Annotated in this window: 54 protein-coding genes and 2 pseudogenes; 37 read left to right on the top strand and 19 right to left on the bottom strand. The window is 53.6% G+C overall.

What is annotated here, in order from left to right; translation table 11 throughout:
- Window positions 1-107: 107 nt before the first annotated feature.
- The 6 genes from adiA (at window position 108) to pmrB (ending at window position 8,430) form a co-directional block, all read left to right on the top strand.
- Window positions 108-2,375, top strand: coding sequence for an arginine decarboxylase (gene adiA / locus WB371_RS19685; protein ID WP_336221769.1), 2,268 nt, complete (start codon window positions 108-110; stop codon window positions 2,373-2,375).
- Window positions 2,376-2,708: 333 nt separating this feature from the next.
- The gene (locus WB371_RS19680; protein ID WP_336221731.1) at window positions 2,709-3,470 is read left to right on the top strand and encodes an AraC family transcriptional regulator; all 762 of its coding nucleotides are present in this window, start codon (window positions 2,709-2,711) and stop codon (window positions 3,468-3,470) included.
- Window positions 3,471-3,600: 130 nt separating this feature from the next.
- Complete coding sequence (gene adiC, locus WB371_RS19675; RefSeq protein ID WP_336221730.1) at window positions 3,601-4,938, top strand: arginine/agmatine antiporter; 1,338 nt, start codon at window positions 3,601-3,603, stop codon at window positions 4,936-4,938.
- Between the two features lie 97 nt (window positions 4,939-5,035).
- On the top strand, window positions 5,036-6,679 hold the full coding sequence (gene eptA, locus WB371_RS19670; RefSeq protein WP_336221729.1) for a phosphoethanolamine transferase EptA: 1,644 nt from the start codon (window positions 5,036-5,038) through the stop codon (window positions 6,677-6,679).
- Window positions 6,676-7,350 carry a two-component system response regulator PmrA gene (gene pmrA / locus WB371_RS19665; RefSeq protein ID WP_336221728.1) on the top strand — a complete coding sequence of 225 codons (675 nt, stop codon included), beginning with the start codon at window positions 6,676-6,678 and terminating at the stop codon, window positions 7,348-7,350. Before eptA ends, pmrA begins: the two co-directional genes overlap by 4 nt.
- Complete coding sequence (gene pmrB, locus WB371_RS19660) at window positions 7,351-8,430, top strand: two-component system sensor histidine kinase PmrB (protein WP_336221727.1); 1,080 nt, start codon at window positions 7,351-7,353, stop codon at window positions 8,428-8,430. It abuts the gene before it with no gap.
- Here pmrB and pmrR read toward each other — a convergent pair.
- The gene (gene pmrR, locus WB371_RS19655; protein WP_336221726.1) at window positions 8,427-8,516 is read right to left on the bottom strand and encodes an LpxT activity modulator PmrR; all 90 of its coding nucleotides are present in this window, start codon (window positions 8,514-8,516) and stop codon (window positions 8,427-8,429) included. The genes pmrB and pmrR overlap by 4 nt on opposite strands.
- Before the next feature lie 62 nt (window positions 8,517-8,578).
- Window positions 8,579-10,081, bottom strand: a complete 1,503-nt coding sequence (proP, locus tag WB371_RS19650; RefSeq protein ID WP_336221725.1) for a glycine betaine/L-proline transporter ProP — start codon at window positions 10,079-10,081, stop codon at window positions 8,579-8,581.
- Between the two features lie 696 nt (window positions 10,082-10,777).
- Here proP and kdgT point away from each other — a divergent pair.
- Entirely contained in the window at window positions 10,778-11,776 is a 999-nt protein-coding gene (gene kdgT / locus WB371_RS19645; RefSeq protein WP_336221724.1) for a 2-keto-3-deoxygluconate transporter, read from the top strand.
- Here kdgT and WB371_RS19640 read toward each other — a convergent pair.
- Window positions 11,770-12,675 carry a diguanylate cyclase regulator RdcB family protein gene (locus WB371_RS19640; protein ID WP_336221723.1) on the bottom strand — a complete coding sequence of 302 codons (906 nt, stop codon included), beginning with the start codon at window positions 12,673-12,675 and terminating at the stop codon, window positions 11,770-11,772. The genes kdgT and WB371_RS19640 overlap by 7 nt on opposite strands.
- Window positions 12,672-15,029 carry a clamp-binding protein CrfC gene (gene crfC, locus WB371_RS19635; protein ID WP_336221722.1) on the bottom strand — a complete coding sequence of 786 codons (2,358 nt, stop codon included), beginning with the start codon at window positions 15,027-15,029 and terminating at the stop codon, window positions 12,672-12,674. The genes WB371_RS19640 and crfC overlap by 4 nt, the downstream gene beginning before the upstream one ends.
- 507 nt (window positions 15,030-15,536) lie before the next feature.
- Here crfC and WB371_RS19630 point away from each other — a divergent pair.
- The 18 genes from WB371_RS19630 (at window position 15,537) to WB371_RS19545 (ending at window position 28,264) form a co-directional block, all read left to right on the top strand.
- On the top strand, window positions 15,537-15,872 hold the full coding sequence (locus tag WB371_RS19630; RefSeq protein WP_336221721.1) for a zinc ribbon domain-containing protein YjdM: 336 nt from the start codon (window positions 15,537-15,539) through the stop codon (window positions 15,870-15,872).
- A 163-nt stretch (window positions 15,873-16,035) separates the two neighbouring features.
- Window positions 16,036-16,482: a VOC family metalloprotein YjdN gene (gene yjdN, locus WB371_RS19625; RefSeq protein WP_336221720.1), complete on the top strand. Its 447-nt coding sequence runs from the start codon at window positions 16,036-16,038 to the stop codon at window positions 16,480-16,482.
- 132 nt (window positions 16,483-16,614) lie between these two features.
- Entirely contained in the window at window positions 16,615-17,403 is a 789-nt protein-coding gene (gene phnC, locus WB371_RS19620; protein WP_336221719.1) for a phosphonate ABC transporter ATP-binding protein, read from the top strand.
- Between the two features lie 149 nt (window positions 17,404-17,552).
- Entirely contained in the window at window positions 17,553-18,569 is a 1,017-nt protein-coding gene (gene phnD, locus WB371_RS19615) for a phosphonate ABC transporter substrate-binding protein (RefSeq protein ID WP_336221718.1), read from the top strand.
- Between the two features lie 169 nt (window positions 18,570-18,738).
- Entirely contained in the window at window positions 18,739-19,518 is a 780-nt protein-coding gene (gene phnE, locus WB371_RS19610) for a phosphonate ABC transporter, permease protein PhnE (RefSeq protein ID WP_336221717.1), read from the top strand.
- A gap of 20 nt (window positions 19,519-19,538) precedes the next feature.
- Window positions 19,539-20,264: a phosphonate metabolism transcriptional regulator PhnF gene (phnF, locus tag WB371_RS19605; protein ID WP_336221716.1), complete on the top strand. Its 726-nt coding sequence runs from the start codon at window positions 19,539-19,541 to the stop codon at window positions 20,262-20,264.
- A complete protein-coding gene (gene phnG / locus WB371_RS19600; RefSeq protein WP_336221715.1) occupies window positions 20,265-20,717 on the top strand; it encodes a phosphonate C-P lyase system protein PhnG in 453 nt (150 codons plus the stop codon).
- Window positions 20,714-21,298: a phosphonate C-P lyase system protein PhnH gene (gene phnH / locus WB371_RS19595; protein ID WP_336221714.1), complete on the top strand. Its 585-nt coding sequence runs from the start codon at window positions 20,714-20,716 to the stop codon at window positions 21,296-21,298. Before phnG ends, phnH begins: the two co-directional genes overlap by 4 nt.
- Window positions 21,298-22,365: a carbon-phosphorus lyase complex subunit PhnI gene (locus WB371_RS19590; RefSeq protein WP_336221713.1), complete on the top strand. Its 1,068-nt coding sequence runs from the start codon at window positions 21,298-21,300 to the stop codon at window positions 22,363-22,365. Before phnH ends, WB371_RS19590 begins: the two co-directional genes overlap by 1 nt.
- Before the next feature lie 46 nt (window positions 22,366-22,411).
- Window positions 22,412-23,203, top strand: coding sequence for an alpha-D-ribose 1-methylphosphonate 5-phosphate C-P-lyase PhnJ (gene phnJ / locus WB371_RS19585; protein ID WP_336221768.1), 792 nt, complete (start codon window positions 22,412-22,414; stop codon window positions 23,201-23,203).
- Entirely contained in the window at window positions 23,200-23,958 is a 759-nt protein-coding gene (phnK, locus tag WB371_RS19580) for a phosphonate C-P lyase system protein PhnK (protein ID WP_336221712.1), read from the top strand. Before phnJ ends, phnK begins: the two co-directional genes overlap by 4 nt.
- Before the next feature lie 123 nt (window positions 23,959-24,081).
- Window positions 24,082-24,768: a phosphonate C-P lyase system protein PhnL gene (gene phnL / locus WB371_RS19575; RefSeq protein WP_336221711.1), complete on the top strand. Its 687-nt coding sequence runs from the start codon at window positions 24,082-24,084 to the stop codon at window positions 24,766-24,768.
- The gene (gene phnM / locus WB371_RS19570; protein WP_336221710.1) at window positions 24,765-25,901 is read left to right on the top strand and encodes an alpha-D-ribose 1-methylphosphonate 5-triphosphate diphosphatase; all 1,137 of its coding nucleotides are present in this window, start codon (window positions 24,765-24,767) and stop codon (window positions 25,899-25,901) included. Before phnL ends, phnM begins: the two co-directional genes overlap by 4 nt.
- 2 nt (window positions 25,902-25,903) lie before the next feature.
- Complete coding sequence (phnN, locus tag WB371_RS19565) at window positions 25,904-26,458, top strand: ribose 1,5-bisphosphokinase (RefSeq protein ID WP_336221709.1); 555 nt, start codon at window positions 25,904-25,906, stop codon at window positions 26,456-26,458.
- Complete coding sequence (phnO, locus tag WB371_RS19560) at window positions 26,445-26,879, top strand: aminoalkylphosphonate N-acetyltransferase (protein WP_336221708.1); 435 nt, start codon at window positions 26,445-26,447, stop codon at window positions 26,877-26,879. Before phnN ends, phnO begins: the two co-directional genes overlap by 14 nt.
- 8 nt (window positions 26,880-26,887) lie before the next feature.
- The gene (phnP, locus tag WB371_RS19555; protein ID WP_336221707.1) at window positions 26,888-27,646 is read left to right on the top strand and encodes a phosphonate metabolism protein PhnP; all 759 of its coding nucleotides are present in this window, start codon (window positions 26,888-26,890) and stop codon (window positions 27,644-27,646) included.
- A gap of 82 nt (window positions 27,647-27,728) precedes the next feature.
- Complete coding sequence (locus WB371_RS19550) at window positions 27,729-27,980, top strand: antitoxin (protein WP_336221706.1); 252 nt, start codon at window positions 27,729-27,731, stop codon at window positions 27,978-27,980.
- Entirely contained in the window at window positions 27,977-28,264 is a 288-nt protein-coding gene (locus WB371_RS19545) for a type II toxin-antitoxin system RelE/ParE family toxin (RefSeq protein WP_336221705.1), read from the top strand. The genes WB371_RS19550 and WB371_RS19545 overlap by 4 nt, the downstream gene beginning before the upstream one ends.
- Here WB371_RS19545 and yjdP read toward each other — a convergent pair.
- Window positions 28,261-28,590 carry a DDRRRQL repeat protein YjdP gene (gene yjdP, locus WB371_RS19540; RefSeq protein WP_336221704.1) on the bottom strand — a complete coding sequence of 110 codons (330 nt, stop codon included), beginning with the start codon at window positions 28,588-28,590 and terminating at the stop codon, window positions 28,261-28,263. The two genes, WB371_RS19545 and yjdP, sit on opposite strands and share 4 nt — an antisense overlap.
- 69 nt (window positions 28,591-28,659) lie before the next feature.
- Entirely contained in the window at window positions 28,660-29,109 is a 450-nt protein-coding gene (rpiB, locus tag WB371_RS19535) for a bifunctional allose-6-phosphate isomerase/ribose-5-phosphate isomerase RpiB (protein WP_336221703.1), read from the bottom strand.
- 358 nt (window positions 29,110-29,467) lie between these two features.
- On the opposite strand from rpiB, the gene WB371_RS19530 reads away from it, so the two are divergent.
- From WB371_RS19530 to yjcO, 8 genes are all read left to right on the top strand, one after another.
- Window positions 29,468-30,358, top strand: coding sequence for a MurR/RpiR family transcriptional regulator (locus tag WB371_RS19530; protein ID WP_336221702.1), 891 nt, complete (start codon window positions 29,468-29,470; stop codon window positions 30,356-30,358).
- A gap of 177 nt (window positions 30,359-30,535) precedes the next feature.
- Window positions 30,536-31,471 carry a D-allose transporter substrate-binding protein gene (alsB, locus tag WB371_RS19525; protein ID WP_336221700.1) on the top strand — a complete coding sequence of 312 codons (936 nt, stop codon included), beginning with the start codon at window positions 30,536-30,538 and terminating at the stop codon, window positions 31,469-31,471.
- Between the two features lie 106 nt (window positions 31,472-31,577).
- Window positions 31,578-33,110 carry a D-allose ABC transporter ATP-binding protein AlsA gene (alsA, locus tag WB371_RS19520; protein ID WP_336221699.1) on the top strand — a complete coding sequence of 511 codons (1,533 nt, stop codon included), beginning with the start codon at window positions 31,578-31,580 and terminating at the stop codon, window positions 33,108-33,110.
- Window positions 33,089-34,069, top strand: coding sequence for a D-allose ABC transporter permease (gene alsC, locus WB371_RS19515; RefSeq protein WP_336221698.1), 981 nt, complete (start codon window positions 33,089-33,091; stop codon window positions 34,067-34,069). The genes alsA and alsC overlap by 22 nt, the downstream gene beginning before the upstream one ends.
- A gap of 10 nt (window positions 34,070-34,079) precedes the next feature.
- Complete coding sequence (alsE, locus tag WB371_RS19510; protein ID WP_336221697.1) at window positions 34,080-34,775, top strand: D-allulose 6-phosphate 3-epimerase; 696 nt, start codon at window positions 34,080-34,082, stop codon at window positions 34,773-34,775.
- Window positions 34,759-35,709, top strand: a complete 951-nt coding sequence (alsK, locus tag WB371_RS19505; RefSeq protein WP_336221696.1) for an allose kinase — start codon at window positions 34,759-34,761, stop codon at window positions 35,707-35,709. Before alsE ends, alsK begins: the two co-directional genes overlap by 17 nt.
- Window positions 35,710-35,942: 233 nt before the next feature.
- Window positions 35,943-38,090 carry a formate dehydrogenase subunit alpha gene (fdhF, locus tag WB371_RS19500; protein WP_336221695.1) on the top strand — a complete coding sequence of 716 codons (2,148 nt, stop codon included), beginning with the start codon at window positions 35,943-35,945 and terminating at the stop codon, window positions 38,088-38,090.
- Between the two features lie 99 nt (window positions 38,091-38,189).
- Window positions 38,190-38,879 carry a Sel1 family TPR-like repeat protein YjcO gene (yjcO, locus tag WB371_RS19495; RefSeq protein WP_336221694.1) on the top strand — a complete coding sequence of 230 codons (690 nt, stop codon included), beginning with the start codon at window positions 38,190-38,192 and terminating at the stop codon, window positions 38,877-38,879.
- A gap of 96 nt (window positions 38,880-38,975) precedes the next feature.
- Here the strand turns inward: yjcO and gltP are convergent, their stop codons facing one another.
- The 7 genes and pseudogenes from gltP to nrfA form a co-directional block, all read right to left on the bottom strand.
- Entirely contained in the window at window positions 38,976-40,286 is a 1,311-nt protein-coding gene (gene gltP, locus WB371_RS19490) for a glutamate/aspartate:proton symporter GltP (protein WP_336221693.1), read from the bottom strand.
- A gap of 468 nt (window positions 40,287-40,754) precedes the next feature.
- Window positions 40,755-41,363, bottom strand: a complete 609-nt coding sequence (gene nrfG / locus WB371_RS19485; RefSeq protein WP_336221692.1) for a heme lyase NrfEFG subunit NrfG — start codon at window positions 41,361-41,363, stop codon at window positions 40,755-40,757.
- A pseudogene (gene nrfF, locus WB371_RS19480) lies at window positions 41,350-43,555 on the bottom strand (heme lyase NrfEFG subunit NrfF). Before nrfF ends, nrfG begins: the two are co-directional and overlap by 14 nt.
- 8 nt (window positions 43,556-43,563) lie before the next feature.
- A complete protein-coding gene (gene nrfD / locus WB371_RS19475) occupies window positions 43,564-44,520 on the bottom strand; it encodes a cytochrome c nitrite reductase subunit NrfD (protein ID WP_336221691.1) in 957 nt (318 codons plus the stop codon).
- The gene (gene nrfC / locus WB371_RS19470; RefSeq protein ID WP_336221690.1) at window positions 44,517-45,188 is read right to left on the bottom strand and encodes a cytochrome c nitrite reductase Fe-S protein; all 672 of its coding nucleotides are present in this window, start codon (window positions 45,186-45,188) and stop codon (window positions 44,517-44,519) included. The genes nrfD and nrfC overlap by 4 nt, the downstream gene beginning before the upstream one ends.
- The gene (gene nrfB, locus WB371_RS19465; protein ID WP_336221689.1) at window positions 45,185-45,748 is read right to left on the bottom strand and encodes a cytochrome c nitrite reductase pentaheme subunit; all 564 of its coding nucleotides are present in this window, start codon (window positions 45,746-45,748) and stop codon (window positions 45,185-45,187) included. The genes nrfC and nrfB overlap by 4 nt, the downstream gene beginning before the upstream one ends.
- A 112-nt stretch (window positions 45,749-45,860) precedes the next feature.
- Window positions 45,861-47,297, bottom strand: coding sequence for an ammonia-forming nitrite reductase cytochrome c552 subunit (nrfA, locus tag WB371_RS19460; RefSeq protein WP_336221688.1), 1,437 nt, complete (start codon window positions 47,295-47,297; stop codon window positions 45,861-45,863).
- Between the two features lie 431 nt (window positions 47,298-47,728).
- Here nrfA and acs point away from each other — a divergent pair, with 431 nt between their 5' ends.
- The 3 genes from acs (at window position 47,729) to actP (ending at window position 51,831) form a co-directional block, all read left to right on the top strand.
- A complete protein-coding gene (gene acs / locus WB371_RS19455) occupies window positions 47,729-49,687 on the top strand; it encodes an acetate--CoA ligase (protein ID WP_336221687.1) in 1,959 nt (652 codons plus the stop codon).
- Between the two features lie 183 nt (window positions 49,688-49,870).
- Window positions 49,871-50,185, top strand: coding sequence for a DUF485 domain-containing protein (locus WB371_RS19450; protein WP_336221686.1), 315 nt, complete (start codon window positions 49,871-49,873; stop codon window positions 50,183-50,185).
- Complete coding sequence (gene actP, locus WB371_RS19445) at window positions 50,182-51,831, top strand: cation/acetate symporter ActP (protein ID WP_336221684.1); 1,650 nt, start codon at window positions 50,182-50,184, stop codon at window positions 51,829-51,831. The genes WB371_RS19450 and actP overlap by 4 nt, the downstream gene beginning before the upstream one ends.
- Before the next feature lie 46 nt (window positions 51,832-51,877).
- Here the strand turns inward: actP and WB371_RS19440 are convergent, their stop codons facing one another.
- The 4 genes from WB371_RS19440 to WB371_RS19425 all read right to left on the bottom strand — a co-directional run bounded on the left by WB371_RS19440 (window position 51,878) and on the right by WB371_RS19425 (window position 54,436).
- Complete coding sequence (locus WB371_RS19440) at window positions 51,878-52,258, bottom strand: hypothetical protein (RefSeq protein ID WP_336221683.1); 381 nt, start codon at window positions 52,256-52,258, stop codon at window positions 51,878-51,880.
- A gap of 50 nt (window positions 52,259-52,308) precedes the next feature.
- Window positions 52,309-53,262: a DUF4431 domain-containing protein gene (locus WB371_RS19435; protein ID WP_336221682.1), complete on the bottom strand. Its 954-nt coding sequence runs from the start codon at window positions 53,260-53,262 to the stop codon at window positions 52,309-52,311.
- Window positions 53,263-53,343: 81 nt separating this feature from the next.
- Window positions 53,344-54,033: an LrgB family protein gene (locus tag WB371_RS19430; RefSeq protein WP_336221681.1), complete on the bottom strand. Its 690-nt coding sequence runs from the start codon at window positions 54,031-54,033 to the stop codon at window positions 53,344-53,346.
- Window positions 54,026-54,436 carry a CidA/LrgA family protein gene (locus WB371_RS19425; protein WP_336221680.1) on the bottom strand — a complete coding sequence of 137 codons (411 nt, stop codon included), beginning with the start codon at window positions 54,434-54,436 and terminating at the stop codon, window positions 54,026-54,028. Before WB371_RS19425 ends, WB371_RS19430 begins: the two co-directional genes overlap by 8 nt.
- A 103-nt stretch (window positions 54,437-54,539) precedes the next feature.
- On the opposite strand from WB371_RS19425, the gene WB371_RS19420 reads away from it, so the two are divergent.
- On the top strand, window positions 54,540-55,433 hold the full coding sequence (locus WB371_RS19420) for a LysR family transcriptional regulator (protein WP_336221679.1): 894 nt from the start codon (window positions 54,540-54,542) through the stop codon (window positions 55,431-55,433).
- Between the two features lie 367 nt (window positions 55,434-55,800).
- Here WB371_RS19420 and WB371_RS19415 read toward each other — a convergent pair whose 3' ends face one another.
- A complete protein-coding gene (locus WB371_RS19415) occupies window positions 55,801-57,447 on the bottom strand; it encodes a Na+/H+ antiporter (RefSeq protein WP_336221678.1) in 1,647 nt (548 codons plus the stop codon).
- 156 nt (window positions 57,448-57,603) lie between these two features.
- A pseudogene (locus tag WB371_RS23885) lies at window positions 57,604-57,671 on the bottom strand (IS200/IS605 family transposase); the annotation flags it as partial.

Here is a 57,671-nt window from a genome sequence, read left to right as displayed (position 1 = left end):
AAATAGTTATTTCACGAATTACGCTATTTCCCGCCCTCTTTACACCCCTTTTTCTCAGGATAATACTTGCCCGCATCACAGATTCCTCCACAACCGGGTAAAAGATGATGAAAGTATTAATTGTTGAAAGTGAATTTCTGCATCAGGACACCTGGGTCGGCAGCGCCGTGGAACGTCTGGCAGACGCCTTAAGTCGGCAAAATATTACCGTCATTAAGTCCACGTCTTTCGACGACGGCTACGCCATCCTGTCCGCTAACGAGGCGATTGATTGCCTGATGTTCAGCTACCAGATGGAACATCCAGATGAACATAAGAGCGTCAGAGAACTGATCGGTAAGCTTCATGAGCGCCAGCAAAACGTGCCGGTCTTTCTGTTAGGTGACAGAGAGAAAGCCACCGCGTCGCTGGACCGCGATATGCTGGAGCTTGTCGATGAGTTCGCCTGGATCCTTGAAGACACCGCTGACTTTATCGCCGGGCGCGCCATCGCCGCGATGACCCGTTATCGTCAACAACTGTTACCCCCGCTGTTCAACGCGTTGATGAAATACAGCGATATCCACGAATACTCCTGGGCAGCACCGGGTCACCAGGGGGGCGTCGGCTTTACGAAAACCCCTGCCGGACGCTTCTACCATGATTTTTATGGCGAAAACCTGTTCCGCAGCGACATGGGGATCGAACGGACATCGCTCGGTTCACTGCTCGACCACACCGGCGCGTTTGGCGAAAGTGAAAAATATGCCGCCCGGGTCTTTGGCGCAGACCGCTCCTGGTCGGTCGTGGTCGGGACATCCGGCTCCAACCGCACCATTATGCAGGCCTGCATGACCGATAACGATGTGGTCGTGCTGGATCGTAACTGCCATAAATCCATTGAACAGGGGCTGATCCTGACCGGTGCGAAACCGGTGTACATGGTGCCAAGCCGTAACCGCTACGGCATTATCGGGCCTATCTATCCGCAGGAAATGCAACCGGAAACCTTAGCGAAAAAAATCAGCGAAAGTCCGCTGACTAAGGATAAAGCGGGGCAAAAACCGTCTTACAGCGTCGTGACCAACTGTACTTATGACGGCGTCTGCTATAACGCGAAATCCGCGCAGGATTTGCTGGCGCAAACCACCGACCGCATTCACTTCGATGAAGCCTGGTATGGTTATGCTCGCTTCAACCCGATTTACACCGACCATTACGCAATGCGCGGTGAGCCGGGCGATCATAACGGCCCCACCGTGTTTGCCACCCACTCCACGCACAAACTGCTGAATGCGCTCTCTCAGGCCTCTTACATTCATGTGCGTGAAGGTCGCGGCGCGGTGAATTTCTCCCGCTTTAATCAGGCGTACATGATGCATGCCACCACGTCGCCGCTGTATGCCATTTGCGCGTCCAACGATGTGGCGGTTTCAATGATGGAGGGCAATAGCGGACTGTCGCTGACGCAGGAGGTGATCGACGAAGCCGTCGACTTCCGCCAGGCCATGGCGCGTCTGTATAAAGAGTTCAGGGCTGATGGCGACTGGTTCTTTAAACCGTGGAACAAAGAAACGGTTACCGATCCTGAAAGCGGCAAAACGTATGATTTTGCTGACGCGCCGGCAAAACTGCTGGCAACAGATCAGAACTGTTGGGTGATGCGTCCGGGCGAATCCTGGCACGGCTTTAAAGATTTACCGGATAACTGGAGCATGCTCGACCCGATCAAAGTCAGTATCCTCGCGCCAGGTATGGGCGAAGACGGTGAACTGGAAGAGACGGGGGTTCCTGCCGCGCTGGTGACCGCATGGCTTGGGCGTCATGGTATCGTGCCGACCCGCACCACCGATTTCCAAATTATGTTCCTGTTCTCTATGGGGATTACCCGCGGGAAATGGGGGACACTGATCAACACTCTGTGCTCCTTCAAACATCATTATGATGCCAATACCCCGCTGGCGCAGGTCATGCCTGAACTGGTTGAAGAACATCCTGAAACGTATGCCAACATGGGGATTCACGATCTGGGCGACCAGATGTTCGCCTGGCTGCGGGAAAACAACCCTGGCGCTCAACTGAATGCTGCTTATTCGGGTCTGCCGGTTGCCGACATCACCCCACGTGAGGCCTATAACGCCATCGTCAACGACAATATCGAAATGGTCGCTATCGAGAACTTGCCGGGACGTATCGCGGCGAACTCCGTCATCCCTTACCCGCCGGGAATCCCGATGCTGCTCTCCGGGGAGAATTTTGGTGATGAAAACAGTCCGCAGGTCGCCTATCTCCGCGCGCTGCAATCCTGGGACCATCATTTCCCTGGCTTCGAACATGAAACCGAAGGAACTGAAATCATTGATGGCGTCTACCACGTGATGTGCGTGAAAGCGTAAGTCTATTCCGACGACTGCGTCATGAAATGGCCGATCTGACGCAGCCTGGTTTTGGCCGTAAGGTTATGACGAGAATTTCCTGAGTATTGCTGCATAACACTAAGATTGTCATACCTTTTTGCGCGGGCCACCCCCGCGCTTTTTTATTCTGCATACGAAGTTTCCACCCCGTAAAATATTATGTACATGAGAATTGTCTACCCGCTATTGTAATTCCAGCCGGATCCATTATTTTTATGTGGACTTGATTCATCATACAAATCAAAGTAACCGTCTTATCTCCCCATATTGGCGAGAACGGATATTTTTTGTTCATATTTCAGGAGTTGGGGTATGAGAATTTTCAGCAATAATCCTTGCATCGTTGTGTTAACTGAAAAAGACGTTTGGCTAAGAGTAAATGGTAAAGAAGCGGTTAATTTAAAAGCAAATCATATGGCACTCATCGCCTGTGAGAATAATATCGTTGATATTTCTTCAATTAATAACGCACTGATCGCACATATTAGTCGGGATATCATTAAAGATTATCTTCGGTTTTTAAACAAAGATCTTTCAGCCATCCCCCCGTGGCAACGAAGTTCTTCACCCGTATTAACCGCTGATTGTCTGACCCCGGATATTTTTCGGGTGGCGGCACAACGCAGCATTGCATATACCGACAGCCCTGGCGAAGAGGAACGCACGCGCTGCCTGCTGTTCGCTGTGTTATCGCGTTTTCTCGACAGTAAGAAGTTTATGTCCCTGCTCATGTTTATGCTACGGACGCGCGTCAGCGACAGCGTTTATCATATTATTGAGAGTGACATTCATAAAGCATGGAACCTCAACCAGGTCGCCAGTTGTTTATGTCTTAGTCCAAGTTTGCTAAAGAAAAAGCTAAAAAGCGAAAATACCAGCTACAGCCAAATTATCACAACCTGCCGAATGCGTTATGCCGTCAATCAATTATTGATGGATGGTAAGAATATATCTCAGGTATCAGAATTGTGTGGTTATAACAGTACATCTTACTTTATCTCTGTTTTCAAAGAGTATTATGGCATGACGCCTTTGCATTATGTCAGCCAGTTTAAAGAGCGCTCTGCTGCCTGATTTTTGATCATTTTTGCAATGAGCCACGATAATATCAGCATTGGCGATAACCCTCGACGAGGATAATTCAACCGTCTTCTGAAGGCGTATTATAGGTCGTAATCTATTGTTCCTTTCAGGAGATTTATTTATGTCCTCGGATGCTGATGCCCACAAAGTGGGCTTAATCCCCGTCACCTTAATGGTGTCGGGGAATATTATGGGTTCAGGGGTTTTCCTGCTACCTGCCAACCTGGCCGCCACCGGCGGGATTGCAATCTACGGATGGTTAGTTACGATTATCGGCGCGCTGGCGCTGTCGATGGTCTATGCAAAAATGTCGTCCTTAGATCCCAGTCCCGGCGGTTCTTACGCTTACGCTCGCCGCTGTTTTGGCCCATTCCTCGGTTATCAAACCAACGTGCTGTACTGGCTGGCCTGCTGGATCGGTAACATCGCCATGGTCGTTATCGGCGTCGGTTATCTGAGCTACTTCTTCCCGATTCTGAAAGATTCGCTGGTGCTGACGCTAACCTGCGTCGTGGTCCTGTGGATTTTCGTGTTGCTCAATATTGTCGGCCCCAAAATGATCACCCGCGTTCAGGCTGTCGCCACCGTGCTGGCGCTGGTTCCTATTGTGGGGATCGCCGTGTTTGGCTGGTTCTGGTTCCGTGGTGAAACCTATATGGCCGCCTGGAACGTGAGTGGTATGAATACCTTCGGCGCGATCCAGAGCACCCTGAACGTAACGCTGTGGTCATTCATCGGGGTGGAAAGCGCTTCAGTCGCGGCTGGCGTGGTCAAAAATCCAAAACGCAATGTGCCTATTGCCACCATTGGCGGAGTGCTGATTGCGGCCGTGTGCTATGTGCTTTCCACCACCGCTATTATGGGGATGATCCCCAACGCCGCACTGCGCGTCTCTGCATCTCCATTCGGTGACGCAGCCCGCATGGCGCTGGGGAATACCGCAGGCGCGATTGTCTCCTTCTGCGCCGCAGCCGGTTGCTTAGGTTCACTTGGTGGCTGGACTCTGCTGGCCGGCCAGACCGCGAAGGCGGCGGCTGATGACGGTCTGTTCCCGCCCATTTTTTCCCGCGTCAACAAAGCCGGGACGCCGGTTGCCGGGCTGATTATCGTCGGGATCCTGATGACCATTTTCCAGTTCAGCAGCATGTCGCCGAATGCAGCGAAAGAGTTTGGCCTCGTCTCCTCCGTCTCCGTTATCTTTACGCTGGTACCTTATCTTTACACCTGCGCAGCGCTGTTGTTGCTTGGTCACGGACACTTTGGTAAAGCGCGCCCGCTCTATCTGCTGGTGACGTTTGTCGCCTTTGTGTATTGCATCTGGGCGGTGGTCGGTTCCGGCGCGAAAGAGGTGATGTGGTCGTTTGTGACGTTGATGATCATCACGGCGCTGTACGCCCTGAACTACAACCGCATCCACAAAAACCCTTATCCGCTGGATGCGCCGGTTAACCGGAGCTAATCCGCTATTCCCACCATTAAGCCAACCTTAAGTTCTTAAGGTTGGCTTAATTTTACTTTGCGAGGATCTGCCCCACTGACTCTACGGAAGATCCACCATGTTAACGCGCATTATCAAAAGACCTCATCTCAGCCTGCTGGCCTGGCTATTGCTGCTTTCATTTTATCTGTCTGTTTGTCTGAACATCGCATTCTACAAACAGGTTGTTCAGGCGCTGCCGCTGGATTCTCTGCGCAACGTACTGGTCTTTTTGTCGATGCCGGTGGTGGCGTTTAGCGTCATGAATATTGTGCTGACGCTGGCCTCTTTTCTGTGGCTGAACAAACCGCTGGCCTGCCTGTTCATACTGATGGGAGCGTCGGCGCAATACTTCATCATGACCTATGGCATCATCATCGACCGCTCGATGATTGCCAATATGGTCGATACCACGCCTGCTGAAACCTTCGCCCTGATGACACCGCGAATGGTGCTGACGCTGGGGCTGAGCGGTATTGTCGCCGCCATCATCGCCTGCTGGATCAGCATCAAGCCCACGGCCCCTTTCCTGCGTAGCGTGCTCTGGCGCGGTGCGAACGTGCTGGTGTCCGTGTTATTGATTGTGCTGGTCGCCGCCTTTTTCTATAAAGACTATGCCTCACTGTTTCGTAACAATAAGGAGCTGGTTAAGTCGCTCAGCCCCTCTAACGGCATTGTCGCCAGTTGGTCATGGTATTCCCATCAACGCCTCGCCCACCTGCCGCTGGTGCGCATTGGGGAAGACGCGCGCCGTAACCCGCTGATGACGCAGGAGAACCGCAGAAACCTGACCATCCTGATTGTGGGGGAAACCTCACGCGCTGAGAACTACTCGCTCGGCGGTTATTCCCGTGATACCAACCCGTTGCTGGCAAAACAGAATGTGGTCTACTTTCCGCGCACGACATCGTGCGGCACCGCCACGGCGGTCTCAGTGCCGTGCATGTTCTCCAACATGCCGCGTAAACACTACGACGAAGAGCTGGCGCAGCATCAGGAAGGCATGCTTGATATTATTCAGCGCGCGGGTATAAGCGTGTTGTGGAACGATAACGACGGCGGCTGTAAAGGCGCATGTGACCGCGTGCCGCACCAGAATATGACGGCGTTAAATCTGAAAGATGAATGCATCGACGGTGAATGCTATGACGAGGTGCTGTTCCACGGCCTGGAAGAGTATATCAATAACCTGAAAGGCGACGGGGTGATCGTCCTGCATACCATTGGTAGCCACGGCCCCACTTATTACAACCGTTATCCGCCGCAGTTCAGGAAATTTACGCCGACCTGCGACACCAATGAAATCCAGACCTGTTCACAGGAACAATTAGTGAACACCTACGATAATACCGTGCTGTATGTCGACTATATTGTTGATAAAACAATTAATCTCCTGAAATCCCATCAGGATAAATTTGCCACCAGCCTGGTCTATCTTTCCGACCACGGCGAGTCGCTGGGCGAAAACGGCGTGTATCTGCACGGTCTGCCGTACGCCATTGCGCCAGATACACAAAAGCATGTCCCCATGCTGCTGTGGCTGTCAAAAGAGTATCAGGAGCGCTATCAGGTTGATAATAACTGCCTGCAAAAACAGGCGCGTTCGCAAGATTACTCGCAAGACAATCTTTTCTCGACCATGCTGGGACTGACCGGTGTACAGACCACGCAATATCAGGCCGCAGATGATATTCTGCAGCCCTGCAGGAGAACCACTCAATGAAAATCTTGATTGTTGAAGACGATACGCTGTTATTGCAGGGGCTGATTCTGGCGGCGCAAACCGAAGGCTACGCCTGCGATGGCGTGTCGACCGCACGCGCGGCAGAACAGTGTCTGGAAACCGGGCATTACAGTCTGGTGGTGCTGGATCTTGGCCTGCCTGATGAAGACGGCCTGCATTTTCTGGCGCGCATCCGGCAGAAAAAATATACCCTGCCGGTACTGATCCTCACTGCGCGCGACACGCTCGGCGATAAGATTTCCGGGCTTGACGTCGGTGCCGATGACTACCTGGTGAAGCCGTTTGCGCTGGAAGAGCTACATGCCCGCATCCGCGCTCTGCTGCGTCGTCACAATAATCAGGGCGAAAGTGAGCTGGTGGTGGGTAATCTGACCCTGAACATGGGACGCCGCCAGGTCTGGCAGGAAGGTGCTGAGTTAATCCTGACCCCAAAAGAGTACGCACTCCTGTCTCGCCTGATGTTGAAAGCGGGTAGCCCGGTGCATCGGGAAATTCTCTATAACGACATCTATAACTGGGACAACGAGCCATCCACCAACACTCTGGAAGTGCACATTCACAACCTGCGCGACAAAGTCGGTAAATCGCGTATCCGTACCGTGCGCGGATTCGGCTACATGTTGGTAGCGACCGCAGATGAGGATAGCTAATTGAATCTGAAGCGTTTCCTGCGCCAGCCGATGACTCTGCGTCGGCGGCTGATGCTCACCATCGGCATGATTCTGCTGGTTTTTCAGCTTATCAGCACCTTCTGGCTCTGGCATGAAAGCACCGAGCAAATCCAGCTATTCGAACAGGCGCTGCGGGATAATCGCAATAACGATCGCCACATCATGCATGAAATCCGCGAGGCGGTCGCCAGCCTGATCGTCCCGAGCGTATTTATGGTGGGGCTGACGTTATTCATTTGCTATCAGGCGGTACGCCGGATCACGCGTCCTCTCGCCAATCTGCAGCAAGAGTTAGAGACCCGTACGGCGGATAACCTGACGCCCATCGAAATTCACAGTTCCACGGTTGAGATTGAAGCCGTGGTCTCCGCACTCAACCAGTTAGTCAACCGGCTCACCGCCACCATTGAGAACGAACGGTTATTTACCGCCGACGTGGCCCATGAGTTACGCACGCCGTTATCAGGCGTTCGTCTGCATCTGGAGCTGCTGTCAAAGGCGCATAACGTCGATGTTACGCCGCTGCTGGGTCGTCTTGATCAGATGATGGACAGCGTCTCGCAACTGTTACAGCTTGCCCGCGTAGGCCAGTCTTTTTCCTCAGGGAATTATCAGCATGTCAGATTGCTGGAAGATGTGATCCTCCCCTCTTACGAAGAGCTGAGCACCATGCTGGAACAGCGCCAGCAAACGCTACTGCTGCCGGACAGCCACAACGACGTCACCGTCCAGGGCGACGCCACGCTGTTGCGCATGCTGTTGCGCAACCTGGTGGAAAATGCCCATCGCTACAGCCCGGAAGGAACGACAATTTCCATTACCTTGAATGTGGATAACGATGTAGAGATGGCGGTTGAAGATGAAGGGCCGGGGATTGATGAAAGCAAGTGCGGCGAACTCAGTAAAGCCTTCGTGCGCATGGACAGTCGTTATGGCGGGATTGGATTGGGATTAAGCATTGTCAGCCGCATTACGCAACTGCATCGCGGGCAGTTTTTCCTGCGTAATCGCAGTGAAACGACAGGAACACGCGCCTCAGTACGATTGAAAACAACTTAGTAGGTTGTGACCCAGATATACAAAAAGCTACTGACCACCAGAACGCTAAATATCGCCGTGACGCTTTCATAAATACGCTGTTTCATCACACTCTCCTCCAGGATAGGGAAGAGAGTGTGCCTGACAGAGATTAAGCGAACCTTAAGGTTTACTCGTCAATCCGCGGATGCTGCTGCACCAGGCGCGAACGCTTCGCCTGCAGGTCAGCAATCTCCTGATCGATATCTTCAATTTTCTGCTCAATGTTATCGTAGTGCTCGCCGAGGATCTCTTTCGCTTCCTGAATATCCGAAGCGGCAGGTGTTGCCCCTTTCAGCGGCTGATTGGCGGTCTCTTTCATGGTCATACCGGTAATAAAACCGATCACCGCGATCGCCATCAGGTAATAGGCCGGCATCATCAGGTTCTGCGAGCTCTCCACCAGCCATGCCGCGAGCGTTGGCGTCAGGCCAGCAATCAGTACCGAGATGTTAAACGCCGCCGCCAGCGCACTGTAACGAATATGCGTCGGGAACATCGCCGGCAGTGACGAGGCCATAACACCGGTAAAGCAGTTGAGGATCACCGCCAGCATCAGCAGGCCCGCAAAAATCAACCCGATGATATTACTGTTGATCAGAATAAAGGCCGGAATCGCCAGCGCAAACAGCGCGACACTGCCCATAATCACGAACGGACGACGACCAAAACGGTCACTCAGCAGACCCATCACCGGCTGGACAAACAACATCCCGATCATAATGGCGATAATAATCAGCACACCGTGATCTTCAGAATAATGCAGGTTATGCGACAGATAACTCGGCATATAGGTCAACAGCATGTAGTAGGTCACGTTGGTGGCAATCACCAGACCGATACAGGCCAGCAGGCTGCGCCAGTGTTTGGTCGCAATCTCTTTAAAGGACACTTTCGGGCCATCCTGCAACCCTTCACGATCGCCCTGTTCCAGCTTATCAACGTGCTGCTGGAACGCCGGCGTCTCTTCCAGCGCATGGCGCAGATAGAGACCGATAATCCCTAACGGCAGCGCGATAAAGAACGGAATACGCCAGCCCCATTCAAGGAAGTTCTCTTCACCGACCACCGTCGAGATCAGCACCACCACGCCCGCGCCGAGTACAAACCCGGCAATAGAGCCGAAGTCCAGCCAGCTTCCCATAAATCCACGTTTCCGGTCCGGGGAGTATTCAGCGACAAAGATAGATGCGCCCGTGTATTCCCCGCCAACCGAAAAGCCCTGCGCCATCTTACACAGCAGCAGCAGGATCGGCGCCCAGATGCCAATGGAGGCATAGGACGGTATCAGGCCAATACAGAACGTACTGATCGACATAATGACAATGGTAATGGCCAGTATCTTCTGACGACCATATTTATCGCCAAGCATACCGAAGAACAGACCGCCAAGCGGACGAATCAGAAAGGGGACGGAAAAGGTCGCAAGCGCGGCAATCATCTGCACGCTGGGGTCAGCCCCCGGGAAGAACACTTTACCTAGCGCGTAGGCAACAAAACCATAAACCCCAAAATCGAACCACTCCATCGCGTTACCCAGAGAAGCGGCGGTAATCGCTTTTCGCAGTTTCCCGTCATCGATAATCGTGACGTCGCGAAGGGTAATGGGTTTTACTTTTTTCCTTTTCAGCATAGCTGTCCTCATAGGCTAAGCCCTGTCTCGCTGCATACTGCGTCCATTGGCGCACTGGGCGCGAACGTCACCGATGAGCGTCGGGATTGCGCAGGGGCAACCCTCGTAACAAGCGTAGCAGGTTTACTTACACGGACGGGTTAAGGTCTGTACAACCGAACCTGTTGACGCCTGGAGTGGGCGGTTAATGACCTTTCTACCCTACCAGTGTTTAAATTTGTGATCAACTTCACATATATGTAGCGATTTCGTCAGCAAAGGTAAATGAGGTGTTTCTTAGTCTCTTTTTTTAAACCGTAACGTTGCTTTTTTCTCGTCTTCCCGACCGCTTTACATCCCCCTTGATTTAATAAAACGTCACTATTCATCTGCCAGCTAATCTCCCTGCAATTTTTACAAATTATTTACGCTAATTCTAAATATCACCCAGGCATAGGGATGTTTACATTGATTATGTGACAAAGATAACTAAAACACTGTTTCGTTTTGATTGAATCAATATTCCAATGAATGCAAGATAATAATCGATGTAACACCTCCGGGGAGCGAAAAGGACTGGATACCAGTGCTCTCGCCACAAACGATGCACAGAGAGACCGTGGATTTCCACACATTCTCTTTAGAAATAAAAGACTGAATTTAAATAATTTTTTCTAACTTACCCGTAAGTTCAGCGGGCAAGACGTGAGGACATTTATGAAAATTAAAGCCACCATTGAGCGTATCCCTGGCGGGATGATGCTGATTCCCTTACTGCTTGGCGCAATATTAAATACTCTGGCGCCAGATACCGGTGCTTATTTTGGTTCCTTCACGAAAGGAATGATTAGCGGCACAGTACCGATTCTTGCCGTGTGGTTCTTCTGTATTGGCGCATCCATTGATTTACGCGCAACCGGGACGGTATTACGTAAATCCGGAACGCTGGTGATGACTAAAATCGCCGTCGCATGGGTGGTGGCAATGATTGCCGCATCGTTTATTCCGGATACCGGGATTCAGACCGGTTTCTTTGCCGGATTGTCGGTACTGGCGATTGTTTCCGCGATGGACATGACCAACGGCGGCCTGTATGCCAGCCTGATGAACCAGTACGGCACCAAAGAAGAGTCCGGAGCATTTGTCCTGATGTCGCTGGAATCCGGTCCGCTAATGACCATGGTGATTCTGGGTTCTGCGGGGCTTGCGTCGTTTGAACCTCATCATTTCATCGGTGCGGTATTGCCGTTTCTGATCGGCTTCACGCTGGGTAACCTTGACCACGACCTGCGCGCGTTCTTCAGCAAAGCCACGCCGGTACTGATTCCGTTCTTCGGCTTCGCACTGGGTAACACCATTAATCTGAGCGTCATCGTTGATACCGGTCTGCTGGGTGTCCTGCTGGGTGTCGCGGTGATTATCATCACTGGTATTCCGCTGATTATTGCCGACCGCGTGATCGGAGGGGGTAACGGTACGGCGGGTGTGGCAGCCTCTTCAGCCGCAGGAGCGGCGGTCGCTAACCCGGTCATTATTGCCCAGATTAACCCGGCGTTTGAACCCGTTGCCGCATCGGCAACGGCACTGGTGGCGGCCAGCGTAATTGTGACCGCGATTCTGGTGCCGATTATTACCGCGCTGTATGCCAGACGTTTCGGTCATGTACCGGCACCGGTGGCCATGGAAGAGAAAGCCGCTGAAACCGCAAGTCAATAATCTTCAGACTCCCCTCTCCGCTCATGAGGGGGGAAAATCTCCTCAACCATAGCATCCACCAGTCGCTTCGCGGAACAAAGACGCGGCATACCGAGCGCGACGGTCTGCCAGCGCTGCGTCACCGACCAGCACACCGGATGCTTATCCGCCTCGCACCAGTCTCCCAGCCAACTCAACATATCGCTGTACTCACCTGACCCCGCAGTCGCGGTGGCGCTCAGCCACTGATGATAAGAGTGACGAGTCGTCGGCGCCGCATGGATACTGTGCGCCAGATAGTTGGTCGCCATCGCCCGTAAATTATCTTTCAGCATCAACGCCACATCCGGATTCGCCAGGCGGCAGGCGTCGCCGAACGCTCCCCACCGCAACTCTTCCAGAGCAATAAAGCAGCGCCCCGGCAGCGACCAGCCATCCCATGCCCCCGTCAGCCAGCGGGTAAAAACCTGTTCACTCTGTTCACCGGCTTGTACCGTCAGTCCGCGTTGACTCAGCGCCCTCTCTTTCGCGATGCAGCGTTGACTGACCCCTTCGCTCAGTGAGGCGAGTTGCCGGGCCAGTCCGGGAACCGTTTGTCCACGCGAAACGTCCGTTTGTTGTAGTTGCGTCAGCCGCGCCGCAATACGCGTCAGTGCCAGATGCCCGGGGTCGAGCATTCCCGCCAGTTTTTCCACCAGCGTCAGACGCATCATCAAATGCTCACTGAACACGCCAGCCATCACCCACGCCCGCAATTGCGTCTGGGCCAGAATTTCTTGTGTCAGGCGCTCACGAAACTGCTGCTGTTGCAGCGTTCCATTCACCCGTTTCAGGTCTTCTCCCTGAAGCAGAGAGACCATAAACTTCGGGTAGATACACTCCAGCGTCCGCCCGGGACCTTCCAGTAACGCGTTTGTCATGTGTGTTCAGCCACAAAAAGGGTTTGAATGTCATCACGGAGCAGGCGGGCGTCTTCATAAATCCAGGCCGCGGTAGCAAGACTGTGCTGCAACTGTTGACGCATACTGTGAACCGCCGACGCATTTTGTTGGCGCACCAGCAGGCTTTCACGCAAATTCTCCTGCAACCCCGACAGGCACAAGGAGAAATCGGCAAAAAACGTTGCCATGCCTGCCGTAACGGAAACATCGACCTGCGCGGCCAGCGCTTTACGAATCTGTTGGCAAAAATGGCTGACGTATTCCACCAGGCTTTGATGTAACGCATTAATATTAATAAGATAACGCGCCTTCGCTTCGGCCTCATTATCATCCCAGCGCCAGTTTGGTTGGTTCAGCCAGCGGGAGAAGGTTTCACGGACTCCGCCCAGGCGAGGTTCATCGCTGTCAACCATCTCCTGTCGGGTAATCGCTTCGCTAAACAACTGACGCGTCGTAAAGCTAAATACCGAGGCATGAAAGGCGGGAAAGCTGATCCGGGGGCGAAACCCCGCATGGCTCAATTTCTCTTTCACCCGCATTTCGATGGGGCGCATCGCGTCATTTAATGCCCGGCTGAGGGTGGCTTCCAGTTGCTCAAAACGCATCGCCAGGTCGCGGCTGATATTTTCCTGCGCCTTCAACAACACGCCTTCGCATGAAGAACGCAGTTTGCTGATGAGCACCTGAGCCTGCGCTTCGTCATGCAGAACCAGCAGATCCCCGTCGAAGACCATCAGCGGAGGCGGCGATCCGCCCTCACGTTGCGACAGTTTCTCGATCTGCTCACGGCTGAAAAACGTCTCAATGCGCCGTATTATCGTGACTTGTTGCTGGGTCAGAAAATCACTGAACGACGCCAGGGCCAGCTCTACCTCATGATGAATCTCATCGTTAACCCTCTCCTGGCGCGCCTTCAGTTGCTGCATATCCGCTTCAAGACTGATGATATTTTGCTGCAACGTATCAAACGCCACCGTCAGTCCGTGATAGCGAAAGTCCAGATATTCCCGGGCATTGTGGGCGTAATTCAGCAACTTATGCGAAGCCGATCGCAACGCATACAGCGATGCATTCGCATAGGCGGCATGGATTAAGGTTTGAATTGGCTGCTCAAACAAGGAATCTTCCCACAGTAAATCCGCGGCATGTCGAAGGTGGTCGATATCATCCAGATCGGCGCTCCGCCAGCGTCGTCCGAGCGCCGCTTCGGCAAAATCCTGCACCCAGCGCTGCTCCTCGTGATCCGGCAGACGTCCATTGCTCGCCAGCTCATGGCGCGCCCGGTTCGCCAGATATCCCCACATTGAAGAAACCGGGAAAATCTGCGCCGGGTTGATACAGCCTTTCATCAGCGTGCCGGAAATGAGCGCCCTGACCTGTTCTTCGTCATCGCTGTTACGATCTTTTTGGTCGAATTTATTAACCAGCGCATACAGAGGCACTGATTTTCCCACTGCGGCAATGGCTCGCCGTACCTCTTCATCAGAGATCGATTTCAGTTGCGTATAGTCCATCACCGCCAGCACCGCGGAGGCGCGGGCCAGTTGCTCATTGAGCATCTGTTGCAGATGCGGCTGCCCGGCTTCGTTTGGCCCGGGTGTGTCGAGTAGCGTCAGTTGCCCCGGATAATTCTCCAGCCCTGCCAGATGCACAAACTCCACCTCAATCACCGGAATATGTTCAATGGCGGCATAGGCCGAAAAAGGAAAATCGACCTCCAGGGCTTTCGACAACCGCACCAGATCGTTGAGGCTTTTCAGGCAGTGAAAGATCGGCTGTGCGCCAAGGTAGTGACGCTCAAACGCTTCCCCTCTTTCGATACGCTCCAGCAGGACAGTCATGTCCTTGTCAATTTCCAGCATTTGAGCCAGATGCTGGCGATCGCATACGCGCATGCTCTCTTGCAGGGTTTGCATCAGCGCATCGATAGGCGCAACGTGGGAAAAATGCAGCACGGGCTCTTTTTGGCCGGGCGTATGGCGGATCAGGGTCGGTAACGCGGTCATTGGGCGATTACGATTAGGCAACACTTCCGTCCCGACAATGGCGTTGATCGTCGTTGATTTTCCTGCCTTCATGGTGCCGACAATGGCCAGCACCATCTCCAGCCGCGAAATTTTTCGCAACTCATTATTGAGCGTTGCCTGCTGGGCTTCTCCGCCACGGGTGCTAAAATGCAGTGGATGAACGTTCTCCGCCTCTTCACCCGATAAGGGTGCATCGCCATTGAGAACCGCTGTGGGCATTTTTTTTACCGTTTTAAGATGCTCTAAAGAGAGCAGCAGTAAACGTTCTGCTTCCTGGCTCAATTCATATATTGTCTGTGTGTACATAAAAAATGTTTCCTTAACGCAAATTTATAGCTTTTATTTAGCCGCTTCGTTTTATTAGTGAATATTCGGCTTTAATAATTACGTATGGAAATAACTTTATTAATTAATCCACTGATAGCATTGAAATAATTAATTTTTACACGCTCAGCGCCATCTCTCGTTGAGAGAAGTTAAAAAGCGTAGTTCAGTTTTAAACACCGCTACATCAATGTTTCTTCATTTCACCTACCAAAAATAAGAGGGTGATTAATCGGTATTAACAAAAAATGAAAATGCATCACGCGTATATTGAATATTTCTCGTCACCTTATCTCAAATAACATACGGTAGCAATTTCCCTTAAAAATATTCCCCCACTTTTGTTGCCTGACTGCCACAACCCGTCGTTTAGCTTAAAAGACGAGTAGTCCCGACAACATTAAGGATTTTGTGTATAATTGCCGCCTTTTTCGGCAATCTGCCATTTTTGGGGCGCGTTTGCCCTTTCTGACTTTTGAGGAAATCGACATGTCATTACCCCACTGCCCACAATGCAACTCCGAATACACTTACGAAGATAACGGCATGTACATCTGCCCGGAATGCGCTCACGAATGGAACGATGCAGAACCAGCACATGACAATGATGCGCTTATCGTGAAAGATGCCAACGGCAACCTGCTGGCTGACGGCGACAGCGTCACCGTCATTAAAGACCTGAAGGTGAAAGGGAGCTCTTCGATGCTGAAAATCGGTACGAAAGTGAAGAATATTCGTCTGGTGGAAGGCGACCACAACATCGATTGCAAAATTGATGGTTTTGGCCCGATGAAGCTGAAATCAGAGTTCGTGAAAAAGAACTGATTTCCGCTCCCAACCGGATAACGTTCATTCATTATGTTGCCGGGGGCGCTTCGCTTGCCCGGCCTGGCACAAACCAGGCTGGATAAGACGCAGCCGCCATCCGGCGCATGCCTCCTGATTTCGAACTACACTTAACTGGCTTCTCTTCCCTGAGGTAAAGATTATGCCGTTAAGTCCCTATATCTCTTTTGCCGGTAACTGTGCCGACGCCATCGCGTATTATCAAAAAACGTTGGGCGCAGAACTCATGTATAAAATCAGCTTCGGTGAAATGCCCAAATCGGCGCAGGACAGCGAAGAGGGTTGCCCTTCCGGAAGGGTATTTCCTGATACCGCTATTGCTCACGCCAACGTACGTATTGCTCACAGCGACATCATGATGAGCGATGCCATGCCATCAGGCAAAGCTCACTATTCCGGATTCACGCTGGTTCTCGACACGCAAAATGTCGACGAAGGGAAGCGCTGGTTTGACAATCTCGCCGCCGAGGGTCAAATCGAAATGGACTGGCAGGAAACCTTCTGGGCGCATGGTTTCGGTAAAGTCAGCGATCGCTACGGCGTGCCGTGGATGATCAACGTCGTCAAACAGTCACAGCCCGCCGGGTAATCTAACGGGAGGCATGCCTCCCGTTTTGTCATCAAACCCGCCTTAACTCTTCATCAGTAAGTCACATCTTCTTAACCCAAACGTCATATTGATCCGCCACGATGGAGCCACTTTTTTTAGAGAGGCCGCATCATGGAAACGATCATTCGCGTCGAAAAGCTCTCCAAATCATTTAATCAGCATCAGGCGCTGCATGCGGTTGATCTGAACATCTGTTCCGGTGAGATGGTGGCTCTGCTTGGGCCGTCGGGTTCCGGCAAATCCACCCTTTTACGTCATTTAAGCGGTTTGATTACCGGGGATAAATCACCGGGCAGTCACGTCGAACTGCTTGGCCGCACGGTTCAGCACGAAGGCCGGCTGGCGCGCGATATTCGCAAAAGCCGTGCCCATACCGGCTACATCTTCCAGCAGTTCAATCTGGTCAACCGCCTGACGGTGCTGGAGAACGTGCTGATTGGCGCACTGGGCAGTACGCCGTTCTGGCGCACCTGTTTTAGCTGGTTTAGCGCAGAGCAGAAACAGCGCGCATTACAGGCGCTGACCCGCGTCGGGATGGCGCACTTTGCCTGGCAGCGCGTCTCAACCCTTTCAGGCGGCCAGCAGCAGCGTGTGGCGATCGCCCGTGCGCTGATGCAACAGGCCAAAGTGATCTTCGCCGACGAGCCGATTGCCTCTTTGGATCCGGAATCGGCGCGCATTGTGATGGACACCCTGCGCGACATCAATCAGACCGACGGGATCACCGTCGTCGTCACGCTGCATCAGGTGGATTACGCCCTGCGCTACTGCGAACGCATTATCGCGCTACGTCAGGGTCACGTCTTCTATGACGGAAGCAGTCAGCTCTTTGATAACGAACGATTTGATCATCTCTACCGCAGCATGAACCGCGTCGAACAGAACGCGCAGGCTGCTTAATTCAAAAAGACCAGGCGTTATTGGCGCAGACAGACTGAAGGCGGCCAGCGTGGAAAAACCGGAGCGTACACGTAGTACGTGAGGATTTTGAGCACTGCCCGAATTCAGGCTGGCAAGTGAAATAGCCTGGAACAAAGTGAGAAATGGAAATGAGCTATAAAACCGTTGCCGCGCTGGCCTTTACCAGCATGTTCAGCCTCAGTACGTTATTAAGCCCGGCCCATGCCGAAGAGCAGGAAAAAGCGCTGAACTTTGGCATTATTTCAACTGAATCACAGCAAAACCTGAAACCGCAATGGGACCCGTTCCTGAAGGATATGGAGAAGAAACTGGGCATGAAAGTAAATGCCTTCTTCGCCCCGGATTACGCCGGGATCATTCAGGGAATGCGCTTTAACAAAGTCGATATCGCCTGGTACGGCAACCTCTCGGCAATGGAAGCCGTGGATCGCGCCAACGGACAGGTCTTTGCGCAAACCGTCGCTGCTGATGGATCGCCGGGTTACTGGAGCGTGTTGATCGTTAACAAAGACAGTCCGATCAACAACCTCGACGATCTGATCGCCAAACGCAAAGATCTCACCTTCGGTAACGGCGATCCTAACTCCACCTCCGGCTACCTGGTTCCAGGCTATTACGTCTTCGCGAAAAACAATATCGCCGCGAGTGATTTCAAACGCACCGTTAACGCCGGTCACGAAACCAACGCCCTTGCGGTTGCCAACAAGCAGGTGGATGTCGCCACCAACAATACTGAAAACCTCGATAAGCTGAAAACCTCCGCCCCCGACAAGCTGAAAGCGCTGAAGGTGATCTGGAAGTCACCGCTGATCCCAGGCGACCCGATCGTCTGGCGTAAAAACCTCTCCGAAACCACCAAGGACAAGGTGTACGACTTCTTCATGAACTACGGCAAAACGCCGGAAGAGAAAACGGTTCTGGAACGCCTGGGCTGGGCACCGTTCCGCGCCTCCAGCGATCTGCAACTGGTGCCGATTCGCCAGCTCGCGCTGTTTAAAGAGATGCAGGGCGTGAAGGACAACAACGGACTGAACGAAGAAGAGAAAACCAGCAAAACCTCGGCGCTGAAAGCGCAACTGGATGACCTTGACCGCCTGACCGCGGCGCTCAGCGCGATGACCAGCGTCACCAAAGCGGTGCAGTAAACCAGGTGCTCAAATTGTAGGCCTGATAAGCGCAGCGCCATCAGGCAATGACAGTAATGTGTAGGCCGGATAAGGCAACGCCGCCATCCGGCAAAGGCGTGAATGCCGGATGACGACGCAAACGCGTCTTATCCGGCCTACCGCCAACACACATTTATAGGAAGCAACTATGCAAACCATCACCGTTGCCCCACCCAAGCGCAGTTGGTTCTCGCTACTGAGCTGGGCCATTTTACTCGCCGTGCTGGTGGTGTCGTGGAAAGGTGCCGAAATGGCTCCCCTCACGCTGATTCAGGACTCCGGCAACATGGCGACTTTTGCCGCCGATTTCTTCCCGCCCGATTTCAGCCAGTGGCAGGATTATCTCGGCGAAATGGCCGTCACTCTGCAAATCGCCGTCTGGGGAACTGCGCTGGCGGTGATCCTCTCCATTCCCTTCGGTCTGATGTGCGCCGATAACCTCGTCCCCTGGTGGATCTATCAGCCGATGCGAAGGGCGATGGACGCCTGCCGCGCCATCAACGAAATGGTTTTCGCCATGCTGTTTGTTGTCGCTGTCGGTCTGGGTCCGTTTGCCGGCGTCATGGCGCTGTTTATCCACACCACCGGCGTCCTTTCGAAGCTGTTGTCCGAAGCGGTCGAAGCCATTGAACCGGGGCCGGTTGAAGGGATTCGCGCCACCGGCGCCAACAAAATTGAAGAGATCCTCTACGGGGTTTTACCACAGGTCATGCCGCTGTTGATCTCCTATTCGCTGTACCGCTTTGAATCCAACGTCCGCTCGGCAACCGTGGTGGGCATGGTGGGTGCAGGGGGTATCGGCGTGACGTTGTGGGAGGCGATTCGCGGTTTTCAGTTCCAGCAAACCTGCGCCCTGATGGTGTTGATCATCGTGACCGTCAGCCTGCTGGATTTTCTCTCCCAGCGTTTACGTAAGCACTTTATCTGATGAGCGAGGCGTTGATTGCTATGCACTTGTCTACACATCCGACCAGCTATCCGACGCGTTATCAGGAGATTGCCGCGCGACTTGAGCAGGAGCTTCGCCAACACTACCGCTGCGGTGATTACCTGCCCGCCGAACACCAGCTTGCCGCCCGTTATGAGGTCAACCGCCACACGCTGCGCCGCGCCATCGACCAGTTGGTTGAACGCGGCTGGGTTCAACGTCGTCAGGGAGTCGGCGTGCTGGTGCTGATGCGCCCGTTCGATTACCCGCTTAACGCCCAGGCGCGTTTTAGCCAGAACCTGCTGGATCAGGGCAGCCATCCCACCAGCGAAAAGCTGCTGGCGGTACTGCGCCCGGCCTCAAGCCATGTCGCCGATGCGCTCAGCGTGCAGGAAGGCGATAACGTTATTCACCTGCGCACCCTGCGCCGGGTCAACGGCATCGCGCTGTGTCTGATTGATCACTACTTTTCCGACCTCACGCTCTGGCCGCTGTTGCAGGGCTTTAACCACGGATCGTTGCATGACTACCTGCGCGAGCAATCGGGGCTGACGCTTAAACGGACCCAGACACGGATCAGCGCCCGCCGTGCGCAGGCGAAAGAGAGCAAAGTGCTGGAGATCCTCAATATGGCGCCGCTGCTTTGCGTGCGCACCCTTAACCACCGTGAAGGCGAAGAACGTGCGACGGAGTACTCCGTCAGCCTGACCTGCGCCGACATGATCGAATTCACCATGGAGCACTGAATGCATTTCGATACCGCCACCCGCCAGCGCTGGATGCGCGCGCTGGCCTATAGCAAAGCCGATGCCCTGAATGCGCGACTCCAGGCGCTTAAGCTGGCACCGGAATATGACCTGATCCGCGCCCCGGAAACCGGGCTAATGCAAATTCAGGCGCGAATGGGCGGCACAGGTAACCGCTTCTTTGCCGGAGATACCACCCTGACCCGCGCGGTCGTGCGCCTCAAAAGCGGTACGCTGGGCTATAGCTACCTGCTGGGGCGTAACAAATACCACGCCGAGCAGTGCGCCGTCATCGACGCCTTACTCCAGGAATCCCCCCATTTTCAGAACCTGATGGAAACCCTTATTTACCCGCTGGAGGCGGAACGCGAGGCGGAAATCACTGCCCGGCGCGCCGAAGTCAACACCAGCCGGGTCGACTTCTTTACGCTGGTACGCGGAGATAACGAATGACCTTACAGACCGCTTTTACCCTGCCCGTTCAGGACGCTCAACAGAGCTTTCGCCGCCTGCTGAAAGCCATGAGCGAGCCGGGCGTGATCGTAGCGTTGCATCAACTGAAACACGGCTGGCAGCCGCTGAACCTTGCCACCACCAGCGTGTTGCTGACGCTGGTCGATGGCGATACCCCCGTCTGGTTGTCGCCTGCGGTGAACAACGATATCTCCCGCCAGAATCTGCGTTTTCACACCAACGCCCCGATGGTCGATCAACCGCAACAGGCGACCTTTGCGGTGGCTGACGAGCGCATCAGCGGCGAGCAGCTTAACGCACTGTCCGCCGGTTCCGCCGTGGCGCCGGAAACCAGCGCCACGCTGATAGTCCAGGTGTCCAGCCTGAGCGGTGGACGCATGCTACGTCTGACCGGCGCGGGTATCGCGGAAGAGCGGATGGTCGCGCCACAACTGCCAGAGTGTCTGATCCACGAACTCACCGAGCGCCCGCACCCGTTTCCGCTGGGTGTTGACCTTATCCTCACCTGCGGCGAACGTCTGCTGGCGATTCCGCGAACCACCCATGTGGAGGTGTGCTGATGTACGTCGCCGTCAAAGGGGGTGAAAAGGCAATAGCCAACGCCCACGCGTTACAGGAGAACCGTCGCCGGGGCGATACTGCCGTGGCAGAACTGAGTGTGGCGCAGGTAGAACAGCAGATGAACCTGGCCGTTGACCGCGTAATGACCGAAGGCGGTATTGCCGATCGCGAACTGGCGGCGCTGGCGCTCAAGCAGGCCAGCGGTGATAACGTCGAAGCCATCTTTCTGCTGCGAGCCTATCGCACCACGCTGGCGAAACTGGCGGTGAGTGAACCGCTAAACAGCGCGGAAATGCGTCTGGAGCGCCGTATTTCCGCCGTCTACAAAGACATTCCCGGCGGACAACTCCTGGGACCGACCTACGATTACACCCATCGCCTGCTCGATTTTACCCTGCTGGCGAATGGCGAAACGCCGCCGTTACGCACAGCAGAAAGTACGCAGGAAGACGCCCCGCACGTCTTTTCGCTGCTGGCGAACCAGGAGCTGGCGAAGCGTGAAGAAGATAATGGCGCCGCGCCAGACGATATCACCCGCACGCCGCCGGTTTACCCCTGCTCCCGTGCTTCTCGTTTACAGCAGTTGATGCGAGGTGATGAAGGGTATCTGCTGGCGCTGGCCTACTCCACCCAGCGCGGTTATGGGCGCAATCACCCGTTTGCCGCCGAAATCCGCAGCGGTTATGTTGCGCTGGAAACCGTAGCGGAAGAGTTGGGATTTGCGGTCAACGTCGGCGAACTGCTGATGACCGAATGTGAAATGGTCAACGGCTTTGTCGCCCCGGACAACGACACGCCCCACTTTACCCGTGGCTACGGACTGGTATTCGGTATGAGCGAACGCAAAGCCATGGCAATGGCGCTGGTGGACCGATCCTTACAGGCACCTGACTACGATGAAACGGTTACGGGACCGGCGCAGGACGAAGAGTTTGTGCTGGCGCACGCGGATAACGTCGAGGCGGCGGGTTTCGTTTCACACCTCAAACTTCCCCACTACGTCGATTTCCAGGCCGAACTGGAACTGCTCAAACGTCTGCAACAGGAGGCTGCCCGTGACCGCTAATCTCTCTGGCTACAATTTCGCTTATCTGGACGAGCAGACCAAACGCATGATCCGCCGCGCGATACTCAAAGCGGTGGCGATCCCAGGCTATCAGGTGCCATTCGGCGGACGCGAAATGCCGATGCCTTACGGCTGGGGAACCGGCGGGATCCAGATCACCGCCAGCGTGATTGGCGAGCCGGACGTGCTGAAGGTTATCGATCAGGGGGCGGATGACACGACTAACGCCGTATCGATCCGCAACTTCTTTAAACGCGTCACCGGCGTCAATACTACGGAACGCACGGAAGACGCCACGCTTATCCAGACCCGCCACCGGATCCCGGAAACGCCGCTGACAGAAGATCAGATCCTGATCTTCCAGGTGCCGATCCCCGAACCGCTGCGCTTTATCGAACCGCGCGAGACGGAAACGCGCACCATGCATGCGCTTGAAGAGTACGGGATCATGCAGGTGAAACTGTACGAAGATATCGCCCGCTTCGGTCACATCGCGACAACCTACGCCTATCCGGTGAAGGTCAATGGCCGCTATGTGATGGATCCGTCGCCTATTCCAAAATTCGATAACCCGAAGATGGACAGGATGCCCGCCCTCCAGTTGTTTGGCGCGGGACGCGAAAAACGGATCTACGCCGTCCCCCCGTATACCCGCGTGGAAAGTCTCGATTTTGACGATCATCCGTTCACCGTGCAGACCTGGGATGCGCCCTGCGCCATCTGCGGCTCAACGCACAGTTATCTTGATGAAGTGGTGCTCGATGACACCGGCAAACGCATGTTTGTCTGCTCCGACACTGATTATTGCCGCCAACAGAGTGAGGCTCTCAGCCAATGACGCAACCACTGCTTTCGGTTAACAACCTGACCCATCTCTACGCGCCGGGCAAAGGCTTTAGCGATGTCTCTTTTGACCTGTGGCCTGGCGAAGTGCTGGGCATTGTCGGGGAGTCGGGTTCTGGCAAAACGACGCTACTGAAATCCCTCTCTTCCCGTCTGACGCCGCAGTCAGGCGAGATTCAGTACCAGCAACATTCGCTGTATGCCATGAGCGAAGCCGACCGCCGCCGCCTGCTGCGCACTGAATGGGGCGTGGTACATCAGCACCCGCTGGACGGCCTGCGTCGTCAGGTTTCGGCGGGCGGTAATATCGGCGAACGCCTGATGGCGACCGGCGCGCGTCATTACGGTGAGATCCGCGCCACCGCCCAGCGCTGGCTGGAGGAGGTCGAAATTCCGGCGTCACGCATCGACGATCTGCCGACCACCTTTTCCGGCGGAATGCAGCAGCGTCTGCAAATCGCCCGCAATCTCGTTACCCACCCGAAGCTGGTCTTTATGGATGAGCCAACCGGCGGCCTCGACGTCTCCGTGCAGGCGAAGTTGCTGGATCTGCTGCGCGGCCTGGTGGTGGAACTGGATCTGGCAGTGATCATTGTCACCCACGATCTCGGCGTGGCGCGCCTGTTAGCGGACCGCCTGCTGGTGATGAAGCAGGGCCAGGTGGTGGAAAGTGGATTAACCGACCGGGTGCTCGACGATCCGCACCATCCTTATACCCAGTTACTGGTGTCGTCGGTATTGCAGAACTGATTTTTGCCGGATGACGGCTGCGCCTTATCCGGCCTACGGACCTACGGATCGGTGTTGTGTGTAGGCCTGATAAGCAACGCGCCATCAGGCAATCGAACGCAAAAATGCGTAAAGAGGATAAAAATGAACGCGATCCGCGTTGAAAACGTCAGTAAAACCTTTGTACTCCACCAGCAAAACGGCGTGCGCCTGCCGGTGCTGCAAAACGCCTCGCTGGAAGTGAAAAACGGCGAATGCGTCGTGCTGCACGGCCATTCAGGCAGCGGGAAATCCACGCTCCTGCGTTCGCTGTATGCTAACTATTTACCCGACGAAGGGCACATTCATATTCACCATCACGACGACTGGGTGGATCTGGTGCAGGCCCCGGCGCGCAAAGTGCTGGAAGTCCGCCGCACCACGATCGGCTGGGTGAGCCAGTTTTTGCGGGTTATCCCGCGGATCTCCGCGCTGGATGTGGTGATGCAGCCGCTGCTGGATCTCGGCGTACCGCGCGAGACATGCGCCGCCAAAGCTGCAAGCCTGCTGACCCGCCTGAACGTGCCGGAACGCCTGTGGCATCTCGCGCCATCCACCTTTTCCGGTGGGGAACAACAGCGCGTCAACATCGCACGCGGATTTATCGTCGATTACCCCATTTTGTTACTTGATGAGCCAACCGCCTCGCTGGACGCGAAAAACAGTGCTGCCGTAGTAACGCTGATTGAAGAAGCGAAAGCGCGCGGTGCGGCGATTGTCGGCATTTTTCACGATCACACTGTGCGCGACCGCGTGGCGGATCGATTGCACCTGATGGGGACAACACCATGATTATCAACAACGTAAAGCTGGTGCTGGACGATGAAGTGGTGCAGGGATCGCTGGAAATTCAGGATGGTGTAATTCGCGCCGTTGCCGAAAGCCAGAGTCGTCTTCCGGATGCGCTGGATGGCGGAGGCGGCTGGCTGCTGCCAGGGCTTATCGAACTTCACACCGACAATCTCGACAAATTCTTTACCCCCCGCCCGAAGGTAGACTGGCCCGCTCATTCGGCGATGAGCAGCCACGACGCGCTGATGGTCGCCAGCGGCATTACAACCGTGCTGGATGCCGTCGCGATTGGCGATGTCCGTGACGGCGGCGACCGTCTGGAAAATCTGGAGAAGATGATTAACGCCGTGGAGGAGACACAAAAACGTGGGGTCAACCGCGCTGAACATCGCCTGCACTTGCGCTGCGAATTACCGCATCATACCACGCTTCCCCTGTTCGAAAAGCTGGTGGGGCGTGAGCCGGTGACGCTGGTTTCGCTGATGGATCACTCACCGGGACAGCGTCAGTTTGCCGATCGCCAGAAGTATCGTGAGTACTATCAGGGTAAGTATTCGCTGACCGATGAACAGATGGCCCGCTACGAAGAGGAACAACTGGCACTGGCGGCACGCTGGTCGCAGCCCAACCGTACCGCCATCGCGCAATTGTGTCGCGAACGCAACATTGCGCTGGCAAGCCACGATGACGCGACCTGCGGACATGTACAGGAATCACATCAACTTGGTAGCGTGATCGCTGAATTTCCCACCACGTTCGAAGCCGCAGAAGCCTCACGCCAGCACGGTATGAATGTGTTAATGGGCGCACCGAACATTGTGCGCGGCGGCTCTCACTCCGGCAACGTCGCAGCGCATAAGCTCGCGGAACGGGGGCTACTGGATATTCTCTCCTCAGATTACTACCCCGCCAGTCTGCTGGATGCGGCATTTCGCGTGGCAAATGATGAGAGCAATGGCTTCTCGCTTCCCCAGGCTATCCGTCTGGTGACAGCGAACCCGGCGCGTGCGCTTAACCTCAGCGATCGCGGCACGATCGCCGAAGGAAAACGCGCCGACCTGGTGCTCGCACACCGCAAAGGCGATCACGTCCACATCGACCACGTCTGGCGTCAGGGGAAAAGGGTGTTCTGACTATGGGAAAACTGATCTGGTTGATGGGGCCATCTGGCTCCGGGAAGGACAGTTTGCTGGCGGAACTTCGCCAGCAGGAACATGCGCAACTGCTGGTGGCGCACCGCTACATCACCCGCGCGGCAAATGCCGGAAACGAAAATCATATCGCCCTGAGCGAACAGGAATTTTTTACCCGCGCCGGGCACAATCTGCTGGCGCTGAGCTGGCACGCCAACGGTTTATACTATGGCATCGGCGTGGAAATCGATCTCTGGCTCAACGGGGGCTTTGATGTGGTGGTGAATGGCTCACGCGCGCATCTCCCTCAGGCACAAGCCCGCTATGGTACGGCGCTAATGCCGGTCTGTTTGCAGGTTTCCCCTGCGATTCTGCGCCAGCGTTTACAGGCGCGCGGACGGGAAAATGAAACGGAGATCGCCGCGCGTCTCGAACGGGCCGCCCGCTATGCCCCGTTTGACTGCCATACGCTGAATAACGACGGAAGTTTACGCCAGTCCGTCGAGGCACTATTAACGTTGATGGGACGTAAGGAGAAACACCATGTCTGCCTGTGAACTTCGGCGCGCCACGGCGCAAGACATCGAGGCCGTGTATGCACTCATCTGCGAACTGAAGCAAACCCGGTTTGATTACCCGACCTTTCGCGCCGGGTTCACCGCTAATTTGCAGGATACCCGACTGCACTATCAACTGGCGCTGCTTGAGGGCCAGGCGGTTGGGTTGATTGGCCTGCATCTGCAGTATCATTTACATCACGCCAACTGGATTGGCGAGATTCAGGAACTGGTGGTGATGCCGCAGGCGCGTGGTTTGCGAATTGGCAGCCAGCTACTGGCCTGGGCGGAACAGGAAGCCCGTGAAGCAGGCGCGGAAATGACAGAGCTGTCCACCAGTGTGAAACGCCATGACGCGCACCGTTTTTACCTGCGCGAAGGCTACGAACAGAGCCATTTTCGCTTCACGAAAGCGCTTTGAGGTGACCGATGAGTCTGAGCATTACGTTAAGCGGAACGGGCGGCGCCCAACAGGTGCCGGTGTTTGGCTGCGACTGCGCCGCCTGTCGTCGCGCACGCTCACAGCAACAGTACCGCCGACGCCCGTGCAGCGGCGTGGTCACATTCAACGAAACGGTAACGCTGCTGGATGCTGGAATTCCGCATTTGATGGACGACTGGCCGGCGGGCAGCTTCCGGCAGTTTCTGCTCACCCACTACCATATGGATCATGTACAGGGACTGTTTCCGCTGCGCTGGGGCGTCGGTACGACCATTGCGGTGTATGGCCCTGCGGATGAACACGGCTGCGACGATCTGTTTAAACACCCCGGAATTCTGGATTTCAGCCATACCATCGAACCGTTTATGGTATTTGACCTACAGGGATTGCAGGTCACGCCGTTGCCCCTGAACCACTCGAAGCTGACGTTGGGTTATTTTCTGGAAACAGCGCACAGCCGCGTGGCATGGCTTTCGGATACCGCCGGGTTGCCCGACAAAACGCTCACTTTTTTGCAGAATAATCGCCCGCAGGTCATCGTGATCGATTGCAGCCATCCGCCGCGTCCGGAAACACCGCGTAACCACTGCGATTTGAATACGGTTATCGCGCTCAATGCGGTGATTCGCTGCCCGCGCGTCGTCCTCACGCACATCAGCCATCAGTTCGATGTCTGGCTGATGGAAAACGCGCTCCCACACGGCTTTGAAGCAGGTTATGACGGAATGCAAATTATGGTCGACTAGGACATATTGCGTACAATAAGACTTGTTAATCGGTCTCATATCACCTAAATTAAGACCAGTTAATAGGTCTTAAGGAGCGACTATGCCGCACATCATCTTGAGTGATACCACGGCCAGCGTGAGTGAATTAAAAAAGAATCCGATGGCGACCGTCAACGCCGGAGATGGTTATCCCGTCGCGATTCTGAACCGTAACCAGCCCGCTTTTTATTGTATTCCCGCAGCGCTTTACGAAAAAATGCTGGATGCTCTGGACGATCAGCAACTGGCAAAAATAGTAAATGAACGTAGCCAACAGCCGCTTGTGGAAGTGGATCTGGACAGCTACCTATGAGTTATACGGTAAAGTTCAGGGAAGACGCGCTGAAAGAATGGCAGAAACTTGATAAAGCCATTCAGCAGCAATTTGCCAAAAAACTGAAGAAATGCTGTGCCAATCCCCATGTCCCCTCAGCAAAGCTGAGGGGAATCAAAGATTGCTACAAAATCAAATTGAGAACCTCAGGCTTTCGCCTTGTTTACCAGGTGATAGATGACGTACTGGTTATCGCCGTCGTTGCTGTCGGTAAACGTGAGCGTAGTGAGGTTTATCAACTCGCCAGCGACAGACTGCGTTAACGCTCGTAATCCTCTTCCATCCTGCGCTCTTCGTCTTCCAGTTGTCGGCGCTCCTGATCAAGCTGGCGCTGGCGTTCATCCAGCTGGCGACGTCGGTCCTCAAACTGACGGCGACGGTCATCATACTGTCTGCGGCGATCGTCGCTCATTTCGCCCTGCCACCTGTCGTCACGCGAATCCTCATAATCTCGCCCACTATCCGGTTTGTAAGCGTCGTTGATCGCCTGCTGAATGTTGCCGATAGCGTCATCAATAATATCGGCATGGGCCGATACCGTGGTCAGCGACAGCAGGCTGAATAAAAAGAGCGTCGGAGTGCGTTTCATAGAACCAGCCTCAAAAAGGGACGCCTTCTACGTTAGTCAACACCCACAGAGGCGAGTAGCGGAGGAATCTCAAATCCTCCGTTGTTCAAGTGTCATAATCGCTTCTACGCGTTTTTGATGACGCCCTCCTTCGAACTCCGCATCCAGCCACGCATCGACAATCATCTTAGCCAGTTCCAGTCCTACCACCCGTGAACCAAACGCCAACACATTAGTGTCGTTATGCTTCTTCGAAAGCTGTGCCGAGTAAGGTTCACTACAGACGACCGCGCGGATGCCTGCGAACTTGTTCGCCGCTATCGAAATACCGACTCCCGTCCCACAAATCAGAATCCCCCCCTCCACCTCACCAGCAATAACAGCCTGCGCTACTTCACTGGCGTAGTTGGGATAGTCAGTACGCTCTGAGGAATACGTTCCCTTATCAATCACGTCGACGCCACGCAGCGCTAAATGCTTCAAGATATCCTTTTTCAGGATAAAACCTACATGATCACAGCCAAATGCTATCTTTTTCATCTATTTTCTACCATATCAAAAACTTCACAACAAAATAAAATTTGTGATTTCAATGGTATAAAAAGCACCCAAACTCACCATTAATCACCTTTACAAGTTGTTCTACACACATACTCTCAGCGATGCAATAGCAATCAGGACGAGGTCTTACTGAGCATAAAAATAACCACCAATCAACATTAACTGTTATAGCATTGTTTTTATTGTGTTTATTTTTAATCCCGTTTACAGCCAGCAGACAATTTTTCACAAAAACAAAAACTTTATAAATTTATTTTTTTTGTGAAGTTGTCGACATCTTTTCTGCGACTACTGTGATGATATAGTGGTGTCTTCATTTCAAGGACAAGAGAACGTAATGAGCCAGTCAGAGTTTGATGCAGCACTTCCAAATGGTATCGGGCTTGCGCCTTACCTGCGTATGAAGCAGGAAGGGATGACCGAGAACGAAAGCCGAATCGTGGAATGGTTACTCAAACCGGGGAACCTGAATTGCGCGCCAGCAATAAAAGATGTTGCGGAAGCGCTGTCCGTTTCTGAAGCCATGATTGTTAAAGTATCAAAGCTGTTGGGTTTCAGCGGTTTTCGGAATTTACGTAGCGCGCTGGAAGACTATTTTTCTCAGTCCGAGCAGGTATTACCTACCGAACTGGCCTTTGATGAAGCGCCACAGGACGTAGTGAACAAGGTGTTCAATATAACCTTGCGCACTATTATGGAAGGGCAATCGATCGTCAATGTCGATGAGATCCACCGTGCCGCACGCTTTTTCTTTCAGGCAAAACAGCGAGATTTGTATGGCGCGGGTGGGTCAAATGCTATTTGCGCAGACGTACAGCATAAGTTTTTACGTATTGGCGTACGCTGCCAGACCTATCCCGATGCGCATATCATGATGATGTCCGCATCGCTCCTGAAAGAAGGTGACGTGGTTCTGGTTGTCACACATTCAGGGCGAACCAGTGACGTCAAAGCGGCTGTCGAATTGGCTAAAAAGAACGGTGCAAAAATTATCTGTATCACCCACAGCTATCATTCACCGATTGCCAAACTGGCTGACTATATTATTTGCTCGCCAGCTCCGGAAACACCGTTATTAGGGCGTAATGCTTCAGCACGTATATTACAACTAACATTATTAGATGCTTTTTTTGTCTCAGTAGCACAACTCAATATTGAACAGGCAACCGTGAATATGCAAAAAACTGGCGCAATCGTTGATTATTTTTCACCAGGCGCGCTGAAATAACGACTCGTTGAGCTCATTTATACCTCCTCAATAATTCGATTGCGGGAAGGCGCAAGTGATTAAATTTCCTGGAGCGGCTCTCCGCTCGCTTCTGGAGTACACGAATGCAGCCAAAGCCCCGTCAGCTTGAAGTATGAAGGGGATATGGGAACAACACCCTACATTGAGAATACTATTATGAAAAAATACCTGAAATATTTCAGCGGCGCAGCTATAGGTTTAATGTTATCAACAAGTGCGTTTGCTACCGCTGAATATGCTGTTGTATTAAAAACACTTTCTAATCCATTTTGGGTGGATATGAAAAAGGGAATCGAGGATGAAGCAAAAACACTGGGCGTCAGTGTTGATATTTTTGCTTCACCTTCGGAAGGTGATTTTCAGTCTCAACTGCAGTTATTCGAAGACCTTAGCAATAAAAATTACAAAGGAATTGCCTTTGCCCCCTTATCCTCAGTGAATCTGGTCATGCCCGTTGCCCGTGCATGGAAAAAAGGGATCTATCTGGTCAATCTCGATGAAAAAATTGATATGGATAATCTGCAAAAAGCGGGGGGGAATGTGGAAGGTTTTGTGACTACCGATAATGTTGCCGTCGGGGCGAAGGGAGCGGAGTTCATTATTGATAAATTGGGCCCACAAGGCGGTGAAGTGGCGATTATTGAGGGCAAAGCCGGTAATGCTTCCGGAGAAGCTCGTCGTAATGGCGCGACAGAAGCATTCAAGAAAGTAAGCCAGATTAAACTGGTTGCCAGCCAGCCCGCCGACTGGGATCGCATTAAAGCACTCGATGTTGCTACCAACGTCCTTCAGCGTAATCCAGATATCAAAGCTATTTATTGCGCGAATGACACGATGGCCATGGGGGTTGCCCAGGCAGTCGCAAACGCGGGAAAAACGGGAACAGTACTGGTCGTCGGTACTGATGGTATTCCAGAAGCCCGCAAGATGGTCGAGGCGGGACAGATGACGGCGACCATTGCCCAGAATCCGGCAAATATTGGCGCAACGGGCCTTAAGTTAATGGTCGATGCCGCGAAATCAGGTCATGTAATCCCGATCAATAAAGCACCGGAATTTAAGCTGGTCGATTCTATATTAGTCACAAAGTAAATTTGTCAGCCTGATAAGCGCTGCGCCATCAGGTACTGGTTCAGCTTTTACGCCGGATGACGACGCGAGAGCGTCTTATCCGGCCTTTGCAGACATGAGAGCATTTATGGTCACGCCATATATATCGATGGCGGGGATCGGCAAATCCTTTGGTCCGGTTCACGCATTAAAATCGGTTGATTTAACTGTCTACCCATACGAAATACATGCGTTATTAGGGGAGAATGGTGCGGGTAAATCTACACTAATGAAAGTGTTAGCGGGAATACATGAACCCACCAAAGGCACTATTACGATTAATAACGTTAATTATGACAAGCTGGATCACAAGTTAGCGGCAAAACTCGGCATCGGTATTATTTACCAGGAGCTCAGTGTCATTGATGAGTTAACCGTTCTGGAAAATTTATATATTGGTCGTCATCTGACGAAAAAATTTTGTGGGGTGAATATTGTTGATTGGCGAGAAATGCGAGTACGCGCCGCCATGATGCTATTACGAGTAGGTTTAAAAGTCGATTTAGATGAGAAAGTCGCGAACTTATCGATAAGCCATAAACAGATGCTGGAAATTGCCAAGACGCTGATGCTCGACGCCAAAGTGATCATTATGGACGAGCCTACCTCCTCACTGACCAATAAAGAGGTGGACTATCTGTTTCTGATCATGAATCAGTTGCGTAAAGAGGGGACGGCCATTGTCTACATCTCTCATAAGCTGGCGGAAATTCGCCGCATTTGCGATCGCTACACGGTGATGAAAGACGGCAGCAGCGTATGCAGTGGCCTGGTCAGTGATGTGTCAAACGACGATATCGTCCGCCTGATGGTGGGTCGCGAGCTGCAAAATCGCTTTCACGTGATGAAGGAGAGTACCGGTAACCTTGAACGCGATACGGTATTTGATGTGCAGAACGTCACCAGTCGGGACCGGAAAAAGGTTCGTGACATCTCATTCAGCGTCAGTCGGGGAGAAATTTTAGGCTTCGCCGGGCTGGTCGGTTCCGGACGTACTGAGCTAATGGATTGCCTCTTTGGCGTGGATAAACGCGCGGGCGGTGAGATCCGCCTTAACGGCAAAATCATTTCCCCGCGTTCACCACTCGACGCCGTGAAAAAAGGAATGGCATACATCACCGAAAGCCGCCGGGATAACGGCTTTTTTCCCAACTTTTCTATCGCGCAGAATATGGCAATAAGCCGCAGTCTGAAACTTGGCGGCTATAAAGGTGCGATGGGCCTGTTTAATACAAATGACGAACAACGTACCGCCGAAACCCAGCGCGAACTGCTGGCGCTGAAGTGCCACTCGGTAAATCAAAACATTACGGAGCTCTCTGGCGGCAATCAGCAGAAGGTACTCATCTCCAAATGGCTGTGCTGTAACCCGGAAGTGATCATTTTCGATGAGCCAACTCGCGGAATCGACGTTGGCGCAAAAGCCGAAATTTACAAGGTGATGCGCCAATTGGCGGACGACGGAAAAGTCATCCTGATGGTGTCATCAGAACTCCCTGAAATTATCGCCGTCTGCGACCGTATCGCCGTGTTCTGCGAAGGACGACTGACGCAAATCCTGACAAATCGCGATTACATAAGCGAAGAGGAGATTATGGCATGGGCATTACCACAAGAGTAAAAGCCGAAGTGAACGAGAAGAAACCGTTCAATTTTGCGCTGTTCTGGGATAAATATGGCACTTTTTTTATCCTGGCGATTATCGTCGCCATTTTCGGTTCACTGTCGCCAGAATATTTTCTGACGACCAACAACATTACGCAGATTTTTGTGCAGAGTTCCGTGACGGTGCTGATCGGCATGGGCGAATTCTTCGCTATTCTGGTCGCCGGTATCGACCTCTCGGTTGGAGCGATACTGGCGCTATCCGGTATGGTAACCGCCAGATTAATGCTGGCAGGCGTCGATCCGTTCCTCGCGGCACTCATTGGCGGTGTGTTGGTCGGCGGTGTGCTGGGAGCCATCAATGGCTGTCTGGTCAACTGGACAGGTCTTCATCCTTTTATAATCACGCTTGGCACTAACGCTATTTTCCGTGGGATTACGCTGGTTATTTCCGACGCCAACTCGGTATACGGTTTCTCCTTTGACTTCGTGAACTTCTTTGCTGCCAGCGTGGCGGGAATACCTGTCCCTGTCATTTTCTCGTTGATTGTCGCCGTTATCCTCTGGTTTCTGACGACCCGCATGCGGCTGGGGCGCAATATTTACGCGCTGGGTGGTAACAAAAACTCGGCGTTTTATTCCGGGATTGATGTGAAATTTCACATTCTGGTGGTGTTTATCATCTCCGGTGTCTGTGCGGGACTGGCTGGCGTCGTATCCACGGCGCGATTAGGTGCCGCCGAACCCCTGGCCGGAATGGGTTTTGAGACTTATGCCATCGCCAGCGCCATCATCGGCGGTACCAGTTTCTTCGGTGGTAAGGGGCGTATTTTCTCTGTGGTGATTGGTGGTTTGATTATCGGCACCATCAACAACGGTCTGAATATTCTGCAGGTACAAACCTATTACCAATTGGTGGTGATGGGCGGATTAATTATCGCGGCAGTTGCCCTTGACCGTCTTATCAGTAAGTAAGGAATTGCTCATGAAAATCTCCCCCTCTTTAATGTGTATGGATCTGTTGAAGTTTAAAGAACAGATCGAATTTATCGACAGTCATGCGGATTACTTTCACATCGATATTATGGATGGTCACTTTGTGCCAAACCTGACTCTTTCACCATTCTTTGTAAGCCAGGTTAAAAAACTGGCGAGTAAACCGCTCGACTGCCATCTGATGGTCACTCGCCCACAGGATTATATTGGTCAACTGGCGATCGCTGGCGCGGATTTCATCACCCTGCATCCAGAAACGATCAACGGCCAGGCGTTTCGACTGATCGACGAAATCCGTCTTCATGGCATGAAAGTGGGGTTGATTCTCAACCCGGAAACGTCCATTGATGCGATGAAATACTATATTCATAAGGCCGACAAAATTACGGTCATGACGGTGGATCCCGGCTTCGCCGGACAGCCGTTCATTCCTGAAATGCTCGATAAAATTGCCGAACTCAGGGCGTGGCGCGAACGTCAGAACCTGGAATACGAAATCGAGGTCGATGGTTCCTGCAACCAGGCAACCTACGAAAAACTTATGGCAGCTGGCGCGGATGTCTTTATTGTCGGCACCTCCGGATTATTCAACCATGCGGAGAATATCGACGACGCATGGAAAATCATGATGGCGCAGATCCTGTCGGCAAAAAACGAGGTACAGCCTCATGCAAAAACAGCGTAACGTTGTGGCGGGCGTTGATATGGGGGCAACCCATATCCGTTTTTGCCTGCGGACAGCAGAGGGGGAAACCCTCTACTGCGAAAAAAAACGAACTGCGGAAGTGATAGCTTCCGGTGTGGCAGCAGGTATCACCGGAATGATTGACGAGCAACTTAAACACGTTCAGGCACATTGTCGAGGACTGGTCATGGGCTTTCCTGCGCTGGTTGGCAAAGATAAGCGTACTATTATTTCCTCCCCTAATCTGCCATTGACGCAGGAGGAGTTGCAGGGGCTCGCGGGTAAGCTGGAAGACGCACTGGGCTGCCCGGTGGAATTTTCTCGCGATGTTAACCTACAACTGTCCTGGGATGTGGCGGAAAATCGTCTCACGCAGCAACAGGTTCTGGCAGCCTATCTCGGCACTGGCATGGGTTTCGCGGTATGGATGAACGGTGCCCCCTGGACCGGAGCGCACGGTGTGGCAGGCGAGTTGGGTCATATACCCCAGGGCGATATGGCGCAACGCTGCGCCTGCGGCAACCCAGGATGCCTGGAAACGGTCTGCTCCGGGCTGGCACTAAAACGCTGGTACGAACAACAGCCCCGGGATTACGCGCTAAGTGAATTATTTGTTCATGCAAGCACGGAGCCATTCGTCCAGAATCTACTGGAAAGTGCAGCCCGGGCAATTGCCACCAGCATAAATCTGTTCGATCCCGATGCGGTGATTCTGGGTGGCGGCGTGATGGATATGCACGCCTTCCCACGAGAAACACTGATTACCCTGATCCAAAAATACCTGCGCCGTCCACTGCCGTATCAGGCAGTGCGTTTCATCACCGCTTCGTCTTCCGCCTTCAACGGCGCGCAGGGCGCGGCAACACTGGCGCAATCTCGTTTTTTATCCCCTTCTGACGCAGCACCTGCGCTAACTCAAACAGGTGCAACATGAAATACGCCTCGCCTAATGCGGGAAACATAACCCCGGCCCCGCGGCCACACCAATTCGTTGTCATTCGCGCAGATTCGTCACGTCAAATATGACGACAGCCTGTTTTTCGTCAGGGTTTTGACCAAAAATCGCCCGTAATATCAGGGAGAGCCCCCAATTTAAATGTGGCATAAAAGATGCATACTCAGGGCGACAAGCGTGTATACGCGATTTGATTAACTGGAGCGAAACCGATGAAAAAAGTCGTCACGGTTTGCCCGTATTGCGCATCAGGTTGCAAAATCAACCTGGTGGTCGATAACGGCAAAATCGTCCGGGCTGAGGCGGCGCAGGGGAAAACCAATCAGGGTACCCTGTGTCTGAAGGGCTATTACGGCTGGGATTTTATTAACGATACCCAGATCCTGACCCCGCGCCTGAAAACCCCTATGATCCGTCGCCAGCGTGGCGGCAAACTGGAATCTGTTTCCTGGGATGAAGCGCTGAACTACGTCGCCGAACGCCTGAGCGCCATCAAAGCGAAGTACGGCCCGGATGCGATCCAGACGACCGGCTCGTCACGCGGTACCGGGAATGAAACCAACTATATTATGCAAAAATTTGCGCGCGCCGTTATTGGTACCAATAACGTTGACTGCTGCGCTCGCGTCTGACACGGCCCTTCGGTTGCAGGTCTGCACCAGTCGGTCGGTAACGGCGCAATGAGTAATGCGATTAACGAAATTGATAACACCGATCTCGTGTTTATCTTCGGGTACAACCCGGCGGATTCCCACCCTATCGTGGCGAATCATGTGATTAACGCGAAACGGAACGGGGCGAAAATTATCGTCTGCGATCCGCGCAAAATTGAAACTGCGCGCATTGCCGACATGCACATCGCGTTGCGAAACGGCTCGAACATCGCGCTGTTGAACGCCATTGGGCATGTCATTATTGAAGAAAACCTGTACGACCAGGCGTTTGTCGCCGCACGTACGGAAGGTTTTGAAGAGTACCGTAAGATTGTCGAAGGCTATACGCCAGAATCCGTTGAGGACATCACCGGTATCAGCGCCAGTGATATTCGCCAGGCGGCGCGGATGTACGCCAGTGCGAAAAGCGCAACGATCCTCTGGGGAATGGGCGTTACCCAGTTCTATCAGGGTGTCGAAACCGTGCGTTCGCTCACCAGCCTCGCAATGCTGACCGGTAACCTCGGTAAACCGAGCGTCGGCGTGAACCCGGTACGCGGCCAGAACAACGTTCAGGGCGCGTGCGATATGGGCGCGCTGCCGGATACCTATCCTGGCTATCAGTATGTGAAAGATCCGGCTAACCGCGAAAAATTCGCCAAAGCCTGGGGCGTGGACAGCCTGCCTGCACACACTGGCTATCGCATCAGCGAATTGCCGCACCGTGCCGCGCATGGCGAAGTGCGCGCTGCGTACATCATGGGGGAAGATCCGCTGCAAACTGACGCGGAACTCTCTGCGGTACGTAAGGGCTTTGAGGATCTGGAACTGGTCATCGTGCAGGACATCTTCATGACCAAAACCGCGTCAGCGGCGGATGTGATTTTACCGTCGACCTCCTGGGGCGAGCATGAAGGGGTCTTTACCGCAGCGGACCGTGGCTTCCAGCGCTTCTTTAAAGCCGTTGAGCCGAAGTGGGATCTGAAAACCGACTGGCAAATCATCAGTGAGATCGCCACCCGGATGGGCTATCCGATGCACTACAACAACACCCAGGAGATCTGGGATGAGTTGCGTCATCTGTGCCCGGATTTCTACGGTGCGACTTACGAGAAGATGGGCGAACTGGGCTATATCCAGTGGCCTTGCCGCGACACGTCGGATGCCGATCAGGGAACCTCTTACCTGTTTAAAGAGAAGTTTGATACCCCGAACGGTATGGCGCAGTTCTTCACCTGTGACTGGGTTGCGCCGATCGACAAACTGACCGAAGAGTACCCGATGGTGCTGTCTACGGTGCGTGAAGTCGGCCACTACTCCTGTCGTTCAATGACCGGTAACTGTGCGGCTCTGGCTGCGCTGGCGGACGAACCCGGCTATGCGCAAATCAACACGGCCGACGCCGCGCGTCTGGGCATTGAAGATGAAGCGCTGGTTTGGGTTCACTCGCGTAAAGGCAAAATTATCACCCGTGCGCAGGTCAGCGATCGCCCGAACAAAGGGGCGATTTATATGACTTACCAGTGGTGGATTGGCGCCTGTAACGAACTGGTGACGGAGAACTTAAGCCCGATAACCAAAACGCCGGAGTACAAGTATTGCGCCGTGCGTGTCGAGCCCATCGCCGACCAGTCCGCTGCCGAGCAGTACGTGATTAATGAATACAATGCGTTGAAAACCCGTCTGCGCGAAACCGCAATGGGTTAACCACAACATTGAGCCTCAACAGCCTCCGCCCGGAGGCTGTTTTTTTATCCATACGATCTCTTTATACTATCCGTTCCGTACCTTATATAAAATTTAAAAATGAAATCACTTTTTGCATTGATGTTATTTATGACATTCTTTGCCCATGCTGCCACTCCTGAACCAGGAAGCCAGTATTTACAGGCAGCAGAGGCAGGTGACAGACGCGCGCAATATTTTCTTGCTGATAGCTGGTTCAGCTCCGGCGATTTGAGCAAAGCCGAATATTGGGCACAGAAATCCGCGGATAATGGCGATGCGGATGCCTGCGCGTTGCTGGCGCAAATCAAAATCACTAATCCGGTGAGTCTGGATTATCCCGAAGCGAAAACACTGGCTGAAAAGGCGGCCCAGGCCGGAAGCAAAGCGGGAGAAATCACCCTGGCGCGGATTCTGGTCAATACCCAGGCCGGTAAACCTGATTACGCCAAAGCCATTTCACTGCTGCAAAACGCCTCTGAAAATCTGGAGAGCGATGTCGCCGTAGACGCTCAAATGTTGCTTGGTCTGATTTACGCGAACGGCGTCGGGATTCCGGCAGACGACGACAAAGCGACCTGGTATTTCAAACGCAGCTCCGCAATTTCTCGTACCGGCTATTCGGAATACTGGGCGGGAATGATATTTCTCAACGGCGAAAAAGGCTTTATTGAGAAGAATAAACAGAAGGCGTTGCACTGGCTAAATTTGAGCTGTACCGAAGGATTCGATACCGGCTGTGAAGAGTTTGATCAATTGACAAATGAGTGAACTGGATTGCCTGATGGCGACGCTCCGCGTCTTATCAGGCCTACAAAGGATGTGTAGGCCGGATAAGCGAAGCGCCATCCGGCAACGCATTAACCGTTACTGTGCCGTTTTATCGAATTTGCCCAGCACTTCACGCTCATAGGCCAGCGCTTTTTTACGGTCAAATTTATGTTCCCACTTGGCAATAACCAGTACCGCCAGCGCATTCCCCACCACATTCAGCGCCGTACGCGCCATATCGAGAATACGGTCAACACCGGCAATAAAGGCCAGACCTTCCAGTGGGATCCCCACGCTGCCCAGCGTCGCCAGTAACACAACAAAAGAGACGCCCGGCACGCCCGCAATCCCTTTCGAGGTGACCATTAATGTCAGTACCAGCACGATTTCCTGCCACAGCGACAAGTCAATGCCGTACAACTGCGCGATAAAGATCGCTGCAATACTCTGGTACAGCGTGGAACCATCGAGGTTAAAGGAGTAGCCCGTCGGTACCACGAAACTGGTGATCGACGCCGGCGCGCCATACGCTTCCATCTTCTCGATGATACGCGGCAAAACGCTCTCGGAGCTGGCAGTGGAGTACGCCAGAATCAATTCGTCTTTCAGGATACGAATCAGGATCCAGACGCTCAGCCCGCAAAGACGTGCAACGATACCCAGCACCACCAGCGCGAAGAACAGGATCGCGAAATGAACCAGTAGCACCAGCTTCGCCAGCGGCCACAGGGAGGCAAAACCAAAGTTCGCCACCGTCACGGCAATCAGCGCGAACACACCGACCGGCGCGTAGCGCATCACCATGTGGGTGACTTTAAACATGGTTTCAGAAATGGAGCGGAAGACAGTGACCAGCGGTTCACGGTGCGATGCAGGCAGCGAGGAAAGCCCCAGGCCAAACAGTACCGAGAAGAAGATGATTGGCAGCATCTCACCTTTTGCCATCGATGCGACGACGTTAGTCGGCACCAGCGACAGAATCGTCCCCATCAGGCCATGCGCGTGGCTCTGTACTTCTGCCGTTGTATTTTGATATTTCGAAATATCCACCGTTGCCAGTTGCGACATGTCAATGCCGGAGCCTGGCTGGAACACATTCGCCAGCGTAATCCCGAGGATAATGGCGATGGTTGTGATCACTTCGAAATAGATAATGGTTTTCGCGCCGATACGGCCCAACTGTTTCGCATCGCCAACCCCGGCAATCCCGACAATCAGCGTGGAGATGACAATCGGCACCACGATCATTTTAATCAGATGGATAAAAATATCCCCTGCCGGAGAGAGCAGGTTTGCAATCAGCCACTCGCGGCTGTCGCTGTGATAATGCAGATAACTGCCGAGTAGAATGCCCAGCACCATGGCAATCAGGATCTGCCAGGCCAGACTGAGTTTAAAACTTTTCATAACGACGGACTTCCTCAATGGAACGCCATTCCTGCAAAAAGCACAGGAACAGTTACATACTGAAAGGGTATGAATTGTGTTGCGTTGGTTTATCGATTTTATTAACGCTTACGCCCTGAATCATTCGCGTTGCAGGAAGGCGGCGACGCAGCGAATCCCCAGGCGCTTACATCAGTAAGTGAGTGGGGTGAGCGAGGAGCGCCAACATACCTACAGCTTGAAGTATGACGGGTGTATAATCAGTACCATTTGCAGGGCGCATTGCGCAACCCTCTAAGAACGGGGCTTTACGATTAAAAAATGCATAATAACGCGAATTTATGGCGATTATTATGAATAACTATTTGTTATGGAAAGATTTTTAAATCACAGTTTTTGAATTATAACTATCGTGAATTATTTTTCTCAAAACGTTCATTTGCCTGTTTTTTATTCAGCAATCACGGCTAAAATCACAAAAAAAGAAAATTATTTCTGTCGATTCTGCAGCAGTTTCGCCATATTGATAGCATCAATGACCTGCGCGCGATTGACCCGTTGCGAGTTCGAATCAAGGACTTTTTGCCACTGTGAAATCGCTTGTGGGTAATTCGCCTGCAAAAATGCATCCGAGGCCAGAAGCATCAATGCCGTGACCTCCGAGGCATCCAGCGCCAGAGCCTTATCAATCATCTCTCGCGTCGGCGGCGTCATATGCTGCCCGGCCTGGTAATAGAGTACTGTCGCTAACGCTGAGTAGATCTCGGCATTCTCTCCACGCAGACGCAGCGCCTGACGATACGCCAGCAGCGCATTATCGTAATCGTTACGCCACAGGTAATATTCACCGAGCAGCGCCCACTTTTCACTGTCCTGCGGATTGGCGCGGATCTGCTTTTGCAGCGCCAACAACTGAGCTTCAACCGTTGGTGTTTGTGCAAATTCATAAAGCGGATCGGCTCGTCGCGTTAGTTCGTGACGCACAGCCTGCCATTTTGGCGACAGCAGATAACCACAGAGGCAGGCGATGATCATCAGCACCACGGCCAGTGCCAGTCGTTTGACGGGGACAGGACGTAACGGTTCAGGATGCCTCATCGCTCCCCCCTTTTCGCCTGGCCACACGCCACAAAATCCCGCCTGTCAGCAGGAGCAACAGGCACGGCAGCGCCCACAGTACGAACGTTTGCGCAGTCAGCGGCGGGTTATAACGGACAAAATCACCATAGCGTTCGGTCATCCATGCGGTGATTTCGGCTTCGCTTTTTCCTTCCGCCACCATGGTGTAAACCTGGTGACGCATACTGACCGCCACCGGCGCATTGGATTCCAGCAAGTTTTGGTTCTGGCACTGCGGACAGCGTAACTGGCTGGCAATGGACAACGCCTTTTCCTGCTGCTGCGGATTGTCAAAAACCCAGGTATCCACAACCTGGGCGCGGGCTGTAAAAGAGATAACAAGCAGTAAGATAAACGCAATTATTGTGCCTGATGGCGCTGCGCTTATCAGGCCTACGCCGTGCTTAAACCGTACGCCGCCATCCGGCAAAAATTCCCGCGGATTACGCATCACGCTTTCTCCCTCGCCAGCCACTGAGTAACGCCCCGGCAATCATTAGCAGTCCGCCGCCCCATATCCAGCGCACGCCGCTCTGTACGTACAGCCGCATGGCATACCGATCCTGTCCGGTTTTTTCCCCCATCACCGCATACCAGTCGTGCAGCAGACTCCAGCGAATACCCGGTTCCATCATCTGCTGGCGGCGTGCCGGGTAAAAGCGTCGTTCCGGCGTCAGGCTGCCAATCCGTTTTTCGCCCTGCCACAGCGAAATAAGCGCCTTTTCAGTGGTGTAGTTTCCTTTCGCGGCAAGATCCAGCCGTTCAAAGCGGAAGGTATACCCTGCCAGTTCAACCCGTTGGCCTGCACTCAAATTCAGACTGATCTCCTGACGACTGCCGCTGGAGACAACGATGCCTGCCGCGAAGACCAGCACGCCGGTATGCGCCAATAGTGCCGGAAGCGTGCGCCGTAGCGATCCGCTCCGGTTTTTCACCAGGGTGATAATAATCACTGCCAGCATCAGCAGACCAAACGGCAGCGTGGCGCGGTTGAAATAAGGCGCCCCCACGGAGAGTTTTCCCCACCCCAGCAGGCCGTAGACCATCGGGTACAGCGTCCCCATCAGTACAACCAGCAGCACCGCGCAAAACAGCAAAAGTGCAGCCAGAATCAGTAACTCACGCGACTTTCCACCCAACCGCAGCGTCTGTGGATGCTCCCGCGCTCGCCAGCCGTAAAGACCGAGCGCAGCCAGGCTCAGGGTGGCAAATAACGCAAACAACGGCACGGCGCGGACGTTATCCAGCGCAAAAGCATGTACGGAAACGAGAATGCCAGAGCGGACAATCAATGTTCCTAACAAAGAGAGGATTAGGGTGACAATCGCCAGCAACAGCGACCAGTGGCGGAACATGCCGCGCTCACGCGACACGTACAGGCTGTGCAGCAGCGCGCTGGCGGAAAGCCAGGGTAATAAAGAGGCGTTTTCAACTGGGTCCCAGAACCACCAGCCGCCCCAGCCCAGCTCACAATAGGCCCACCAGGAGCCAAGAATGATGCCGAGCGTCAGCGCACACCAGCCGGGCAGCGCCCAGCGCCAGCATACCCAGGCGGTGGTTTTGGTGAATGTCCCTTGCAGCAGCGAGGCCAGCGCCACGCCTGCCGCGACCATCAATCCACCGTAACCCAGATACAGTAATGGCGGATGCAGAATCAGCCCCAGATGTTGCAACATCGGGTTGAGATCGCGCCCTTCTATGGCTGGGGGAAAGATGCGGACAAACGGATCGGACCATACCACCACAAACAGCAGCAATAACGCCGTGATAACCGAGAGTACAGTGAGCGTGAGCGGAAACAGGGAATCAGACTCATGGCGGTAGCACCAGGCAAACAGCGCACTCCAGCCGGACAAAAACAGCACCCACAGCAGCAGTGAACCTTCATGCCCGCCCCACACCGCCGCCAGTTTGAGTCCCCATGACAACAGGCTATGGCTGTGTTGCGCCACATAGATGACCGAGAAGTCGCTGGTCAGAAAGCAGAACACCAGAATGATGAAAGCGAGCAGCAGGAAAGCAAATTGCCCCCAAACGCCCACACTCGCCAGGCGCATCACGCCCTGCCAGCGCCGCCGAATACCTGTCAGCACGGCGATCGGGGTCAACAGGCTGACCCCGAGACTGAGTAACAGCGCCAGAAAACCGGCTTCAGGAAGGAGAACGTCCAGAAATCACCTTACGCTACGGTTAGCTGTCCTGCATAGAGAATGAAAAAGCGCAGTAACAGTACGCCAGTCAGGCTGGCACCACACACCGCCAGCACACCGTGAAAGGTGGAATGGCGACTGGCCCAGGGTTTGAGCAGCATTGGAACAAGTAATCCCAGCCCTGCCACGCCAAGCCAGAACCACCAGGTCCAGAATCCACCGCCCAACGCCGCCGACAGCGCGCGCATTTTGCCGTCATCGCCCAGCGCTAACCCAACAAAGAATGCGGCCAGCAGGAAGATTTCCAGCCACACCACCGGGGTTTCCATACGGTGTACAAAATGCGCCTCCGTACTGTGCGGATTCCCCCGCTGCCGAAGAGCCATCGCGATAAGCGCCACGGCAGCACCGGATGAGATCCCGGAAAACAGAAACAGCACCGGCAGAATCGGGTTATTCAGGAACGGGTAGGATTTCAACGCCGACAGCAGAAAGCCGGTGTACGCCCCCAGCAGCACGGCCAGCACCAGCATCAGCGTTTCAAGTCCACGGTGGAACGGCGTCAGCATCGTCAGGACTTTCTGCACCAGCCCGAGACGTGGAAACCAACGCTGTTGCAGGACAATAAGCTCTTTTTCAAAGATTTTCGCCAGCCACAGGATCAGTACGACCATATAAAGCTGGAACAGCATGACCCCCATCGACATGACCGACGTCATGCTGTAGTGGAACATCAGTTTCCAGAAGGTCCAGGGACGCGTCAGGTGGAAAACCAGAATCAGCAGACCGAGAATAATCGCCCCCGGCCCCACCACCAGCGTAGTACGCAGCAGGGTACTGTCCGCCCCACCCGCCTCCGGATGGAAACGACGCAGTAGAATCGCCAGCGTCACCAGCCCGGCTGAAATACCGATCAGAAACAGGTAGATGGCGATGGGCCAGTCCCACACCAGCGATTCAAAGTGGAAAGCAGATGCGTTTGTCATTGGCTCACCTCGCCAAATTTAAAGGGAACGCGGTAGACCTTCGGTTTTGTTCCCAGCGCCAGCTTGTAGCGATAAGTCGTTTTCTCCCGCAACAGCCGGGAAATATCGCTGTTGGGATCGTCCAGATTGCCAAACGTCAGCGCCTTCGTTGGACATGACTCCACACACGCGGGCAGCTTACCGGCTTTCAGATTGGTTTTGCGGCAGAAATCGCACTTATCCGCAGTTTTGCTCACCGGATGGATAAAACGCACACGGTACGGACAGGCGGCGATGCAATACTGGCAGCCGACGCAGAGATCCGGATTCACATCCACAATGCCATTGGCGGTATCGCGATACGATGCGCCGGTCGGACAGACATCCACACACGGCGCGTGATCGCAGTGCTGGCACGAATGGCGGAAGAAGCGATATTTCACATCCGGAAACGCGCCCTGCGGTTCGCTGCGAATGATCGTCAGACGTGACACACCCTCCGGTACATTGTTGACTTCCCGACAGGCATCCATACAGGCGGTACAGCCGATGCACAAAGACTCATCATGCACCATGCCATACCGCACCCCGTTGATATTCAACGTTTTCGCCACCACGCGTCCTGCAGTACCGCTGACGGCCACCAGCGCGCCGACGCCGGTGATGAACTGGCGACGAGAGCAACTCATGGATGCTCCTTAAGCAAAGGAACAGACGCCGGGTTAAAGTTCGGATTGTTACGCTGATCGCTGTGGCAATCGACGCAAATCTTAATCCGTCCTTTATCGCTTAACGTCTGCATCGTGTCTTGCTTCGGATGCAGCGAGTGACAACTGGCGCAGGCCACTTTTGTCACGTGGACATCGTGCGGCCAGAATGCTTTTTGCAACTGCTCAGGCAGGTGACAGGACAGACAGACGCTGTTCTGCTGCTCCACGTTGTACATCGGCTCGTTAAAGCGCATCACATCCTTCACCCCTTCGCGATGCTGAGGCGACGGGTGGCCGTGACAGTTGGTACAGGTGATCGGCAGTTGGTTATTCGGATTGGTGACGGACGCATGTTTACCATGCATCCCTTCGGTATCCGGCTTATGACAGTCCAGACACGCGGCGTCCGGGCTACGCTGTTGGGTGACCGTCCAGCGTTCAGACTCCTGCGGTGTTGGCGTGGCAGTGAACCCACTCAGGCTCCATAACAGACCTGACGCCAGCACCCCAGCAGTTAATAACGAACGTAATACGCTCATATTCACTCCGTTGCATAATGCCTGATGGCGCTACGCTTGTCCGGCCTACAAGACTTCCGTAGGCCGGATAAAGCGCTTGCGCTGTCATCCGGCAAATTTGTCACATATGAGGTTATTGGCTTAACAGACCGTTTTTACGCGCCTGGTCTTCCCACTGCGGAATCACCGTTTTGATGAACTCCTGCTTCTCAGCGTTAATCTGCTGCATGTTCAGACCAATGGCTGCCTGGGCTTTCTCTTTGGTGGAAATATCCGGAATGGCTATTTCATGGGTTATGCCTTTGGTTGCCAGCAGGCGCGCCAGTTTTGTCCGGGCATCCGCCGCTTTATCCATCGCACTGCCCAGCATCCGCAGACCTTCTTCCGGGGCATGCATATGGATACCGTGAGAGGCGATCGACAGATCCCAGCGCCATTGCGCATGGCGGATATCTTCCAGAATCGGCTTCATTTCCGCTTCCGTCGCACCCGCATCCCAGGCGGCTTTCGCTTCAAAATGGGCATGAACCAATTGATCTTCCACTTTGATTTTCAGCTCGCTAATGGCCTTTTTACGCTCAGCCACCACATTTTGCAGGGTCGCTTTGTCCTGGGTATGGCAGTTCGCACAGGTCTGCGGGAAGTTGTCGAACGGATTGCCAATCTTATGATCGGTATAGAGTTTACCTTCGGCGTTTTGCACCTTCGGCATATGACAATCGATACAGGTCACGTTGTTTTTGCCGTGGATACCCGTGCTCCAGGTTTCATATTCCGGGTGCTGCGCTTTCAGCATCGGCGTTTTTGACAGTGAGTTGGTCCAGTCGGAGAACGCAATGGCGTCATAGTATTTCTCCATGTTCTCGACTTTCATCCCCTCATCCCACGGGAACTTAACGGCTTTGTTTTTGCCGTCAAAGTAGTACTCCACGTGGCACTGTCCACACACCATCGACTGCTGATCGAAACGGCTGGCTTTATCGAACGGTTTGCCAATGGTTTCCATCGCACGCTCGGCGTAAGGCCGAGACAGCGTCAGCTCAGGTTTGCCTTTCGCAAAGTCAGGAGACGCCGTGTTATGGCAATCGCCACAGCCTAAGTTGTTGACGATTTCCGGGCCGCCGCGCGCCCATTTACCGTGGAAGTATCCATCTTCACCCTCTTTTTGGATCAGACGCGCCACGTCCGGGCTTTTACAGCTCCAGCAGGCCATCGGCAATGGGCCATCTTCGGCATTTTTCGGTGCGCCGGTACGTAGCGTTTCGCGGACGTCGGTCACCGCATAGGCGTGTCCTCGCGGTTTGTTGTAATCGCGGGAGAAGGGGTATCCCGCCCAGAGGATCACCAGACGCGGATCTTCAGCCAGCGCGTCTTCACGCGTTGATTGCTCCGAGGTGGCTTTCCAGGAGAGGTATTGATCGGGATGCTGAGGAGCGAAGACGTCATTCTTCGCTTCAACGGTAACGGTTTTTGCGGGTTCGGGCGTTTGCTCAGCGTAAACCGCAGAAATGAAAAATAGCGGTACGATCAGGCTGAAGAAACGGCGTGCGCGTAGTGTAATCCTTCCCATAGAGGTCCCATCCAGATTGCGCCATTGCGTTCAATGACGGTTCTTTTTTATTCTGTCCATGACGATAACCGCACATAACCGCCATGACATTGCTCTTATCCAGATGTAACAAAAAACCACACATAAAATGTTGTCTTTAATCAATTGTAAGTGTATGTAAAATACCACTTTAGAGTTAGTGAAGTGATTTTCCCTCTACCCTTTCGCGTTTTTTACCCCTGCTCTCCTTGCATTAAAACTTAACATAACCCCCTGTTCCCCAAAGATTTAAGCAACTTTTGTTGGTTTCCTTCAAAAAACGTATTGCCGCTTATTTACACAGTTCCCTTATTGCGTGATCTGTCGCGCAAAAGCTAAACAAAACTGTCAAAGTCCCTACATTTAACGTTTATGAGACATATTATTAACATTCTACAAGGAGAACAAAAGCCATGAGCCAAATACATAAACACGCTATTCCCGCAAACATTGCGGATCGTTGCCTGATAAATCCGGAGCAGTATGAAGCGAAGTACCAACAATCTATTAACGATCCAGATACCTTCTGGGGCGAGCAGGGAAAAATTCTTGACTGGATCACGCCGTACCAGAAAGTGAAGAACACCTCTTTCGCGCCAGGCAATGTGTCCATTAAATGGTACGAGGATGGTACGCTGAACCTGGCGGCGAACTGTCTTGACCGTCACCTGCAAGAAAATGGCGATCGCACCGCCATCATCTGGGAAGGCGATGACGCCTCACAGAGCAAGCACATCACGTATCGTGAACTGCATCGCGATGTCTGCCGTTTCGCCAATACCTTGCAGGATCTGGGCATTAAAAAAGGCGATGTGGTGGCTATCTATATGCCGATGGTACCGGAAGCCGCTGTCGCGATGCTGGCCTGTGCGCGCATTGGCGCTGTGCATTCGGTGATTTTTGGCGGATTTTCGCCGGAAGCGGTGGCCGGACGCATTATTGACTCCAGCTCAAAGCTGGTGATCACTGCCGACGAGGGCGTGCGGGCGGGCCGCAACATTCCACTGAAGAAAAACGTCGACGATGCGCTGAAAAACCCGAACGTGAAAACCATCGAACATGTGATTGTGCTCAAGCGCACCGGCGGCAACATCGAATGGCAGGAAGGCCGCGACCTCTGGTGGAGCAGTCTGATTGAAAAAGCCAGTGCTGAACATCAACCCGCAGAGATGAATGCCGAAGATCCGCTGTTCATCCTCTATACCTCCGGCTCCACCGGTAAACCGAAGGGCGTGCTGCACACCACCGGCGGCTATCTGGTGTATGCCGCGACCACCTTTAAGTATGTGTTTGACTATCATCCGGGCGATATTTACTGGTGTACCGCCGACGTGGGCTGGGTCACCGGGCACAGCTATCTGTTATATGGTCCACTCGCCTGCGGCGCCACTACGTTGATGTTTGAAGGCGTACCAAACTGGCCAACCCCGGCGCGTATGAGCCAGGTAGTGGACAAGCATAAGGTCAACATTCTCTATACCGCGCCTACGGCAATTCGCGCCCTGATGGCCGAAGGCGATAAGGCGATCGAAGGCACCAGCCGCGCCTCGCTGCGCATTCTGGGATCGGTGGGTGAACCCATCAACCCGGAAGCGTGGGAGTGGTACTGGAAGAAGATCGGTAACGAAAAATGTCCGGTGGTGGATACCTGGTGGCAGACCGAAACCGGCGGCTTCATGATCACCCCGCTGCCCGGCGCGACCGAACTGAAAGCTGGTTCCGCAACCCGCCCGTTCTTCGGCGTGCAGCCCGCGCTGGTGGATAACGAAGGCAACCCGCAGGAAGGGGCAACCGAAGGCAATCTGGTAATCACCGACTCCTGGCCGGGTCAGGCGCGTACGTTGTTTGGCGATCACGAACGCTTTGAGCAGACCTATTTCTCAACCTTCAAGAATATGTATTTCAGCGGCGACGGCGCACGCCGTGATGAAGACGGTTACTACTGGATCACCGGTCGTGTGGATGATGTGCTGAACGTCTCCGGTCACCGTCTGGGCACGGCAGAGATCGAATCTGCGCTGGTGGCGCATCCGAAAATCGCGGAAGCGGCAGTGGTCGGCATCCCTCACAACATCAAGGGCCAGGCGATTTACGCCTATGTGACGCTGAATCACGGTGAAGAACCCTCACCGGAACTGTACGCCGAAGTGCGCAACTGGGTACGTAAAGAGATTGGCCCGCTGGCGACGCCAGACGTGCTGCACTGGACGGACTCTCTGCCAAAAACCCGTTCCGGCAAAATCATGCGCCGTATTTTGCGCAAGATCGCTGCAGGCGATACCAGCAATCTGGGCGATACCTCGACCCTCGCCGATCCGGGCGTCGTAGAGAAACTGCTCGAAGAGAAGCAGGCCATCGCGATGCCTTCATAACCATAGCCTTAACAATGCCCGATGGCGCTCTGCTTATCGGGCCTACAGGTTCTGACCCTACCCTCTCTTTATTGGGAGGGAAAATATAACAACCTCCCCCAAGGATTTCGTATTACAGGACTGCGACAGAGTCAGGTCGTGCCTGTAACGCGAAAGACGCAAGGGGCCTCTGGAGACTCTGTGATGAATGACACCATTTATCAGCGGATAGAAGACAGTGCGCGTTTCAGGGAGTTAGTCGAAAAAAGGCAACGGTTTGCCACGATTCTGTCAATTATCATGCTGGTGGTTTATATCAGCTTTATTCTGCTCATTGCCTTTGCGCCTGGCTGGTTGGGAACCCCGCTTCATGAGGGTACCAGCGTCACCCGAGGTATTCCGATTGGCGTGGGAGTCATTCTGATCTCCTTTATTCTGACCGGTATTTATATCTGGCGGGCGAACGGCGAATTCGACCGTCTTAATAACGCGGTATTGCGTGAGGTTAATGCATCATGAAGAGAGTCCTGACGGCGCTTGCCGCCACACTACCCTTCGCGGCCAACGCGGCGGATGCCATTAGCGGCGCAGTGCAACGCCAGCCAACCAACTGGCAGGCGATTGTGATGTTCCTGATTTTCGTCGTGTTTACGCTCGGCATTACGTACTGGGCGTCAAAACGCGTGCGTTCTCGTAGCGACTACTACACGGCAGGCGGCAATATCACCGGTTTCCAGAACGGTCTGGCGATTGCGGGCGATTACATGTCTGCGGCGTCGTTCCTCGGAATTTCCGCCCTGGTGTTCACCTCCGGATACGACGGCTTAATCTACTCGCTGGGCTTTCTGGTGGGCTGGCCGATTATTCTGTTCCTGATCGCCGAGCGTCTGCGTAACCTCGGGCGCTATACCTTCGCCGATGTGGCTTCCTATCGCCTTAAACAGGGGCCGATCCGCATTCTGTCAGCCTGCGGTTCACTGGTGGTCGTCGCACTCTATCTGATTGCCCAGATGGTGGGCGCGGGTAAATTGATTGAGCTGCTGTTCGGCCTGAACTACCACGTCGCCGTGGTGCTGGTCGGCGTACTGATGATGATGTACGTGCTGTTCGGCGGCATGCTGGCGACCACATGGGTGCAGATCATCAAAGCCGTGTTACTGCTGTTCGGCGCCAGTTTTATGGCCTTTATGGTGATGAAGCACGTCGGCTTTAGCTTCAATAACCTGTTTACCGAAGCGATGGCGGTTCACCCGAAAGGCGCGGCAATCATGAGCCCTGGCGGGCTGGTGAAAGATCCGATCTCCGCGCTTTCGCTGGGTCTCGGCCTGATGTTTGGCACCGCAGGTTTGCCGCACATCCTGATGCGTTTCTTCACGGTCAGCGATGCCCGCGAAGCGCGTAAGAGCGTGTTCTATGCCACCGGTTTTATGGGTTACTTCTACATCCTGACCTTTATCATCGGCTTTGGCGCAATCATGCTGGTTGGCGCAAATCCGGCGTATAAAGACGCAGCGGGCGCGCTGATTGGCGGCAACAACATGGCGGCGGTACACCTGGCGAATGCGGTGGGCGGCAACCTGTTCCTCGGCTTTATTTCCGCCGTGGCGTTCGCCACGATTCTGGCTGTGGTCGCCGGTCTGACGCTGGCGGGCGCATCCGCCGTTTCTCACGATCTCTACGCCAACGTGTTCCGTAAAGGGGCGACAGAACGTGAAGAGTTGCGGGTATCAAAAATTACCGTGCTGGTGCTGGGCGTCATCGCCATTATTCTCGGCGTGCTGTTCGAGAATCAGAACATCGCCTTCATGGTGGGGCTGGCGTTTGCTATCGCGGCAAGCTGTAACTTCCCGATCATCCTGCTGTCCATGTACTGGTCGAAGCTGACCACGCGTGGCGCCATGATGGGCGGCTGGTTAGGTCTGCTAACCGCCGTGGTGCTGATGATCCTCGGCCCAACCATTTGGGTCCAGATTCTCGGTCATGAAAAGGCTATCTTCCCGTATGAATACCCGGCGCTGTTCTCCATCAGCGTGGCCTTCCTCGGGATCTGGTTCTTCTCTGCGACCGATAACTCGGCAGAAGGGAATCGTGAACGCGAACAGTTCCGCGCCCAGTTTATCCGTTCCCAGACGGGCTACGGTGTAGAACAAGGCCGCGCGCATTAATATGCTAATCTCCCCGGCCGTGCAGGTCGGGGAGATTTTCTGTCATTTATGAGGGGTTCTCATCGTTTATAAAGCGACGAGCAGGAGCGACCATTAGAAACAAGAAAATAATCCCGCACACCAAATTTAGCCACTGCCAATCCTCCCCAATTGCCAGCGACCATGCTCCAAAGTGAATAACCACACTGATGAATGGAAAAGGAACCAACTCCCGATATCGTTTCATGGCGATTAAAACAATGCAGTAATAACCTAAAAAAACCACTACACAAAAGAGAAAAAGTACGAATAAATTATGATTATATATAATTGAAAGCAATCCTGTAGATAGCATAATAAAGGTAATCCCAATGCTATAGAGAAAAAACTTTAATCTCCCCATAACACCACTTTTCCAACCCATCAGTAACTCATTGAGTATGTTCACTTAACATCCTTATTTTTTATTTCCAAAGTAGTACAACGTAATATAGGGTGTTATCCCGCGCTAAAACTACTCACCAAACGAAGTTTTCCATCAATTAACTTAAACAAATATGATGTAGCACCATCACAATATTCTGAAAGCCCTGGCAGTTGCTCATTGGCAATTGTACCTATCGAAACAGATAAAACACCCTCATCAAATTCCCCGCTGGCAACTGTATCGCAAGTTCCGTTCACCCTGTGACGCTGACCATTTTCCTCATAATAAAACTCACCATCTTCATCACCAGGAAAATATTTCCTACTCTGCTCTTGTGCTGAAAGCGCGTTAATCCGGTACTCTTTTATCGACAACGATCCAGGGTTAACATCAAGATCGCTCAGCATCTGTAACCCATCAATAATCAATGAGCCATTTTTATCAAACTCCGCCTCAGTAAGCTGATCCGTCACAGAAACTTTCGCGTCATTGTAAGGTATAAAATCCCAAAGATCCCCCGGGAACGGGAATACAAAATACGATTTCAGCGCAGCAACATTTTTCTCGCGCAACACCTGCTGAAACTGTTGGAACTGAATGAGTGCGCTCTTCTTATCTTCTGGCGTGGTAAGCGAGCTAGCCGTTTTCACGTCATCAAGTATGAGAAGAACGGGTGTATAGTGACGACCAAACTGGGCATACATCGTTTTTCCGTTCAGCATAACCTCTTTCCCTAAAAGAGGAGCCAGATCGGCGTATCCTGGCTTATTTTTGCCCATCAAAATAAGCTGCACTAGCGGTACGCTCTCACTCTCACCACCAACATCACATTCAAGCGGTTGATCCAGCTTAAGATAATCATAAGTTATCGCTTCATCACCATCCTTGATGCTTTCATAGTTTGGCGGGCCAGGCCGGGTCTCCTGGGTCAATGTTCCCTGAAAGGTCACCTGTTGGTCTTCATCGGGACAATAGGCTAAAGCGGTATAACTGAACAGAAGGGCTGATAGCCACAAATATTTCACGCTTAGTATCCTTACATGGTGATTAAAGTTAATCGTCAGTATAAGGCGTGAGAAAAAGTAAGAATATCGCCAACCGAAAAATCAGAACATAACCCTCGCCACCAACGGTGCAACCAGTACCATCACCACGCCGGAAAGCATCATTACCAGGCTGGCTACCACCCCTTCCTGTTGACCGAGTTCATAAGAACGCGCCGTTCCCGCTCCATGCGAGGCCGCACCAAACCCTGCCCCTTTCGCCATTCCTTCGCGAATCGACAGACGCAGAAACAGCGCATCGCCTACCGCCATGCCAAACACGCCAGTCACTACCACAAACAGCGCCACCAGATCCGGTTGTCCACCCAGCGGTTCGGCCGCCGCCAGGGCAAATGGCGTAGTCACTGAACGCACCGCCAGACTGCGCTGAATTTCATCCGACAAGGTAAATAAGCGGGCCAGCCACACTGAACTGGTGACCGCAACAATGGTCGCCGTCACTACGCCCGCGGTAAGCGACATCCAGTGACGTTTGATAATGGCGAAATTGTCGTAAACCGGCACCGCGAAAGCGATCGTCGCCGGCCCCAGCAGCCACAGCAACCAGTGTGATTCACCAATGTAGCTCTGCCAGGAGATGTGACCGAACACCAGCATCAATACCAGTAGCGCAGGCGTGAGAACCAGCGGCATCAGCGGCAGTTTGCGAAAACGGCGATACAGACGTTTATTGGCGAAATAGATGACCAGCGTGATCGCCAGGCAGAGAACGCTGAGCTGGAGGTTAGTCACGATTTAACCTGCTGATTTCATAGCGATAGACTTTATCAACCACCCACGCCGTCGCACCCAGCACCATCAGCGTACTGATGGCGATTACCGAGAAAATCCGCCAGCCGTCGACCAGCAGCAGATGAGCGTAATTCACCACCGCTACGACAGCGGGCACGAAGAACAACAGCATTTCCGCCAACAGCCAGCGTGCGCCAGCGCGAACCCAGCTCAGCGGAAGGATACGGCACACAATCAGCGCCAGCATCAGCATCATGCCCACCAGATTGGCCGGTAGCGGGAGATGCAGCCAGGAAACAAGATATTGCGCAACGATAAACAAACCTGCATACAGCAGTACCTGAACCGGTATCTGGAGCCGTTGCATAACGGCAGGCGTAACGCGGCTAATCGCCACAGCCATGAGGGAACATCCTGAAAAATAATAGGGAGCGCCAGTATAGAGAGCCACCGCCGATGACTGAAATGAATTAAAATCATTACAGGCATAGTCGGAAGGAATACTCATGGATATCAGAACGCTGCGTTATTTTGTCGAAGTGGTGCGCCAGCAGAGCTTCACCCGCGCGGCGGAGAAACTCTTTGTCACCCAGCCAACCATCAGCAAAATGTTGAAAAATCTGGAAGACGAACTCAACTGTACGCTACTGCTCCGCGATGGCCGCAAGCTCCTGCTGACCGATACGGGCCGGGTCGTCTTCGAGCGCGGGCTGGCGATTCTGGCCGAATTTCGTCAACTGGAAGCCGAACTGAGCGACATCAATCATCTCAATAAAGGACTGTTGCGCCTCGGCATACCGCCGATGGTAGGGACGCTGATGGCCGGACCGATCGGCCTGTTTCGCCAGCGTTACCCCGGCGTGGAACTTAAAGTTTCTGAATTTGGCGGTCTGACGGTTCAACAGGCGGTCATAAATGGCGAACTGGATGTGGCGATGACTGCCCTGCCGGTAGAGGAAGAGAGCGGACTTGCAACGCTACCGCTGTTCAGCCACCCGCTCTGCGTGCTGGTGCCCCGTTCTGGGCAGTGGTTGCAATGCGACTCCGTCTCGCCGCAAGCGCTGGCCGGGCATCCATTGCTGATCTACAACGAAGATTTCGCACTGAGTCGTCAGCTCATGCAGTTGTTCAGCGAACATGACGTCAAGCCGCGTATCGCGGTGCGTAGCGGGCAGTGGGATTTTCTTGCTGCTATGGTGCAGGCGGGGGTTGGCATTGCCATTCTGCCGGAGCCGATTTGCGAGCGGCTGGATAAAAATACGCTCCGCTGGATCCCGCTGGAGAGCGAATTGCGCTGGGAGTTAGGCATGATTTGGCGCGAAGGGGTCTATCTCTCACACAGTGCTAAAGCGTGGCTGGCCTGTTGCGAAGGCTTTTGGTTACCCGCCGTTGACCAATAACATCGCACCGCCGGATGACGGCTGACGCCTTATCCGGCCTACAAATGCACGAAGCGTAGGCCTGATAAGCGTAGCGTCATCAGGCTATGAAACTAAATTACCGGATGACGGCTGGCGCCTTATCCGGCCTACAAATGCACGAAGCGTAGGCCTGATAAGCGTAGCGTCATCAGGCTATGAAACTAAATTACCGGATGACGGCTGACGCCTTATCCGGCCTACAAAAGCACGAACCGTAGGCCTGATAAGCGTAGCGTCATCAGGCTATGGAACTAAATTGCCGGATGACGGCTGACGCCTTATCCGGCCTACAAATGCACAAACCACAGGCCTGATAAGCGTAGCGCCATCAGGCAGCACGTGGGTGTTATTGATTCTCGATGAGCAATGCTTCCAGCAAATCCAGATCGTGCAGCAGTTTCTGCAAGGTCTCATTGCTGATTTCACGGGTGGCGCGCAGATGGTAGAGTTCCGCCCGTTCAGAACGCAGCGCCGCAAGGCGGAAGCGGCGTTCCAGATTCTCTTCCTGAAGCGAACTCTCGACATCATTGCGCCCGTCAGCACGTCGGCGCAGGTTACCGATGACACGAGAACTCACCTCTGTCAGTAGCTGATTATCGATGTTCTCTTCAGCATCCGCCGCCAGGCGCTCCTCCATTTTCTGGATCGCGACAATCGCCACTTCTGCCGTGGCAGCGCGGGCAATCCGTTCCTCTTTTTGCTGCTGAGAATGGTCAGCCACCTCAATATGTTGCAGCAGGATAGGCAGCATCACCACACCCACAAACAGCGAGAACAGGATCACGCCCGCGGCCAGGAAGACCAGCTCATAACGCGCCGGGAAGACGTTGCCATCCGGCAACAGCAGCGGGATGGAGAGTACACCTGCTAACGTAATCGCCCCGCGTACCCCGGCGAACGAGGCGATCAAAATCTCGCGTGTCGTCCAGGAACCAAACTCCATCGGTCTCTTTTTCAGGAAACGTTGGCTGAAGTTTTTCATCGTCCACAGCCAGCCAAAACGCACCAGCATCAGCGCCACATAAATCAGAATGATGTCGGTAAACAACATCCAGATTTCAACGTTTGGATCGGCCTCCGCCGCCACCAGCGACGATTCAAGAATCCCCGGCAGTTGCAGACCCAACAGCAAAAAGACCATGCCGTTAAACACAAACTCAAGCATCGCCCAGGTACTGTTCGCACGCAGACGCATCGCCAGCGGCGCACGGCGCATCACGCCGGAACGGGTGATAGTCATACCGGCCGCTACAGCGGCAAGGATACCAGAGACGCCAATGTGTTCCGCGATCAGATAGGATGCGAACGGCAGCAGGAACAGCAGGACGATTTGTGTCGCCGGTTCATCGCCGCCCCAGCGGCTGAGAAAACGCAGTGAGCGACCGTACAACCAACTGACCACAAAGCCCGCCAGAATACCGCCTATCGCCACTTTTAAGAATTCCACCGTCGCGCCGCCGACGGTAAACACCATCGTGCCCATCGCCACGGCAACGGCAAATTTCAGTGACACCAGGCCGGAGGCGTCGTTCATCAACGCCTCACCTTGCAGGATGCCCATAATTTTCTTCGGGATCCGGCCTTCACCGACAATACCGGAAAGCGCGACCGCATCGGTTGGCGACAACACGGCCGCCAGTGCAAAGGCCGGAATCAGCGGGATCCCCGGCACCAGCCAGTAGATCAGAAAACCAATGCCGACGACCGTAACCAGCACCAACGCCAGCGCCAGACCGAAAATCTCGCGCCCGTGTTCAAGAAATTCACGGGTTGGCGTCTTCCAGCCATCGGCGAACAACAACGGCGGGATAAACAGAACCAGAAACAGTTCGGGGTCAAATTCCACATGCAAACCGAACGTCGGCCACGCCAGCAGAGCGCCAATGGCAATTTGCATAAGGGGTAAGGGGAGTTGGAAGGGTAATACACGCGTGAATACCCCGGACAGCGAGACCACAAGGGTCATGATGAGTATCGTGAAGAAAATTTCCATGCGTTCCCTGTTTGCGATGTTTCTTATGTGTCTGAGAGGCATTTTACCTTTTTCAGAGTATCGCAAAAGACAACGAGAGTGTGGCGAAAGTAAAAAGCCACCTGCATAGCAGGTGGCTTTGACACAGCCCCCTAAAAGGGGGCTTAAACACTACCCTTCCAGTCCCAGCTGTATTTGTCTTTCTTCTTCCTCTTTGGCTACCTTGTCCTGGTACCGTACATATC

This window comes from Citrobacter amalonaticus (assembly GCF_037053465.1).
GTDB lineage: Bacteria > Pseudomonadota > Gammaproteobacteria > Enterobacterales > Enterobacteriaceae > Citrobacter_A > Citrobacter_A amalonaticus_H.
The sequence above is the reverse complement of the archived record's forward strand: the minus strand, read 5'-3'. Positions and strand labels throughout refer to the sequence as shown.

Coding starts and splice junctions, on each gene's coding strand:
- phnP (WP_336221707.1), top strand. CDS start 26,888: ATGAGTCTGAGCATTACGTTAAGCGGAACGGGCGGCGCCCAACAGGTG.
- phnC (WP_336221719.1), top strand. CDS start 16,615: ATGGAAACGATCATTCGCGTCGAAAAGCTCTCCAAATCATTTAATCAG.
- phnL (WP_336221711.1), top strand. CDS start 24,082: ATGAACGCGATCCGCGTTGAAAACGTCAGTAAAACCTTTGTACTCCAC.
- alsA (WP_336221699.1), top strand. CDS start 31,578: ATGGTCACGCCATATATATCGATGGCGGGGATCGGCAAATCCTTTGGT.
- nrfD (WP_336221691.1), bottom strand. CDS start 44,520: ATGACAAACGCATCTGCTTTCCACTTTGAATCGCTGGTGTGGGACTGG.
- acs (WP_336221687.1), top strand. CDS start 47,729: ATGAGCCAAATACATAAACACGCTATTCCCGCAAACATTGCGGATCGT.
- WB371_RS19450 (WP_336221686.1), top strand. CDS start 49,871: ATGAATGACACCATTTATCAGCGGATAGAAGACAGTGCGCGTTTCAGG.
- pmrR (WP_336221726.1), bottom strand. CDS start 8,516: ATGAAACAGCGTATTTATGAAAGCGTCACGGCGATATTTAGCGTTCTG.
- nrfC (WP_336221690.1), bottom strand. CDS start 45,188: ATGAGTTGCTCTCGTCGCCAGTTCATCACCGGCGTCGGCGCGCTGGTG.
- yjcO (WP_336221694.1), top strand. CDS start 38,190: ATGAAATCACTTTTTGCATTGATGTTATTTATGACATTCTTTGCCCAT.
- nrfB (WP_336221689.1), bottom strand. CDS start 45,748: ATGAGCGTATTACGTTCGTTATTAACTGCTGGGGTGCTGGCGTCAGGT.
- WB371_RS19680 (WP_336221731.1), top strand. CDS start 2,709: ATGAGAATTTTCAGCAATAATCCTTGCATCGTTGTGTTAACTGAAAAA.
- phnG (WP_336221715.1), top strand. CDS start 20,265: ATGCATTTCGATACCGCCACCCGCCAGCGCTGGATGCGCGCGCTGGCC.
- phnN (WP_336221709.1), top strand. CDS start 25,904: ATGGGAAAACTGATCTGGTTGATGGGGCCATCTGGCTCCGGGAAGGAC.
- WB371_RS19640 (WP_336221723.1), bottom strand. CDS start 12,675: ATGACAAACGCGTTACTGGAAGGTCCCGGGCGGACGCTGGAGTGTATC.
- phnH (WP_336221714.1), top strand. CDS start 20,714: ATGACCTTACAGACCGCTTTTACCCTGCCCGTTCAGGACGCTCAACAG.
- kdgT (WP_336221724.1), top strand. CDS start 10,778: ATGAAAATTAAAGCCACCATTGAGCGTATCCCTGGCGGGATGATGCTG.
- crfC (WP_336221722.1), bottom strand. CDS start 15,029: ATGTACACACAGACAATATATGAATTGAGCCAGGAAGCAGAACGTTTA.
- rpiB (WP_336221703.1), bottom strand. CDS start 29,109: ATGAAAAAGATAGCATTTGGCTGTGATCATGTAGGTTTTATCCTGAAA.
- WB371_RS19415 (WP_336221678.1), bottom strand. CDS start 57,447: ATGGAAATTTTCTTCACGATACTCATCATGACCCTTGTGGTCTCGCTG.
- WB371_RS19630 (WP_336221721.1), top strand. CDS start 15,537: ATGTCATTACCCCACTGCCCACAATGCAACTCCGAATACACTTACGAA.
- WB371_RS19550 (WP_336221706.1), top strand. CDS start 27,729: ATGCCGCACATCATCTTGAGTGATACCACGGCCAGCGTGAGTGAATTA.
- yjdP (WP_336221704.1), bottom strand. CDS start 28,590: ATGAAACGCACTCCGACGCTCTTTTTATTCAGCCTGCTGTCGCTGACC.
- eptA (WP_336221729.1), top strand. CDS start 5,036: ATGTTAACGCGCATTATCAAAAGACCTCATCTCAGCCTGCTGGCCTGG.
- phnK (WP_336221712.1), top strand. CDS start 23,200: ATGACGCAACCACTGCTTTCGGTTAACAACCTGACCCATCTCTACGCG.
- alsC (WP_336221698.1), top strand. CDS start 33,089: ATGGGCATTACCACAAGAGTAAAAGCCGAAGTGAACGAGAAGAAACCG.
- adiC (WP_336221730.1), top strand. CDS start 3,601: ATGTCCTCGGATGCTGATGCCCACAAAGTGGGCTTAATCCCCGTCACC.
- proP (WP_336221725.1), bottom strand. CDS start 10,081: ATGCTGAAAAGGAAAAAAGTAAAACCCATTACCCTTCGCGACGTCACG.
- WB371_RS19420 (WP_336221679.1), top strand. CDS start 54,540: ATGGATATCAGAACGCTGCGTTATTTTGTCGAAGTGGTGCGCCAGCAG.
- adiA (WP_336221769.1), top strand. CDS start 108: ATGAAAGTATTAATTGTTGAAAGTGAATTTCTGCATCAGGACACCTGG.
- WB371_RS19590 (WP_336221713.1), top strand. CDS start 21,298: ATGTACGTCGCCGTCAAAGGGGGTGAAAAGGCAATAGCCAACGCCCAC.
- alsK (WP_336221696.1), top strand. CDS start 34,759: ATGCAAAAACAGCGTAACGTTGTGGCGGGCGTTGATATGGGGGCAACC.
- alsE (WP_336221697.1), top strand. CDS start 34,080: ATGAAAATCTCCCCCTCTTTAATGTGTATGGATCTGTTGAAGTTTAAA.
- pmrA (WP_336221728.1), top strand. CDS start 6,676: ATGAAAATCTTGATTGTTGAAGACGATACGCTGTTATTGCAGGGGCTG.
- phnM (WP_336221710.1), top strand. CDS start 24,765: ATGATTATCAACAACGTAAAGCTGGTGCTGGACGATGAAGTGGTGCAG.
- phnJ (WP_336221768.1), top strand. CDS start 22,412: ATGATCCGCCGCGCGATACTCAAAGCGGTGGCGATCCCAGGCTATCAG.
- WB371_RS19530 (WP_336221702.1), top strand. CDS start 29,468: ATGAGCCAGTCAGAGTTTGATGCAGCACTTCCAAATGGTATCGGGCTT.
- phnO (WP_336221708.1), top strand. CDS start 26,445: ATGTCTGCCTGTGAACTTCGGCGCGCCACGGCGCAAGACATCGAGGCC.
- nrfG (WP_336221692.1), bottom strand. CDS start 41,363: ATGAGGCATCCTGAACCGTTACGTCCTGTCCCCGTCAAACGACTGGCA.
- WB371_RS19425 (WP_336221680.1), bottom strand. CDS start 54,436: ATGGCTGTGGCGATTAGCCGCGTTACGCCTGCCGTTATGCAACGGCTC.
- phnD (WP_336221718.1), top strand. CDS start 17,553: ATGAGCTATAAAACCGTTGCCGCGCTGGCCTTTACCAGCATGTTCAGC.
- nrfA (WP_336221688.1), bottom strand. CDS start 47,297: ATGGGAAGGATTACACTACGCGCACGCCGTTTCTTCAGCCTGATCGTA.
- gltP (WP_336221693.1), bottom strand. CDS start 40,286: ATGAAAAGTTTTAAACTCAGTCTGGCCTGGCAGATCCTGATTGCCATG.
- phnE (WP_336221717.1), top strand. CDS start 18,739: ATGCAAACCATCACCGTTGCCCCACCCAAGCGCAGTTGGTTCTCGCTA.
- phnF (WP_336221716.1), top strand. CDS start 19,539: ATGCACTTGTCTACACATCCGACCAGCTATCCGACGCGTTATCAGGAG.
- alsB (WP_336221700.1), top strand. CDS start 30,536: ATGAAAAAATACCTGAAATATTTCAGCGGCGCAGCTATAGGTTTAATG.
- yjdN (WP_336221720.1), top strand. CDS start 16,036: ATGCCGTTAAGTCCCTATATCTCTTTTGCCGGTAACTGTGCCGACGCC.
- WB371_RS19545 (WP_336221705.1), top strand. CDS start 27,977: ATGAGTTATACGGTAAAGTTCAGGGAAGACGCGCTGAAAGAATGGCAG.
- actP (WP_336221684.1), top strand. CDS start 50,182: ATGAAGAGAGTCCTGACGGCGCTTGCCGCCACACTACCCTTCGCGGCC.